This is a genomic window from Candidatus Vicinibacter affinis (assembly GCA_016714365.1).
Taxonomy (GTDB): domain Bacteria; phylum Bacteroidota; class Bacteroidia; order Chitinophagales; family Saprospiraceae; genus Vicinibacter; species Vicinibacter affinis.
Genome location: JADJNH010000005.1, coordinates 782,501 through 840,171, shown reverse-complemented (window position 1 = coordinate 840,171; position 57,671 = coordinate 782,501). Strand labels below are relative to the sequence as shown.

46 protein-coding genes and 2 rRNA genes (1 of these 48 cut by a window edge) are annotated in these 57,671 nt (G+C 36.8%); 33 read left to right on the top strand and 15 right to left on the bottom strand.

Going from position 1 to position 57,671, the window contains the following annotated elements; translation table 11 throughout:
- The first annotated feature begins 10 nt into the window (after window positions 1-10).
- Entirely contained in the window at window positions 11-580 is a 570-nt protein-coding gene (locus IPJ53_03615; GenBank protein MBK7798177.1) for a hypothetical protein, read from the top strand.
- Between the two features lie 26 nt (window positions 581-606).
- Window positions 607-1,500 carry a hypothetical protein gene (locus tag IPJ53_03610; GenBank protein MBK7798176.1) on the top strand — a complete coding sequence of 298 codons (894 nt, stop codon included), beginning with the start codon at window positions 607-609 and terminating at the stop codon, window positions 1,498-1,500.
- 75 nt (window positions 1,501-1,575) lie between these two features.
- On the opposite strand, the gene prfA is transcribed toward IPJ53_03610, so the two are convergent.
- Window positions 1,576-2,652 carry a peptide chain release factor 1 gene (gene prfA / locus IPJ53_03605; protein MBK7798175.1) on the bottom strand — a complete coding sequence of 359 codons (1,077 nt, stop codon included), beginning with the start codon at window positions 2,650-2,652 and terminating at the stop codon, window positions 1,576-1,578.
- A 163-nt stretch (window positions 2,653-2,815) separates the two neighbouring features.
- Here prfA and IPJ53_03600 point away from each other — a divergent pair, with 163 nt between their 5' ends.
- Entirely contained in the window at window positions 2,816-4,054 is a 1,239-nt protein-coding gene (locus IPJ53_03600) for an ABC transporter permease (protein MBK7798174.1), read from the top strand.
- An 85-nt stretch (window positions 4,055-4,139) separates the two neighbouring features.
- Here the strand turns inward: IPJ53_03600 and IPJ53_03595 are convergent, their stop codons facing one another.
- Window positions 4,140-5,378, bottom strand: coding sequence for an HlyC/CorC family transporter (locus tag IPJ53_03595; protein ID MBK7798173.1), 1,239 nt, complete (start codon window positions 5,376-5,378; stop codon window positions 4,140-4,142).
- 279 nt (window positions 5,379-5,657) lie between these two features.
- Between IPJ53_03595 and IPJ53_03590 the strand changes: the two genes are divergently transcribed.
- The 9 genes from IPJ53_03590 to IPJ53_03550 all read left to right on the top strand — a co-directional run bounded on the left by IPJ53_03590 (window position 5,658) and on the right by IPJ53_03550 (window position 15,249).
- A complete protein-coding gene (locus IPJ53_03590; protein ID MBK7798172.1) occupies window positions 5,658-6,689 on the top strand; it encodes a rod shape-determining protein in 1,032 nt (343 codons plus the stop codon).
- 57 nt (window positions 6,690-6,746) lie between these two features.
- Entirely contained in the window at window positions 6,747-7,589 is an 843-nt protein-coding gene (gene mreC / locus IPJ53_03585; GenBank protein MBK7798171.1) for a rod shape-determining protein MreC, read from the top strand.
- Window positions 7,582-8,103 carry a hypothetical protein gene (locus IPJ53_03580; protein MBK7798170.1) on the top strand — a complete coding sequence of 174 codons (522 nt, stop codon included), beginning with the start codon at window positions 7,582-7,584 and terminating at the stop codon, window positions 8,101-8,103. Before mreC ends, IPJ53_03580 begins: the two co-directional genes overlap by 8 nt.
- Before the next feature lie 3 nt (window positions 8,104-8,106).
- The gene (mrdA, locus tag IPJ53_03575) at window positions 8,107-9,954 is read left to right on the top strand and encodes a penicillin-binding protein 2 (protein ID MBK7798169.1); all 1,848 of its coding nucleotides are present in this window, start codon (window positions 8,107-8,109) and stop codon (window positions 9,952-9,954) included.
- Entirely contained in the window at window positions 9,954-10,442 is a 489-nt protein-coding gene (locus tag IPJ53_03570; GenBank protein ID MBK7798168.1) for a dihydrofolate reductase, read from the top strand. Before mrdA ends, IPJ53_03570 begins: the two co-directional genes overlap by 1 nt.
- Window positions 10,439-11,731 carry a DUF2851 family protein gene (locus IPJ53_03565; GenBank protein MBK7798167.1) on the top strand — a complete coding sequence of 431 codons (1,293 nt, stop codon included), beginning with the start codon at window positions 10,439-10,441 and terminating at the stop codon, window positions 11,729-11,731. The genes IPJ53_03570 and IPJ53_03565 overlap by 4 nt, the downstream gene beginning before the upstream one ends.
- Window positions 11,732-11,806: 75 nt before the next feature.
- A complete protein-coding gene (locus IPJ53_03560; protein MBK7798166.1) occupies window positions 11,807-12,481 on the top strand; it encodes a PorT family protein in 675 nt (224 codons plus the stop codon).
- Between the two features lie 15 nt (window positions 12,482-12,496).
- A complete protein-coding gene (gene lpxK / locus IPJ53_03555) occupies window positions 12,497-13,555 on the top strand; it encodes a tetraacyldisaccharide 4'-kinase (GenBank protein MBK7798165.1) in 1,059 nt (352 codons plus the stop codon).
- Window positions 13,556-13,557: 2 nt separating this feature from the next.
- A complete protein-coding gene (locus tag IPJ53_03550; GenBank protein ID MBK7798164.1) occupies window positions 13,558-15,249 on the top strand; it encodes a hypothetical protein in 1,692 nt (563 codons plus the stop codon).
- A gap of 135 nt (window positions 15,250-15,384) precedes the next feature.
- On the opposite strand, the gene murA is transcribed toward IPJ53_03550, so the two are convergent.
- Window positions 15,385-16,698 carry a UDP-N-acetylglucosamine 1-carboxyvinyltransferase gene (gene murA / locus IPJ53_03545; GenBank protein ID MBK7798163.1) on the bottom strand — a complete coding sequence of 438 codons (1,314 nt, stop codon included), beginning with the start codon at window positions 16,696-16,698 and terminating at the stop codon, window positions 15,385-15,387.
- Between the two features lie 35 nt (window positions 16,699-16,733).
- Window positions 16,734-19,316 (bottom strand): DNA gyrase/topoisomerase IV subunit A, encoded by a 2,583-nt coding sequence (locus IPJ53_03540; protein ID MBK7798162.1) that lies wholly within the window; start codon window positions 19,314-19,316, stop codon window positions 16,734-16,736.
- Window positions 19,317-19,488: 172 nt separating this feature from the next.
- On the opposite strand from IPJ53_03540, the gene IPJ53_03535 reads away from it, so the two are divergent.
- Complete coding sequence (locus tag IPJ53_03535) at window positions 19,489-19,815, top strand: hypothetical protein (protein ID MBK7798161.1); 327 nt, start codon at window positions 19,489-19,491, stop codon at window positions 19,813-19,815.
- Between the two features lie 96 nt (window positions 19,816-19,911).
- Here IPJ53_03535 and IPJ53_03530 read toward each other — a convergent pair whose 3' ends face one another.
- The 7 genes from IPJ53_03530 to IPJ53_03500 form a co-directional block, all read right to left on the bottom strand.
- A complete protein-coding gene (locus IPJ53_03530; GenBank protein MBK7798160.1) occupies window positions 19,912-21,381 on the bottom strand; it encodes an SET domain-containing protein-lysine N-methyltransferase in 1,470 nt (489 codons plus the stop codon).
- Window positions 21,378-22,472 carry a hypothetical protein gene (locus IPJ53_03525; GenBank protein ID MBK7798159.1) on the bottom strand — a complete coding sequence of 365 codons (1,095 nt, stop codon included), beginning with the start codon at window positions 22,470-22,472 and terminating at the stop codon, window positions 21,378-21,380. Before IPJ53_03525 ends, IPJ53_03530 begins: the two co-directional genes overlap by 4 nt.
- Entirely contained in the window at window positions 22,447-22,962 is a 516-nt protein-coding gene (locus IPJ53_03520; GenBank protein MBK7798158.1) for an SET domain-containing protein, read from the bottom strand. Before IPJ53_03520 ends, IPJ53_03525 begins: the two co-directional genes overlap by 26 nt.
- Window positions 22,963-23,416: 454 nt before the next feature.
- The gene (locus tag IPJ53_03515; GenBank protein ID MBK7798157.1) at window positions 23,417-24,427 is read right to left on the bottom strand and encodes a hypothetical protein; all 1,011 of its coding nucleotides are present in this window, start codon (window positions 24,425-24,427) and stop codon (window positions 23,417-23,419) included.
- 94 nt (window positions 24,428-24,521) lie between these two features.
- A complete protein-coding gene (locus tag IPJ53_03510) occupies window positions 24,522-27,065 on the bottom strand; it encodes a T9SS type A sorting domain-containing protein (GenBank protein MBK7798156.1) in 2,544 nt (847 codons plus the stop codon).
- Between the two features lie 338 nt (window positions 27,066-27,403).
- On the bottom strand, window positions 27,404-28,249 hold the full coding sequence (locus IPJ53_03505) for a hypothetical protein (protein ID MBK7798155.1): 846 nt from the start codon (window positions 28,247-28,249) through the stop codon (window positions 27,404-27,406).
- 82 nt (window positions 28,250-28,331) lie between these two features.
- Window positions 28,332-28,904 (bottom strand): RNA polymerase sigma factor, encoded by a 573-nt coding sequence (locus IPJ53_03500; GenBank protein MBK7798154.1) that lies wholly within the window; start codon window positions 28,902-28,904, stop codon window positions 28,332-28,334.
- Between the two features lie 241 nt (window positions 28,905-29,145).
- On the opposite strand from IPJ53_03500, the gene IPJ53_03495 reads away from it, so the two are divergent.
- From IPJ53_03495 to IPJ53_03400, 20 genes are all read left to right on the top strand, one after another.
- Window positions 29,146-29,838 carry a hypothetical protein gene (locus IPJ53_03495; protein MBK7798153.1) on the top strand — a complete coding sequence of 231 codons (693 nt, stop codon included), beginning with the start codon at window positions 29,146-29,148 and terminating at the stop codon, window positions 29,836-29,838.
- Between the two features lie 8 nt (window positions 29,839-29,846).
- Window positions 29,847-31,184 carry a protein kinase gene (locus IPJ53_03490; GenBank protein ID MBK7798152.1) on the top strand — a complete coding sequence of 446 codons (1,338 nt, stop codon included), beginning with the start codon at window positions 29,847-29,849 and terminating at the stop codon, window positions 31,182-31,184.
- A gap of 3 nt (window positions 31,185-31,187) precedes the next feature.
- Complete coding sequence (locus IPJ53_03485) at window positions 31,188-32,687, top strand: serine/threonine protein kinase (protein MBK7798151.1); 1,500 nt, start codon at window positions 31,188-31,190, stop codon at window positions 32,685-32,687.
- Between the two features lie 10 nt (window positions 32,688-32,697).
- A complete protein-coding gene (locus tag IPJ53_03480; GenBank protein ID MBK7798150.1) occupies window positions 32,698-34,290 on the top strand; it encodes an FHA domain-containing protein in 1,593 nt (530 codons plus the stop codon).
- Between the two features lie 18 nt (window positions 34,291-34,308).
- On the top strand, window positions 34,309-35,235 hold the full coding sequence (locus IPJ53_03475; protein ID MBK7798149.1) for a hypothetical protein: 927 nt from the start codon (window positions 34,309-34,311) through the stop codon (window positions 35,233-35,235).
- On the top strand, window positions 35,232-36,941 hold the full coding sequence (locus IPJ53_03470; GenBank protein ID MBK7798148.1) for a serine/threonine-protein phosphatase: 1,710 nt from the start codon (window positions 35,232-35,234) through the stop codon (window positions 36,939-36,941). Before IPJ53_03475 ends, IPJ53_03470 begins: the two co-directional genes overlap by 4 nt.
- A 13-nt stretch (window positions 36,942-36,954) precedes the next feature.
- Window positions 36,955-37,659, top strand: a complete 705-nt coding sequence (locus IPJ53_03465) for a hypothetical protein (GenBank protein ID MBK7798147.1) — start codon at window positions 36,955-36,957, stop codon at window positions 37,657-37,659.
- A gap of 22 nt (window positions 37,660-37,681) precedes the next feature.
- Window positions 37,682-38,278 carry a hypothetical protein gene (locus tag IPJ53_03460; protein MBK7798146.1) on the top strand — a complete coding sequence of 199 codons (597 nt, stop codon included), beginning with the start codon at window positions 37,682-37,684 and terminating at the stop codon, window positions 38,276-38,278.
- On the top strand, window positions 38,275-39,369 hold the full coding sequence (locus IPJ53_03455; protein ID MBK7798145.1) for a hypothetical protein: 1,095 nt from the start codon (window positions 38,275-38,277) through the stop codon (window positions 39,367-39,369). The genes IPJ53_03460 and IPJ53_03455 overlap by 4 nt, the downstream gene beginning before the upstream one ends.
- On the top strand, window positions 39,366-39,869 hold the full coding sequence (locus tag IPJ53_03450) for a gliding motility-associated C-terminal domain-containing protein (GenBank protein MBK7798144.1): 504 nt from the start codon (window positions 39,366-39,368) through the stop codon (window positions 39,867-39,869). The genes IPJ53_03455 and IPJ53_03450 overlap by 4 nt, the downstream gene beginning before the upstream one ends.
- A 33-nt stretch (window positions 39,870-39,902) precedes the next feature.
- Complete coding sequence (locus IPJ53_03445) at window positions 39,903-41,078, top strand: gliding motility-associated C-terminal domain-containing protein (GenBank protein MBK7798143.1); 1,176 nt, start codon at window positions 39,903-39,905, stop codon at window positions 41,076-41,078.
- Entirely contained in the window at window positions 41,079-42,395 is a 1,317-nt protein-coding gene (locus tag IPJ53_03440) for a DUF1566 domain-containing protein (GenBank protein MBK7798142.1), read from the top strand.
- A 251-nt stretch (window positions 42,396-42,646) separates the two neighbouring features.
- Window positions 42,647-44,215, top strand: a complete 1,569-nt coding sequence (locus IPJ53_03435) for a hypothetical protein (protein MBK7798141.1) — start codon at window positions 42,647-42,649, stop codon at window positions 44,213-44,215.
- 2 nt (window positions 44,216-44,217) lie between these two features.
- Window positions 44,218-45,168: a type IX secretion system membrane protein PorP/SprF gene (locus IPJ53_03430; protein MBK7798140.1), complete on the top strand. Its 951-nt coding sequence runs from the start codon at window positions 44,218-44,220 to the stop codon at window positions 45,166-45,168.
- Between the two features lie 327 nt (window positions 45,169-45,495).
- Entirely contained in the window at window positions 45,496-47,613 is a 2,118-nt protein-coding gene (gene ligA / locus IPJ53_03425; protein ID MBK7798139.1) for an NAD-dependent DNA ligase LigA, read from the top strand.
- A gap of 73 nt (window positions 47,614-47,686) precedes the next feature.
- Window positions 47,687-48,655, top strand: a complete 969-nt coding sequence (locus tag IPJ53_03420) for an AAA family ATPase (protein MBK7798138.1) — start codon at window positions 47,687-47,689, stop codon at window positions 48,653-48,655.
- A 77-nt stretch (window positions 48,656-48,732) separates the two neighbouring features.
- Window positions 48,733-48,993 carry a type B 50S ribosomal protein L31 gene (locus IPJ53_03415; protein ID MBK7798137.1) on the top strand — a complete coding sequence of 87 codons (261 nt, stop codon included), beginning with the start codon at window positions 48,733-48,735 and terminating at the stop codon, window positions 48,991-48,993.
- Between the two features lie 30 nt (window positions 48,994-49,023).
- Window positions 49,024-50,238 carry a glucose-1-phosphate thymidylyltransferase gene (locus IPJ53_03410; GenBank protein MBK7798136.1) on the top strand — a complete coding sequence of 405 codons (1,215 nt, stop codon included), beginning with the start codon at window positions 49,024-49,026 and terminating at the stop codon, window positions 50,236-50,238.
- Window positions 50,239-50,417: 179 nt separating this feature from the next.
- Entirely contained in the window at window positions 50,418-52,565 is a 2,148-nt protein-coding gene (locus IPJ53_03405; protein MBK7798135.1) for a CotH kinase family protein, read from the top strand.
- Window positions 52,528-52,746 (top strand): T9SS type A sorting domain-containing protein, encoded by a 219-nt coding sequence (locus IPJ53_03400; protein ID MBK7798134.1) that lies wholly within the window; start codon window positions 52,528-52,530, stop codon window positions 52,744-52,746. Before IPJ53_03405 ends, IPJ53_03400 begins: the two co-directional genes overlap by 38 nt.
- Window positions 52,747-53,017: 271 nt before the next feature.
- Here IPJ53_03400 and IPJ53_03395 read toward each other — a convergent pair whose 3' ends face one another.
- From IPJ53_03395 to IPJ53_03380, 4 genes are all read right to left on the bottom strand, one after another.
- Entirely contained in the window at window positions 53,018-53,797 is a 780-nt protein-coding gene (locus IPJ53_03395) for a hypothetical protein (protein MBK7798133.1), read from the bottom strand.
- A 29-nt stretch (window positions 53,798-53,826) separates the two neighbouring features.
- A complete protein-coding gene (locus IPJ53_03390) occupies window positions 53,827-54,447 on the bottom strand; it encodes a hypothetical protein (GenBank protein ID MBK7798132.1) in 621 nt (206 codons plus the stop codon).
- Between the two features lie 975 nt (window positions 54,448-55,422).
- Window positions 55,423-55,532, bottom strand: a 5S ribosomal RNA gene (gene rrf / locus IPJ53_03385).
- Between the two features lie 161 nt (window positions 55,533-55,693).
- A 23S ribosomal RNA gene (locus IPJ53_03380) occupies window positions 55,694-57,671 on the bottom strand (it continues 916 nt past the right edge of the window).

The window sequence follows — 57,671 nt, the reverse complement described above, 5'->3', positions numbered from 1 at the left end:
AACACATTTTATGAAATTCAATTCAATTTTTACAATCGTTTGTTTTGTTGCAGTGGGTGCAATAATCTCATCATGCAGCAGTTCAAAAAAGGGAGCTACCGATGCCTCCGCAACAACCTCCTCCGATCAATCTATGATTGAGTCCACAGTCAGCACCTTGGATAATGACCTTAGTTTAGTTGAAAAATCAGCTAATTTAAAGGCTGGAGAAAAAGGAACTGTTTCCATCTTTTCGGATGCAAATGGAAACATTAAAAAAATTACTAAAAATTCTATGTCTTCCGTAGGAGAAAAAACTTCTAAATTTTATTTTGAAGGTTCAGATCTTATTGCCAGTAGCCATTTTGAAAAAAACACTGTAAAGGCAAAAGGAAAATTACTGTTTACTGCCACCAATTACTTTTTTAAAAATGGCAAAGTCGTAGGATCGGTCATGAAATCTGTTAAAATTAAACCTTCCGCTGAGGGAGATTTAGAGATGAAAATGAATAAAGAAAAATTCAAGAGTTTCGTTCCAAGTGCCAACATCATGAGAGATGAATTGGCCATTATCAAAAAAATCAAACAATTGGTTAAATAATTAATCTAAATTAAAAAATTATTCTAATGAAAAATTTATTCTATTTTCTTGCATTTGGCTTCATCATGCTTGCTTTTAATGCCTGTACAGGAGATGACAACAATGTAGGTAACAGCGGACCTTCTATTGACTTTACAACAAACCCAGGTCCTGGATTTTTGGATGGAGATGCAACCCTAACGGGTGGAGTTCCAATTAATATTAAAATAACCGGCACAAAAGGTGACAGCCCTCTAAAGGTGCTTCACATCAAATCCAAAAAGGGTTCCGGCAGTGAACAGAATGTAGATTTCACAAACATGAAATTAAATGGCGCAGCTGCCTCTTCAAATCCAATTCTGATCTTGAACGCCACAGAAAAAAATGGATTTACGTACACGGTCGAATTCCCGTCTGAATTGAATTCAGACACTATTTTGTATACCGTTGAGCTAGAAGATGAAGCTGGCAAAACTGATGACATCAGCTTTACCATCATCACGAATGATATCCGGATAACCACCTTGACAAATAAAAAATTAACCAACAGTGCTTCACCGGCCGGACAGGGTGGTATTGATTTGCACACTGGAAATGAAACTGGTTCTACTGATCCGACAGCAGAATTAACAGCAGGAGGTAATTTTCCAAACTTGGATTGGTCACAACAATTCAGCGCCGCCACCTCTGAAACAACCATCAGAAAACCGGGGGTTGGATTTAACTTTGATGCTTTATCTACTAAACCTAATATTCAATCAGAATACAATCTTGGCTCCGCTTTAAATAGCCCCATTACTGGTAAAAAGGATGAAGTATACTTGATTAAAAATGGTAACTTTTATTGGGCAGTAAAAATCACCAACATCTTTGTTACACCACCTTTGGGCCAGCCAAATGGTGATAATCTTGATCATTTCGTTTTGACAATTAAACAATAAAATTATAATTGACCTCTTTTAAAAAAAAAGCCTGAAAATTATTCGGGCTTTTTTTTTTGGAGGCATATCGAATGTTTAAATAGTTTCTGCCTGCTTTAGTTTTTCAAGATTTTCTGCAACTCTAAGCGCTTCAATAATATCATCTATATGCCCGTTCATGATGTCTCCTAAATTATACATGGTAAGATTGATCCTGTGATCTGTCATTCGGTTTTGGGGAAAATTATACGTCCTGATTTTGTCCGAGCGATCTCCTGAGCCTACCAGTGTTTTCCGCTGTGCTGCAATCGCAGATTCATGTTGTTCCACCTGGCTGTCTCGGATTTTCTGAATCAACCTTCCCATAGCAATTTCTCTGTTCTTGTGCTGACTTCTACTGTCTGTACTCTCTGCCACGGCCCCGGTTGGAATATGTGTAAATCGCACACCTGATTCTGTTTTATTCACGTGCTGACCTCCCGCACCGGAGGATCTGAATGTATCAACTTTAAGGTCTGACTTGTTGATGTTTACATCCTCCAACTCAAGTTTAGGCATGACTACCACTGTTGCGGCTGATGTGTGGATGCGACCCGATGCTTCCGTATCCGGCACACGCTGAACTCTATGAGCTCCTGATTCAAATTTTAATTTCCCATAGACATCCGTGCCGGATACATCCATTACAATTTTATTATAACCACCAACGGATCCTTCATTTTCAAATACAACTTCATGCGTCCACCCCTGCATGTCAAAATATCTGGTATACATTCTGTAAAGATCTCCGGCAAACAAACTTGCTTCATTGCCTCCGGTCCCTGAGCGGATCTCAAATATTACATCTTTGCTGTCTTCCGGATCTTTTGGCACCAGCAAAAGTTTCAGTTCATCCTCCAGCCTGATGACCTCAGCTTCTGCATTGGCTAACTCTTCACTGGCCATGTCAACCATTTCTTTATCGCCTGAATCCAAAATCTCCTTAGCTCCGTCTATGTTGCTGAGATTTTTTTTGTACTCATGAAAAAGTTTCATGATTTGCTCAAGATCCTTGTATTCCTTGCTGATTTTTTTATACTCTGAGATGTTTGTGACAACCTCAGGGTCAGCCATCCGCTCTTCCAGAAACTGAAAGCGCTCAAGAATAGCACCTAATTTTTGCAATAATTCCATGAATATTTTTTACAAGAAACCGCAAATCTACAACGAAGCTCAGACTTGACCTAAGAAGGATGAATTCAGTCTTCCAAAGGTTCCACCCAAAAAATCGATGAATTTTAATAGGTCGTCGAATATTTTGCATGGTAAAATGAGAATAAGCTACCTTTGAGAAGTAATGAAATTAACGGAAATTATCAGGCTGGCATTTGAAAGTGTACGGTACAATTTGCTTCGTTCCATACTGACACTTTTGATAATAGCATTAGGAATTACTGCATTGGTAGGTATACTGACGTCCATAGATGGGATTATCTACAGTATGAGCAGCAATTTTAGCTCGCTCGGTGCAAACTCATTTTCCATCGACCGTAAATCTGAAAACTTCAGAGGTCACAATCGGGGGAGGAGAACAAAACAATCTCCTCCAATTAGCTATCAGCAAGCCCAGGAATTCAAAGAGCGCTTTGGCAACAAAGCGATTGTATCAATTTCCTATGGTGCAGCCAATAACGGATTAATAAAGTTTCAAAATAAAAAAACCAACCCAATTATCCGGATCAAGGGAATAGACGAAAACTTTTTTAAAGTCATGGGTTACGAAATAGAATTCGGTCGAAGTTTCTCGACACATGAACTCGAGTATGGCATCAGCAAGGCTATCGTAGGAAAGGATATCATCAAAACCTTGTTTGACGACAATGCTCAAAAAGCATTGATGCAAATTATCACTGTCAATGATCAAAAATATCAAATTGTCGGAATACTAAAATCCAAAGGATCAAGCATGAATGAAGGTGCCGACCGAAGAGTGTTGATCCCTTTAAACAAATCAAAAATTGAATATGCTAATCTGGAGGCTGATTATGATCTTAATGTGAGTGTCCCGGTTGCTAAGCAATTGGATGACATGATATCTCAAGCCATTGGAGAGATGAGAATTGTCAAGAGTTTAAAGAGTTATGAAGAGAATAACTTTGAAATCAATAAAAGCGATGGAATCATTACTTTTCTTAAAGATAATACGGTAAAACTGAGGGCTGCGACTATTGCCATTGGATTGATGACCCTGCTTGGCGCCGCCATAGGACTCATGAATATTATGTTGGTTTCAGTTACAGAAAGAACAAAGGAAATTGGAATTGCAAAAGCACTTGGGGCTACAAGAAAAGCCATTTTGAGTCAATTTCTGTTGGAAGCAATGATGATCTGCCAAATGGGAGGTATCGTCGGAATCCTATTGGGCATTCCTGTGGGAAATATAGTAACCTTATTGATGGGGGGCTCATTTATAATCCCCTGGGCCTGGATTATATTAGGCTTCGTGGTGTGCACTATTGTAGGCATTTTGTCGGGACTTTACCCGGCTCTGAAAGCATCCTCTCTCGATCCGGTGGATTCTTTAAGATTTGAATGAGATTATACTCTTTCAAAAATGTTCAAAAATTTTAATAATCATAGAATAAGGGCCTCTAAAAAAGAAAAACACACCCCAGAGAAGTTTAAGGAGTAAGTCTGATCAATCTTACCGTCTCGATTTTAGTATCACTCATCAACTCAAAAACGAATTTGTAGCCATCCAATTCGATTTCCATTCCCTGTTCAGGAATTTTGCCCGTCGATGTGATTAAATAGCCGGACAATGTATGATATTCCCCTTCCGGAAAATTAAAATCATAGGTATTGTTCAAATAATTTATTTCAAGCCTCCCTGAAAATATAAACTCATTTTCTGAAATCACTCTTTCGATGAACTCTTCCTTATCATGTTCATCTTCTATCTCTCCAAAAATCTCCTCCAGAATGTCTTCCTGGGTAATAATGCCCGAGGTTCCTCCAAACTCATCTACCACACATGACACGGAAAGTCTCAGTTTGTTCATCCGAACCATAAGATCATATACATTCAATGTTTCAGGAACAAATGGCATGTCCATGATCATGGACTTTATGCTTTTTGAATCTTTAAACATTTGTTGATGATGCACATATCCCAGGACATTGTCAATGTCACCATCCGTTACTATTATTCTCGACAACTTAGATTCAGCAAATAAGGTGATGAGATCTTCCTTTGACTCTGACACGTCGATATGGATAATTTCGTTCCTTGGAATCATGCAGCTTTTTACTCTGACCTGCTTAAGGTTAAGGGTATTCTTAAAAATATCCGTATCAATATCTTCTTCAGAAATATTCATGGTGCCATCCAGATAATGCTCAAGGTCCAGTAAGGAAAACCTATAGCGGGTGTGAGGTTTGGATTCCTTCATAAATTTTCTGATCATAAAATTTGACAGTCCTGACATCAGTCTGGATGGCACATACAGTAATTTATAAAAGAATAATATCGGATAAGCACAGATTGAAATCATCTCATTGGAATACAGTCTGAAAAGAATTTTAGGTAAGAATTCCCCAAAAATCAAAATAACAGTAGTTACCAAAAATGTGTTGACAAATATTTTGGTGCCCTCTTCTAAATAAAGTGGATTCAGCAATTCTCCAAAAAACGAAGTCAATAAAAAGGAAAGTGTTACCAATGCAATATTATTGCCCACAAGGGTTACAGCTATAAATTTATCAGGGTGATCATAAAAATCTGATAAAATTTTACCACTGGATGACCCTCTGTTCTTTCTGACCTCCACGCCCAACTTGTTGGCGGTAAAAAAAGCAATTTCCGTTCCTGAAAAAAATGCGCTTAAAAGTAAAAAGACTACGATCCAAAAAACAAGCATGTGAAAACTTAAGCCACAAAGATAGGGATCGAAGCGGGATAATGGCTATCTTTGGCATGAACGAATGATTTTCAATGATTTAAATCACCCTGCCTCCTTATAAAAACGAAAGAATCCGACAATAATTCATAAAACCCGAATACCCTCCTCTCGTTAAAAAATTGAGTTTTTCATTGAAAATATTGTAATTTTACGCCTCTTCCCTGAATAAATTCCTTACTTCCTCACACATTTTGGAGTGATATTTGTTATAATTGTTTGAATTTCAGATCATAAAAGATGAAACTATTTAATTTATTCATGCAGGAGCTTGCTGTCGACCTGGGTACAGCAAACACCCTTATCATGCAGGATGACAAAGTGGTGGTAGATGAGCCTTCCATTGTGGCGGTTGATAAAAAAACCGGAGAAACCATCGCTGTTGGCAACAAAGCCATGCAGATGCATGAAAAAACTCATAAAAATATTGACACCATTCGCCCTTTGAAAGATGGGGTCATCGCAGATTTCCAGGCCGCCGAGAACATGATTCAAGGCATGATTAACATGATCGGCAGCAAAAGAAGGTTTTTTACCCATTTAAGAATGGTGATCTGTATTCCTTCAGGAATTACGGAAGTTGAAAAAAGAGCCGTTTTTGATTCCGCAGATCACGTTGACAGCAAGGAAACTTACCTGATACATGAACCTATGGCTGCGGCACTCGGAATTGGCCTTGATGTGGAAGAACCGGTCGGGAATATGGTCATTGATATTGGCGGAGGAACCACAGAAATAGCTGTAATCGCACTTTCTGGAATCGTTTGCGATCAATCTATACGAGTCGCCGGTGACGAATTTACCGAAGACATCATAGATTATATGCGCAGAGAACACAACCTTTTGATTGGCGAGAGAACTGCAGAAAAGATTAAAATTAATGTTGGATCCGCTGTAATGAATCTGGACAATCCTCCGGAACCTTATGCAGTAAATGGCCGTGACCTGATGACCGGAATTCCTCGGCAAATCATTATCCGTTATGAAGAAACAGTTGGCGCTCTCGACAAATCCATCATGAAAATTGAAGAGGCTGTTCTTAAAGCTTTGGAGATCACCCCTCCTGAATTATCATCAGATATTTACAGAACGGGACTATACCTGACAGGCGGAGGCGCCTTGTTAAGAGGTTTGGATAAAAGGCTTAGCCTGAAGACAAACCTTCCCGTAATAGTAGCAAATGATCCATTGCGTGCAGTAGTCCGTGGCACCGGAATTGCTTTGAAAAACACCGACAGATTTTCTTTTTTGATTGACCGCAAAAGTCTCTAATTATTTTGTTTGATTAAAATGTTTTAATATAAGCTTACCGAATAATAAATTGATTCCATGTTAAATGCACTTCGCATCATTGTCAAAAATGGATCGTTTATACTTTTTCTCATACTTCAAATTATTTGCTTCTATTGGATCATCAGTTACAATCAAAAACAAAATAAAATTTATCTGTATACGGCACAACTGTACGCAACCATCCTAAAAAATAAATATCAAGGCTTTACCTCATACTTCTCACTAAAAGATAAGGCTGATCAAATTGCAGAGGACAATGCCAAACTTTTTTCACGTTTGTTGAATTTGGAAGCAATTGAAAAATCGGACAGCATGCAACTGGATTCGACAAAGTCAAATGCAATGATCAATACTTATTCCGTTCTATCTGCAAGAGTGATCAACAATTCTCTATCCAGAAAGAATAATTATCTCACTCTTAATAAAGGTGGACTGGACGGTGTGAGTCCGGGAATGGCTGTAGTCACTTTAAATGGCTTAGTAGGAATAATAACGGACACCACCAGTCATTTTTCAACTGTGATGTCACTGCTTCATTCCAATTCCAGAATTAGTTGCAGTTTAAAGCGAAGTGGGTTCTTCGGATCTTTAATTTGGAAAGACAGAGATCCAAGTATTTTACAACTGGAGGATATTCAAAAATATGCAGACGTTCGCATTGGTGATACCCTGATGACAAGTGGTTATTCAATTGTATTTCCAAAAGGATTAACCATCGGTTATGTAAAAAATTATTTTGCAGAACCTGGTTCATTTACGTACACGATTATAGTCACTCCCAGTCAAAATTTAACAGCATTAGACAGGGTTTATATAATTAACAACAGACTCAAAGAGGAAAAGGAATATCTCGAATCAATAACCCGGGAAAATGAATAAGGAATGGAGGATCAACAGTCTCAGGATAATTATCCTGATTATTTTTCAAGTCTTTATCTTGAAAGGTATCCGATTGTCAGATGCCCCGAATCAATATGTAAACATCATTATTTATCCGGTAGCGATTCTACTGCTGCCAATGGCAATCCCTCAATTCTTTGTATTGCTCCTGGCATTCTTAGCAGGGTTAACCGTTGATCTTTTTTATAACAGCATAGGAGTTCATGCTGCTGCTTGCCTGTGGATGGCTGCAGGCAGATCGTTTGTTCTTAAGTTTCTTGAACCAAAGTCCGGATATTCAATTGACCAAAAACCAAATGGTTACTCTCTTGGCATTTTTTGGTTTTTTCAATACGTGTCTATCTTAATGCTTATTTATTTTTTCTTTTATTTCAGCTTGGAAATTTTTACCTTTGTTTATCTGGGAGAAATTCTCATTAAAACTATCTTGAGCTTTGTAGTTTCAATGTTTGTTATTTCCATCCTTCAGATTTTACTAAACCCTAAAAATTAATCGGTGTCCCAGGACAGCAGGAAGTTCAGATTTATTCTCCTTCGGGCCTCACTCGTTTTACTGGCTTTGGTTTTTATTTTTAACCTAGCCAAGCTTCAGTTGTTCGATCCCTACTACATTAATAAAGCAAGTGCCACCACACTAAATCAAAAAACCGTATATCCGGCCAGAGGTCTATTTTATGACCGCAATGCAAAATTATTAGTCATCAATTACCCTGCATATGATCTTTATACAACCTATAAAGAGATAAAGCCGGGCATGGACACTCAAAAATTATGCACCTTGCTAAACATAGATCAGGAAACTTTTAAATTGAATCTTGAAAAAGACTGGTCCTCAAATAAATATTCCAAATCAGTACCTTTCGTTTTTCTGAAAAACTTAGATTCAAGGACCCTGCTTACCTTTCAGGAAAACTTATACCAATTTCCCGGATTTTATCCCACACTAAGAGCCGTTAGAAAATATCCGGAACCCTATGGTGCACATTATTTAGGTTACATAAGCGAAGTAAATAAAAGAGACATAGACCAATCAGAAGGTCTTTATAAATTGGGGGATTACATTGGAGTAACCGGACTTGAAAAGCAATATGAAGAATATTTAAAAGGTGAAAAAGGCGTACACTTTGTCATTAAAGATAAATTAGGCAGAGAAGTTGGCTCTTTTGAAAATGGCCGACTTGACAAGGATGCAATATCAGGAGATGATATGATGCTGGGCATTGACGTAGAGTTACAAAAATATGGAGAAGAATTAATGAAACATAAAGTAGGAAGCATAGTAGCAATTGAACCTTCCTCCGGAGAAATCCTTGCCGCAGTTTCTTCACCAAACTTTGATCCAAATTTATTAAGTTTCAATCCCAATAGAGGGAGAGATTACGCCTACCTGCTTAAAGATACTCTGAAGCCACTTTTTGACAGATCAGCATCAGCAATCTATCCGCCTGGCTCAATTTTTAAACCTATCCTCGCCCTCATTGCGATGCAGGAAGGTGTGCTGACTGAAAACACTCCTCATGCCTGCACGGGTGCATATTATTATAGAAATGTTTCTTATGGTTGTCACCACCATCCTTCACCATATAATTTGTCGGTTGCTCTTCAACATTCCTGTAACTCCTATTTCATTGAAACATTTAGAAATCTTATTGAAATAAAAGGTTTTGACAAACCCAAAATAGGGCTGGACATATTATCCAAATATCTCGGGAAATTTGGCTTGGGGAAACCGCTGGAATCTGATCTTAGCACAGAAAATGGTGGATTTATTCCAACTTCTGATTACTATTCCAGATTATATAAGACAGACAACTGGAGATCTACCTACATTATTTCGGTGGGAATCGGCCAGGGAGAATTACAACTGACCACTTTGCAAATGGCAAACCTTGCTGCCATACTTGCCAATAACGGATATTATTATGTCCCTCATTTAGTAAAACAATTCGGCAACGCTGAGAAAGCCATTCCTGAAAGATTTAGAACAAAGATTACCGTGCCCATCAATAAAAAGTATTTTGAGTCTGTGATAAATGGAATGGAATTGGCCGTAAATAGCGGAACAGCCACCCTGGCTTATAACCCGGAAATAAGCATATGCGGCAAAACGGGAACATCACAGAATCCTCATGGAGAGGATCACAGTGTATTTTTTGCATTTGCCCCAAAAATAAATCCTAAAATTGCATTGGCCGTTTATGTCGAAAATGCCGGCTGGGGTGGAGCGATTGCTGCACCAATTGCCTCACTGATTATTGAAAAATACCTGAAAGGCAAAATAAGTCGAATCGAGCTGGAAGAAAAAATGAAAAAGAAAGACCTCATTAAAAAAGATAAAACATGATTATTTCTGCAATTGTTGCAATGAATCCTGATGGTCTGATAGGCGATCAAAATAAAATCCCCTGGCACCTTCCGGCTGACTTAAAATATTTTAAGAAAATAACCTTGGGACATCACATTTTAATGGGGAGAAAATGTTTTGACAGTATTGGTAAATCACTGCCGGGTAGAAAAAATATTGTGGTGACTAAAAATCCAACATTCATCGTGACAGATTGCATTATTACAAATTCAATTGAAGAAGGAATTCTTATTGCCCAACAAAATAAGGAGGAAGAAATGTTCATTCTTGGAGGTGGCGAAATTTATCGACAGTCCATGCATCTGGTCAATAAATTATATTTGACAATGGTTCAGTTCAATGGATCCGGAGATGTTTTCTTTCCCCAAATAGATTATGATGAATGGTCTCTGATCAGTGATGAAAAACATACCAGCGATGATAAAAATAACTATGATTATTCCTTTTTAATTTATAAACGAAAATGATAAAAGAAGACTTAATACACTACTATTGGAACTCCGGAAAACTCAAACAACACGACCTTAAAACAACCAACGGAAACACCCTCCGAATTCTTAAGCCCGGCACATACAACACCAATCAAGGTCCTGACTTTCTGTTTGCTCAAATTGAAATAGATGGAGTCATTTGGAATGGACATATTGAAATGCATGTTCAATCATCTGATTGGATCAAACACAAACATGATGGTGATCCAAACTATGCTAACATCATTTTACATGTAGTCTGGAATCATGACAAGTGCATAATTTCCAACCAACACGAACTTCCAACCATTGAATTAAAAAATTTAGTAAGTCAAGCTGAGTTGTCAACTTATGAGTTTTTGATGAACAACATCCAGTACATCGCTTGCTGCAATTTATTATCAGATGTTCCTAATTTGATTATTCAATCTCAAATAGAATCAGCATCCATCGAAAGAATCATGTCAAAAACTGAATTGCTCATCATGGCACTTCATTCAAATAAATCCGATTGGGAAACCCTGTTTTATCAGAAGTTTTGCCAATACCTGGTGACTCCTGTAAATTCCTCCGCAATGTCGGAGCTGACTACGAAAGTCACCTGGCGTTTGTTGCAAAAATATTTAGATGATCCATTCAAAATGGAAGCCCTGCTATTTGGTGTTTCGGGTTTATTACCGGATCATCCAAATGACCCTCATCTTAAAAAACTAAAAGAAGAAGCTACTTACTTAATCAAATTGCACAGAATAAAGCCTACGCAAAAAAATTCCTGGAATTTCCTAAGACTGAGGCCAGCGCATTTTCCTACCATTCGCTTAGCTCAGATTGCTTCCTTCTTCTTCAAGAACCCTAGTCCTTTTAACAATTTATTATTGCAGACAAATCTAAATGACATTCACGCGATGCTTAAGGTTCATGCTTCACAATATTGGGATGCTCACTACACCTTCGAAAATTTAAGTGGTAAAATCTCGAAAAAGAAATTGGGAACAACTACCTCCGATTCCATACTGATCAACGTAATTTGTCCAATGATGTACATTTATGGCGATTATACTCAGGACCTGGAACTAAAAAACAAAGCAATCGGCTTTCTTGAAAACATAAAGGCCGAAGAAAATAAATTTACTCGCCACTGGATGCAAACCGGACAAAAAATTGAAAATGCCAGGCAAAGTCAGGGAGTACTCCAACAAATAAATGAATATTGCCTGAAGAATGGTTGTTTAAAATGCAAAATTGGGCATTATTTAATGAATGCAAAGACCAACCATGAAAATTAAATATATGATAAATTTTGAATATATGTTTGAATTTTAATTAAATTTGTCTGTTGTTTGCTTTTAAATATGTGAATCATGAAAAAAATTTACTCCATTATTTTCTTCGCTACCTGCATTCTTAACGCTGTTGTTGCACAAAGAAGCGGTCTGTTTATGGGTGTACAGCTTGGATTTCAAAATTCATGGATTTTTAATAAAAATGACTTTGATGCTGGTGGGGTGTTGGATTTTAAAGCTACTTTCAAACCTGCATTCGGCGTAAATGTGGGTTATAACCTCAGCAAAAACCTGGGTATTCAAAGTGGAATTATATTTTCACAACAAGGTCAAAAATACATCACCGACGGCAACAGCCTGGCTGATTATAAGACCGATTTAAATTACTTAAAATTTCCTTTGCTTTTAAAATGGAATTCCGATCCTGAAAAAATTGTTTCATTCCTGCTTCATGCCGGATTTCAAATAAGCCTTTTACAATCTGCCAATTCTTCCAGGACCGGAGGTTATGGATACTACAGTCCCAACCTTACTGATGTGAAAGACCTTTATTCGTCGAATCCTTTTGAATTGGTCATTGGCTTAGGAGCAATGGTCAATTTAGGGAAACTGAACATTACAGCTTTACTTAAACCGGAATATTCACTTACCGACATCGAGAAAGTAGATCTTAAATCCAGTAGCCGTGATATTGCGAGAAATTTTGTTTTCTCCATTCCACAAATAAGTCTGAACTATTCACTGAAAGATTAAAAAGGCTTTTAATTAATTTTGAAAAAAACACTTCAACTTATACTTGCACCTTTCTCTTTTCTTTACGGAATTGGCGTCAGTATTTACCAAGGTTTTTATTTGTCAGGATTTTTCAAAACACTCAAATTCAGTATTCCTGTAATCAGTGTCGGCAACCTAACAGTTGGTGGCACCGGAAAATCTCCGCACATCGAATATTTGATCAAATTACTCAAAGATTATATTCCAGTGGCCGTTCTAAGTCGTGGCTATCGTCGTAAAACAACCGGGCATATTTTATTAACTCAAACACATACCGCAGTAGAAGTTGGCGATGAACCTGTACAAATCAAAACCAAATTTCCTGATGTTCCTTTTGCAGTGAACAGTAACAGATCCATTGGCATCCCTAAACTATTATCACAACACCCTGAAGTAAAAACCATTCTTTTAGACGATGCCTATCAACACCTTGAAGTCACTCCGGGTCTAAACATTCTTCTTACAGAATATGCTAACCCCTATTTTCAGGATTATCTTTTACCTAGCGGTCGTCTGCGGGAATGGCGTTATGGTGCCCGACGTGCTGACATCGTTATAGTTACAAAATGTCCTAATGAACCAAAGGAAGAAGAGATTTTTACCTGGCGATTCAAGCTAAAGTTAAATGAGAAGCAATTGTTATTTTTTTCATATCTTGATTATGGCACGCCATATCACCTATTCAATCATGATAAAATTTTTAAATTAAATGATGGATTGGATTTAATGGTTATAAGCGCCATTGCACAGTCTTCCTATCTTTTGGAATATCTTGCCCCAAGGGTTGCCTCTGTAACAGATTACAATTTTGAAGATCATCACTACTTTACTGAAACTGAGCTCACGCATATTTTCAATAAATATAATAAGATAAGTCATTCAAATAAAATGTTACTTACCACCGAAAAAGATGCTACGAGATTGCGCTTACATGAAACATTTATAAGAAATCAAAATTTGGATATTTATGTGCTCCCTTTGAATATTGATTTTTATAACAAAGAATTGTTCGACCAAACTATAAAAAATTTCCTTTTAGAATTCAAAATATAAAAATGAGATTTTTGATTTTCATTTTGCTGCTGACAGTAAGCTGGAAGGCTATCTCACAAGGAAATTTGATCCAATACAATGAAAATCACCAATTGCTGCTAAACAAAATTGAAACCAAAGCGAAAACATTTTTACATACTCCTAGTTTCTTCTACCAACCTTCTCAAAACAGTCTAATTCCTGAGCTTACCGGGATGAAAATAAATTACCCGGGTGGTTATAATAATCTTGCTTACGATGTAGATGAAATTTTAAGTAAATATCCGGAATACATCTATTACCATTCAGACACGCTTGCCAATTTAACTAATTCATTAGAATCCAGGCCGTTTCTCAAGTATTTCTACCAGAATACACATTTTTTATCCATTCTTAAGAATTCCTATTACGTTTGTTTAGATCCGACTTTTGAGCTGAAGACCGGATTCGAAAATACCAATCTTACATCCAATCTTCTTACCAACCGAAGGGGAATTAAAATATCAGGAGGGCTGGACAATAAAATATTCTTCAATGCATCGGTTACGGAAACGCAAATCGGAACAAATGACTACGTCGGTCAATTTATAAATGAATACCAGGCTTTCCCCGGTGCAGGATTTCTTAAAATATACAAAAGCAAATTATTTAAACTAAAAAATTCATTTGACTACCTCATTGCAGAAGGAAATATTCACTTCAACGTAACTAAAAGTGTTGATGTAACATTTGGCCATGGAAGAAATAGAATTGGAAATGGTATAAGAAGTTTATTACTTTCAGACTTCTCAAGTCCTTATCTATACCTCAAAATAAATAGTCAGTTCGGCCCCATTAGCTATCAAAACTTATTTGCTGAATTGTCTGCTGAAAACAGAAGTTTTAATTCGGTAGATCACTTATTGGATAAAAAATACATGGCTTCACATTTTCTGAATATCAGAATAAATAAGCGATGGAATCTTGGAATTTTTGAATCCGTAATCTTCGGCAGAAAAAATGGATTTGAACTACAATATTTAAATCCGGTAATTCTCTATAGAGGCGTGGAACAATCTTTGGGTAGCCCCGATAACGTTCTTTTGGGATTACAGTCTGAAATAATTGCCAGCAGTTCACTTAAAATTTATGGACAACTACTATTTGATGAATTTGTACTCAGCAGAATTTTCGGAACACCTTCTGGTTGGTGGGGGAATAAATACAGCATGCAGTTAGGATTTTTCTATTTTGATTTACTTAAAATTAAGAATCTGGATTTTCAGGCAGAATTTAATTCCATCAGGCCTTACACCTATTCGTTCCGTGACAGCATAGCAAATTATTCACATAATTACCAATCACTGGCCCATCCTCTTGGATCTAATTTAAATGAAATAATATTTCGTATAAATTACCGCCCTACTGCAAGAACAAATTATCAGTTTAATTTCCTCCACTATGTGAAAGGAATTGATATGAATGAATTAAACTATGGTGGAAATATTTTGAAATCTAATGAACAGCGCGTGATGGATTTTGATAACCGGATTGGACAGGGTCAGAAAGTCAAAATATTCAAAATGGAAGTAAATGCCTCATACCGCCTTTGGAAAGGAATTTACATCGATTTAGATCTTGGCTATCGCTTTAATCAATTAAACAAAATAGAGAAATCCTATTGGTTGCAGACAGGATTAAGAATGAATCTGGATAGGCAACGATTTGACTTTTAATAATTAAAACTTCTATAAGTAAAGTAATTTATTCAAGAACATCATGAAATAGTTCCTTTGATGTTTAATACATGATAGTTAAATTAATTTTGACTCAGTAGTTATAACGACAGTAATCTCTTTCAAAAGAATACATCATTTCCTGATTATTTCAGCACCAATGGCATTAAGCCTTTCATCAATTCTTTCATATCCCCTGTCAATCTGATGGATGGAGTGAATCACACTTTTTCCTTGGGCAGACAAGGCTGCAATCAGCAAAGCAACCCCCGCACGAATATCAGGTGAAGTCATTTCAATTCCTTTCAAAGGATACTTTCTGTTGAGACCATTAACCGCAGCACGATGAGGATCACATAAAATAATTTGCGCCCCCATATCTATTAATTTATCCACAAAAAATAACCTTGATTCAAACATCTTTTGATGTATAAGCACATTGCCTTTAGCTTGTATCGCCATGACAAGTATTACACTCATGAGGTCGGGTGTGAATCCCGGCCAGGGTGCATCATAAATTGTCATAACAGAACCATCCATAAATTGCTGAATTTCATACTCCTCCATAGCCGGCACCAGGATATCATCCCCACTGATCTTCAGAGTAACACCCATCCTTTCGAATACAAATGGGATGATTCCCAAATGTTCAACTCCTGCATCTTTAATTAAAATTTCAGATTGCGTCATGGCAGCCAGACTTATAAAACTGCCGATTTCAATCATATCAGGTAATATCCTATGAGTAGTCCCGTTTAGTTTTTCTACCCCTTCTATTTGAAGTAAATTGGATCCAATGCCTTTTATTTTAGCCCCCATTCGATTCAGCATCTTACATAATTGCTGAAGGTATGGTTCACAAGCGGCGTTATAAATTGTAGTCTCTCCACTGGCCATCACTGCTGCCATGATGATATTAGCAGTGCCGGTCACAGAAATTTCATCCATCAGTATGTAAGTTCCTTTTAATTTGTCTGCACTGATGTTGTATTGATTTGATTGTTCATCATAATTAAAAACAGCTCCCAACTTCTGTAAACCAAGAAAGTGGGTGTCCAATCTTCGGCGACCAATTTTATCTCCACCGGGTTTTGGCAAAACAGCTCTTTTATATCTCGCAAGGAGTGGAGCTAACAACATTACAGAGCCTCTGATCTTTCTGGCATTGGATTGGAATTCGTGTGTGCCAAAATAATCCAGATCTACTTCCTTCGCACAAAAAGAATAGCTATTGGGTCCCAGACGTTGAACAATTACCCCAAGACCTTTGATCAATTCAATCAAATGCCTGATGTCCAAAATGTCTGGTAGATTTTCTATGATCACCAACTCTTCAGTGAGTAAAGTAGCACACAAAATTTGCAAGGCTTCATTTTTTGCTCCCTGAGGGGTTAAAGTGCCATTCAATTTATTTCCACCTGTTACTACAAAACTATCTCCTGTATTCATCTTTAAAAATTCAATTAAGAAATATCCGCATCTATTTAATCAAAATCAATCGTATCTCCCGGCTTAAGTTTTTCAGTACCCGGATTTTTGACGTTAGTCTCTGGCTTACTTTGGTCTACCACTTTAAGTAAACTGAGGTCCTCAATTTTATTACCCAGAGCCTTCCATCCTTTAACATCTACAAATTCATTGAGGGTGAGGATTTCATCTATTTTTTCATTCTTTCGCTTATATGAAAAAAGGACCTCCGGATTTCTGTGCGTACTCACAAAATACAATTTTGAATCCTTGTGGTCTGAAATAAATGAAAACTTCTGTCCATGAGTCGAAGTTTCTATTTTAAATCTTTTTGCCATTGACCATCTTTTTTCTCCATCAAAATAAATGGCCGAAATGATTTTTTCCGGATTGAATTTCTCAATTACCAACAGGTCTTCATATGCATAACGATTGTTCAGATCATATTCAGTAATTTCATAGTTACCTGTTTTGTAAACAGCTAACAAAAGATCTCCTTTATTAAGTCCACCCAAGGATCTTCCCCTACCATCAATATTTAACCTTCCTGTATTTTCGTCATACCAAATGGTTTGCGCAGTCAGTGTTGACTTCCCCTTTTCCTTCAGGCTTACTTTTCTTACAGGGTACTTGGTGACAATATTTCCCTGTGAGCTTCTGCCTTTTATATCTAATTCAGAAAAATTAAAATCAAACTGTTTTATCTTGGCTGAACAACCTGCGGTAAGTTGGATACTAACAATTTCAGCCTCTCCTTCCGGATTTGCTGAAAAATAAAGCGCTTTGGATTTTGGATGCCCTTTGGTAAGATCATATTCTTTATCCCTTGTCACCCCTGTAACATTAAATCTCTTAGCCATCGCCTTACCGGTCTCACCATCTATGTATATCAAATTATAGGTGGTCCGTTCATCTCCCTTTCTCCACACATCCACATGCAGAATATCTTTGCCCACAAATGTTTTTTCAGATATTCTGCTCACTATACATTTGGCGTCGGCTCTAAAAACAATAATGTCATCGATGTCTGAACACTCCTTAACAAAATCATCTTTCTTCAGGCCCCAGCCAATAAATCCTTCTTCCCTGTTTACATAAAGCCTGGCATTATTGGCAACAACCTGTGTTGCCTGAATGGATTCAAATTCCATCAATCTGGTTCTGCGCTCTTTGCCCTTCCCGTATTTACTTAATAGGTTTTCAAAGTAGGCAATGGTGTAATCAGTGAGATGTTCCAAATGATGATTGACCTGTTTAATTTCTGATTCCAGATTTTTAAGATGCTCATCAGTTTGGAATTTATTGTATTTCGAAATTCGCTTAATTCTGATTTCAGTAAGGTGCGTAATATCGTCTAAAGTAATTGAACGGTTAAGTCTGATTCTTTTATCAGCCGTTTTGATATTCATTTCAGGCGTAATCACATATTTTGCTAACCCGACTTCAATATTTTCCACTACCTCCTGCCAGCTTGTACATTCTTCAATATCCCGATATATCCTGTTTTCTATGAATATTTTTTCGAGTGAAGTGAGATGCCATTTTTCGAGCAACTCATTTTTTCTAAATTCCAACTCTTTACCTAAAAGAATCCTGGTATTTTCAGTGGATATTCTTAAAATATCCTGCACACTCAGAAAGACGGGACTGTCCTTTACGATGACACATGCATTTGGAGAAATAGATATTTCACAACTTGTAAATGCGTAAAGAGCATCAATGGTAACCTCAGGAGAAACACCGGGTTGTATTTCAATTCGTATCTCTACATCTTTCGCAGTATTATCAGAGACTTGCTTAATTTTAATCTTTCCTTTTTCAGAAGCCTTAACAATTGATTCAATCAGTGACGTGGTGGTCACTGAAAAAGGCAACTCACGGATCACCAAATATTTCTTGTCTTCTACTTCAATTTTTGCACGGATTTTCACCTTCCCTCCACGGGCCCCTTGCTGATAATCCGAAACATCTATTTGCCCGCCGGTTTCAAAATCAGGATAAATTTTTACCTTATTGCCTTTTAAATATTGGATGGAAGCTTTGATGATTTCAATAAAATTGTGTGGCAGGATTTTAGTTGCCAATCCAACAGCTATACCCTCTACACCCTGTGCCAATAATAATGGAAATTTCATTGGAAGAACTTCAGGCTCTTTATTCCTTCCATCATAAGATAATTGCCACTCAGTCAACTGTGGATTGAAGGCTACCTCCAGGGCAAACTTGGTCAATCTCGCTTCTATATATCTTGGAGCAGCCGCAGAATCTCCTGTTCGGAAATCTCCCCAGTTACCTTGTGTATCAATTAACAGGTCCTTTTGACCTAGATTTACCAAAGCATCCCCTATAGCTGCATCTCCGTGCGGATGATATTGCATGGTATGCCCGATCAGGTTGGCCACCTTGTGATAACGACCATCTTCCTTTTCATACATGCTGTGGAGTATCCTTCGTTGGACCGGTTTTAAACCGTCTTCAATGGCCGGCACTGCCCTTTCAAGAATGACATAGGAGGCATAATCCAAAAAGTAATCCTGGTACATCCCATCAAGGGTTAATATATGATCTCCTTCTTGTAAAGGAACATCCTGATTTTCCATATTCGAGTTTGAGTAGCAGCAAAGTTAGTATATTTTGACATATTATAAATAACATATATATGTCAATTAGTCAGGAATGAGATGATTTGGTTAAATTATTATTAAAGCCATCTGTCAATTTAATCCAATGGAAGATCATCCGGTCAAACTGTCACAACTAAAATTAATGAACATGAAAAACAAGATTTTTTTATCAGCCTTCATAACCTTGACCACCTTCCTAATTTTGAACGCACAACCTGGTCCAGGCAATCACAGACGCCATCATCAAAATCAACAGGAAAGAATTGAACATGGCAGGAGGAACGGAGAGCTCACAAGAAAAGAATATGCACATCTAAAAAATGATCAAAGGAGAATGAAATGGGCCCACCGGCAAGCTTGGCGTGACGGACATCTTTCTAAAAGAGAAAAACGTGAGCTAAGAGCTTTGAGGTGCCAGACAGATCGTCACATCTACAGAGAAAAACACGATCAGGAGAGAAGAAGGAGATGGTAATTGAAAAATTTTTAAAGCCCCTGGGTGTTCACCACTTAGGGGCTTTTCTTTTCTTAAAGAATAAGAAGTTGGAACATCCTGACTAACTTGAATTTTTTAGGGTCTTTCCATGGTCTTTAAGACACGATGCCGGGAACGCATCTCTTGAAAATCTTCTCTTTTAGTGACAGAATTATTCAAGACTCCAGAAATAACACCCTTGCACTTTGGTGAATTACATTGACAAACAAATGACTCCGCCTGCTCATCCAGAAAATTAGAATAATCAAGTGTCAACTCTTCTCCTAGTTGAACTTCCCTGAGTGCAATAACATCCAATCCTTTATACTCTGTGTTCGGATCGCAACTGTGATTTTGTGGAGCCCATTCAGTGGGATCATTGTCCCACAAACAATAAACCTGATTACTCAGTGGATAGGCATATTGTTTGAAAAATCTTTTATCATCAATCGTCCAGTTCTTACCTACATATCGTTTGGTCACTATCCTTTGTGCCCTCTCTTCACCTTTAAAAATGACCTCTCCCTTTTTGAATCCCTGCTTTGCGTAAATGCCAAAACCTGAAATCGCATTGCCATTCATTTCATATTTTTTCATTCTGGATTTATATCTCTTTATTCCTTCCTCCACAATCATCCGCAAAAATCCCTCCTGTCCAACACCATCATATTTCAAGATATAATCTGCAGAACCTTCATAACCTTCGGAATAAAAAACAGAACAAGTAAAATTGATTTCCAGGAAATAAACTTCGTTTGCATCATTCACACGAAAATCCATTCTTGCGTAGCCCACTCCGTTGAATGCTTTAAAAATTCTTTCTGCAGACTCCCTTAAAATTTTATCGAGTTTCTTATCGTCGCATGGCTTGTTTGCTTCAGGATGAAGTTCGGATGTTTTGAGTGAATATGTTTTAAATGCAAAGTTCTCGGGGAAAATGTACTCCACAGGCTTAAAACTTCTACACTTCCTTGGCTTGCTTTCATCAGCTACAACAAGGACTGTAAATTCTCTCCCTGGGATATATTCTTCAATGAGTATATCGTTGTACTCTTTCCTCAAGGATTCGATTTTCAAATAAAGATCATGGGCAGTATCCACTTTTGAGTGATCGTCAATTCCAAGACTGTCTCCAGCCTTTATTGGTTTAACAAACATCGGGAATTTCAAATAATTTGAAATTTTACTTAAATCTGAATCATCGCTCACTTTGTAATATGGAGGTGTCTTCACACCTTCACAATAGGCTACATATTTCATAAGATCCTTAGGCGGGTCATACAATTCTGCATTAGGACCGGTGTATGGGAGATTCAGCATTTCCAAACTGTGAATGACATCTATGGAAGGAATGTCCCATTCAAGATATCCTTCACAAAGATTTACGAATACATCGTAGGATTTTCCGGACAGTTCTTTTAATTGCTTATAAGTGGTAAGCTTATTTAAAAAAACGTGATCTATAGTAGCCTCAGACATCAAACCAGATAAATCCCTTCTGGGGTCATAGTTCTGATAATCCACGGAGGAAGAACCATAGTCAGGTTGTAATACGCAAATTCTCATGATACTTTTCTATTTATGGCATCATCCATAATGTGAGTAATTAATTGGGTAAATGATAATGAACTTAATCTTAATATGGCCCCAATCGAAGTATAATTTTCATCATCGCTCAAACCGCATTGTGCGTTTGCCTCCAGCACAAACATTTTTCCGGTATTTTCATCCATCCGAATGTCAATTCGAGTGTATCCGGTTCCTTTCAAACTGATAAATGTCTCCATGCTTAATTCATTCAGTTTTGGAATGAGCGCCTCTTCCGGTAAAAAATAATTAAACAAAAATTCATTCCCATCTAATTCCTTCTCCTCATCATAAGTCTCCCACAAACGGTCAAATGAAAGTATTTGTTCTGTTTTTGGAATATTCTGACTAAATACTCTTTCTACCGGAGTATAGCATTTAATTTTATCTGGCTGTTGGAAAGACCCCACCAACAAAGTTGTAAATTCTCTTCCTGCAATAAACCTTTCAATAAAAATTCCTCCTGCATCAAGATTCCATCCTCGATAACCCTGCTTCATCGCATGAAAACGTTCTATGCATTCGTCTTCATTAGTTACTACATTTTTAATTCCAAGTCCCATGCTTCCTCCAGAAACTGCAGGCTTTATGATAAGAGGACTTCCAAGACGCTGAAAAATACCATGGATGTTTTCTCCATTCTCCTGAATCACTTCCCACTCAGCATTTGGAACATCATCCTGGTCCAACTGAACTTTCATATCAATTTTGGAAGTGGTGATGTCATAAAAATAAGATTGAGCGCCAGTATAAATAAAATCCAATCGCTCAAGTTCATGAATGACACTTACACCCGGGGTATCATTAATTTCATCGCCATCACATAAATTAATAATCAATGGAATTTTGAGTGTAACAGTTTGCTTAATTGATTTTAATACTTCACTATAATTTTTTAAACTTACTGGTTGCCAGTGCCATTCTACCGCTAACTCTTCAAATACTTTCTTGTATTCCTGAAAACTTTGATCGAAATCATAATAGTAGGCAATATTCTCGTCAACTGCTTCCAATAGAGGAACGAGAATCCACACTGAATAGGACTCATACCTTCCTGTGATCTGATTCACTCCACTTGTTTTTAATATATTGGCTTACCTGATAACGCAGCTTCGATGCGGGATCTAAGCCCGATGCACCTGATATCAATCCCAAACATTGGGCAGACCCACAATTACAAATAAATGGCTGATCCATTTCCCACTCCGTTGAAGGATAAAAAAACTTTAACTCTTCACCGGTCTCAATATTTTTAATTGCCCTAATAACCATTTGATCAACGTCAAAAACAATATTTGGGTCACAACTGTGATTGATATATTGAAGAAACTCCGGTACTAGTGTTATATGATTGTGTGCCCCTATCTGCACAGTTAGATAAGTTGGACTTTCTAAAATCTCCTTTGCTTGAAATGCAATAATGACATCACCATCTAAAAATGATGTTTGGGCAAATAAAGCTTGTATATTTTTATCCTTTGCCTTTTTAAGATTTAATATACCATCTATTTCTTCAATTGTTTCCCAAAGCAGATCAGGACAGTAATATGTTTTTTCCAAACGATTTAAATTTATGTAAAGATGATATTAATTGACTATTTAAAAAATAATTATTCAGTATTTTTCAAAAGCATGCCATACCCCATTCAAGTCTTTAAATCTTGTCAAATTAATCAAGCTATAAAATTCAATTTGACAAAAATTGAAAGTGGGACTTCGTTGAATAAAAAGCAAACCAATTATTTTTGGATTATACTTGAACCCAATGAACAGTATACAATTAGTAGAAATGAAAAAAAGGCAGAATCAACTAATTGATTGCAATAATCCTAAAATTGTTATTAGAGTTCGTAGTGAGAGGCGAAAGAGCAACAAAGGCAAGACTCCTCGAAAGAAATTCGAGAAGAGGCTTGCCTTTAAAGCTATTTTGAGATAATATCAGAAAATAAAAAACCCTATACATTGAGTGCCTTACACTTAATGTATAGGGTTAAATCCTGAATGCTTGAATATATTATTTCAACCCAAGCAGAAATCCTATGGTAAAGTTTGCATCCCAATCAAAAATAAAGGTCTTGCATCCGGTCTCATCAGCCAAAGCTTTATAAATATTTAGGCCTGCTTTCTGTTTTTCTCCATTGGCTGTATAGTCCTGTGGAGCTTTTAAAACCGTATACCTCTCTTTTCCGTTTCTTACTTGTTTTGCCAATTCAAATGGTATCCCGCCAATTATAAAACAATTGGCCTTGTTACTTTCAGGAATTTGGCTTAAAACTTTACGAACATCTTTATAAACCTGATCGTCACTTAATCCTCTTTGAAAATATTTGGATCCATGAGATTCATAGGCATTAATTTTTCCATTTAACTTATAAGACACTTTGGTATTTCCGGAACCAACGTCCACCATAAAGGAATTACTTTCAAATGATGCCGGCAAGACGCAATTCAGGCCATAGGTACCCTCTTGTTGTGGCGTCACCTCATTGACAAAATAGCCCAATTCCTTAAGGCCCTTTGAAATTTTTATGACCTTAGGTTCTGTCTTGGCACCTGAACTTACTACAAAGTGAATGTCCTTACCTCCCACACCAAAATCAAGCATTCCTCTGATGTAATTTTTCAGACCATTGCGTACATCATCATCAGTAGCCATGTTCTCATACACCAGGCTCGATCCAAACTCAGCTTTCTCAAGTTTCCAATTTTTCTCAGCATCTATTCTGACGATGAATGAATTGAAACCGGAGGCTCCCAGCTCAACCACGCCCTTCAGTTTTCCATTCACCGGAACCGGTGCAGAATAATCAAAACTTGATTTTGTGGTTTCGGGAACAGCTTGCTCTGTATTTGCGGGTATTGATTCAGTTGCTTCCTGACCCGAATTAGCAGAAGTGCCCTCCTGAACTTCTGTCTTTGCTCCATACTTTTCTATAAGACCTGGACCAAATTTTCTGTATAACATAAAAATTCCTCCAAGGATAAGCATCACAATAAGGAATCTTGAAAAAGCAGTTAGTTTCATTGTTAGTTTTTTATAATGGTTTAATATTTCTAAACGCTACGAAGGTAGAAAATACTCCATATAAACAAAAATTACTCCAGCTAGTTCCCTTTAATTATTGAATTACAAAAATTTCTGATTGGGACAGCGCTCCATTTTTCACCACAAGCCAATATATACCCTTTGGAAAATTGAAAAGGTCAATTCTGTTCTCTCCTTCCACAAGTTCTCTTGACAGAATCGGGTGGCCCAGGACATCACAAACATCAAGTTTTGTCGGACTAAATTTGTGATTTTTCGATTTTAAGATGAGGTAATTTTTTACAGGATTGGGATAATAGCTGAATAAATCCGCTTGCTGTTGTATATTTTTGGCAGACACAATCTTATAACTGGAAACCAGAGAACGTTCAAACATCCCCCGCCCATGAGTGCCAATTCTCAATTTTTTATTTGCCTTGGAAATACTTAGGTCCATAACAAGGCAGGCTTCCACCAAACCTTCATTGAAACTTTCCCAATTCTTTCCTGAATTTCTACTGAACCACACACCCAAATCAGAGCCTGCATAAATGTGTTCCGGTTGGAACGGATCAATGGTTATACTGTTAAACGGGACATCAGGAAGTCCATTAGTAAGGGGCAACCAATTCAAACCTGCATCTTCAGAAAAAAATACATGCGGTGTACCAAAACCGGAACAAACAGCAAAAACTCTTTGAGGTATATTTGGATCAACAGCAAAATCCATTACGATCCGATTTGGAATTCCGGCTTGTATATTAGTCCAGGTTCTGCCTTTGTCTTTACTTCGAATGCATTGCGCATTTCCCTTTCGAACCACCGCGCCCTGGATTCCTTGTTTGAAAGGAGTGGTCGATGCATATAAATAATTACAATCAGACGGTGCAAAACTCAAGGCATTACAAATTCTTCCGGAATCAATCAGTGAACCTTGTATTGGTTTAGTCCAGGAGGCGCCACCATTTTCAGTGAGATAAAAAGTATCTCCGGAGGTAGCAAGTATGTTCTCTTCCGCTTCGCATAAACAAATTGGTGCAATAAAATTTGCAGTGTTCGCACCCTGTTGTGGGAAAATATACTGAAATGTCTTCGCTCTATCGATCGATCTAAATGCAGCAAGCCAATAAATACTCCCGTAGACTTTTTGATCATTCGTAGGATCAATACAGGTGAATCCCCCATCTCCGCCGATCACCCTTCTCCATTCAGGTTTACCTTCATAAACTGCTGTTGCATTGTCCTGAAGGCCTCCAATGAAAAAATTGGAATCTTGTGAAGAATTAGAACATGATTGATAAAATTGTATCGTCTGTAACAACCCATTGCAACCTTCAAAACTTACACCATTATTTAATGTCCTGAAAACACCCCCATCCGTTGCCAGATACACTACATCAGGATTGTCAGGATGTCGGATGATGTCATGAATATCTGCATGGACATAACTCGAATCTCCTTCCGGCCCGCCAATTTTAATATTATCATAAAACCAGGCATTCCATTGACTGCGCCTTTCAAGGGAGGAAGAAGCGCGATTGAACTTAAAAACTTCCACACCTCCACATAAAATATCATAAGGATTACCTGGGTGTACACTGATGTCGTGGGCAATCCAATAATAAGTATAGCGCAAGGCAGCACCAAGACTTTGCCATTGATCTCCAAAATTATTGCTCTCCTGAATTTCAGATGCATTGCCAACCGGAGATCCCACACTGGCTAAAATTCTGTTTGAATTAGAAGGATCTTTAGTCAACATCACTTTACCATTAAATGCAGGAAATCCAATTCCACTTTTAGTCCAACTCACTCCTCCATCCAAGGATTTATAAATTCCACCATCACTGGATAATAGATTACCTGCCGCAGCAACCATGATATCGGGGTTGTCATTTTTTTGGATTAAATCCGTAACGTTTATTACTTTAAGTGATTGTTTCCAAGTGTGTCCATTGTCCTCGCTTATAAAAATACCTTCAGAAGTTCCAGCTATGATCCTTTTTGTGTTCTTGTAATCTATAATAATTTTATTCACGCCCCTCAGATCTTCCCTGGACCAATCCAAGGAAGGCTTCCAGGACGTTCCGCCATCAGTTGATTTTAAGATGCCCATTCCATAACTTCCTCGCGTCCGCCAAACACTGTGTCCTGTTCCAACATTGCCATAATTATATACTTCTCCTGTACCTATATAAAGTGTATTACTGTCAGTTGGATGAATTGCCATACAGGAAACTGATAAAACAGGATATCCGGTAGAAACATGATGCCATGCTTTTGGACCGACTCCGGCTGTATATGATCTCCATAATCCTGCACCGGCAGTACCTACAAAAAGGGTGTTTGGGTTTTCATTGTTGAATTGGATTTCAAGACACCTTCCTGCATAATTCAAAGGCCCCATTGCCGCCCAGGAATCAATGGGTGTGGTGCGGTTTGTAATCTTGTTGCGAATATATTTTTCATATTCATTGGTGAATTGATCCATATTAATTGACTGTTCAGGGTAAGACCTTGAATAATAAAAATAATCCAAAGCATTACCTGCTTCAACTTTAACAGTCTTAGTTTGAGCAGGAGGAGTATAGTTACACGCAAAATAAATACACGGGTATAATATTAAGAGCCATTTCATAAGGTAAAAATAAACAATTAATGCTGCGATGGTAAATTAAATTGGGTTGGTGCCAATGGGAATAATTCATCGGCAAAAAAAAATTAAACAGGACAATACTCATAAAATTCATTTTTAAAAATAATGATAAAAATAAATTCAAAGCAGCTAATTTAATTGAGTTATTGATCTCCAACTTTAAATCGGTAATTTCTATGTACCCCATTCCCAATTTGAACAATTCTTACTCAGAATAAAAATGAATGCCCTTAAACAAATCAACAATTGATTAGCTAAAAAATCAAAAGTAAAATGGGTGCAAAAAAATGGAAATATTTATTTTTAATAAAAGAAGAGTATTAACCCTTATTAATTCTAAGGTAATCACCAGTAATTTTACGAGTGTCAATCACTAAAGCGGCCTCAGAATCAATCCATAATTTAAGTAGAATCCCTTTATTACTAGATCCGGCTTGTAATTTTAACAACAAATTATTATTGCTTAAATTTAGAATGATTGTATCTTTTTTAAAAAAATATTTATCTTCCAAGTGATGATTCAACTTAAGCACAACTGTTGTGGTTTCAATAATTTCTGTACCTTCCTTATGATACATAATTGCTGGACAATATAAAAGATTCTTATTGCTAGTAAAATTATTATCATGGTGGGACTTGGCAGAAAAATTAGTCGCTAATGTAGAGATATTTTCAGATTCTAAATAAGGTCTTAAAACATCTTTCTCATTTTTGTATTCCTTATCATAAGGTAAACTATAAGTTGTTTTATTATCAAATGCTATCTGATCATTATCCTCTAAAACAAAATCAACGCTTTTTATTGATCCTGAATCAAGAGGTAATATATTTTTGTTAGACTGTGAAATATTGGCATTATTTAGATATAAATTCCTATTCATTGAGGAATGACCATTTTGCTGATTTTCTTTGGTCAAGTCCTCCTGAGAAATTAGAATGGAATGATCTAATGCAGGAACCTCCTGTTGCGTTGCAATCCCAGTAAGATAAACAATCACTGCTACTGAAGCGGCTGCAATTCCTCCCAATGGTAACCACATTTTCTGAATCCAAAGTTTCCTTTTCACTTCTGAACTAAGACGAGACAGCCTTTTATACTTTTTTAGTCTTTCCTTATGTGCTATTGCAACTGTTAGTTTTTCTTCAAATAATTTCTCATCTATCATAATAACAAATTGACTATCTAATCTAAACTCAACTATATGGACTTACCATTCTAAACTTAATAACTAAATTTCAATTTTGTCGCTAGGCCAGAGGAAGTTTTGTAATTAAATACTTTTTTACTTTTTGTAGGCATTTGTATCTTCTTTTACGAACATTTTCTACACTAATAGTTTCCAATAATTTAGAAATGTCTTCATCATTAAAATGGTCATAATATTTGAATTTTATTAATTTGTAACAGTCTGGATCCAAATCATTTAAGATCTTCAATAGTACTTCCACCAATTCATCAAGATACAATGTATCAGTTTGATCCTCTGAAAAATGGACAAAATATTCTTCATTCGTTGGTTTGCTTTTTTTTCGACTTTTTAACTCGCCAAGCCATTGGTGTTGTGCAATGCTGAAGAGGTATGTACTTATCTTTACATCTTCTCTAAATAAATATTTACCCGATCTAATATTTTCATAAAGGATGATAAGTACTCTTTGTTCAATATCTTGAGAATCTTGAAGATCCCCACCATTATTCAAAACATACTCCTTGAGTTTGGAAGTATGCCCTTCCATTAATGCTTTATATGCCCAATCATAATCGTGTAATAACCCATTGTATATTTCTTTATCTGAATATGAGCTGAATAGGTGTGCCATGTGTTTAGGGCGAATTTCGAATAATATTGAACAAAAATAATTATAAAAGTTGTACTACAAAATAATCTGATTTTTTGAATACCCTGATTTATATATGCCAAACAACTAAACTCTTTAGAAATATCCCTTCAACTAAAAATTTGGCAAATACTTTGAAAATTTCGTAAAAAATCTGATATTACGGCGACAAACACCTCAAATTACATATACAGGTTACATAATTCAAACAAAACTACTTCAAATGAGAAAGTGCAAAAATTGCAGTTATAAGTTAATGCCTCAAGATCCAGACCAATGCCCCCAATGTGGATCAACTGAAATATCCAATGACCTTACTCCAATATCCCCTACACTTGCCGGACTTAAAACTTTAGATGAAGAAATGCACACATCTAAAGGTAAAGTACAAGACCTTGATAGTGAGATTAAACAAACAGAAATTGGTAAGCAGAGTTACTCAACAAAAGAAACTTTTCCGGATCAATCAAATTGTCCTTCCTGTGGATATCTTTTAAGTAGGTTGTCCAAAAGATGTCCAAACTGTAACAAATCTATTATAGATCCTACTCCTACTTTGGTAGATTTATCGCAAAATAAAACGCAATCCCTGTCTGAAATCATTAGATCTGGTGCAAATAATGAAAAGGTTCAATTAGAGTTGTCTCCATTGGATCCTGATGATCAGCCCATCAAATTGAAAATAATAGAAGGAGGCCAGAAAGTATTGGGTAGGGCAGAAATAGACCCGGCTGATGAATCAATCAGCCAGCATAATCATGTTAGATTTTCCTATGATGGACAAAATTGGAAATTAGAGAACCTTTCCTCTAACAAGGCCGTCTTCAAAATGGTAACCGGTTTAGAAGAATTAAAGGAAGGGGACATCCTAATTCTTGGCCGGAATAAATACTATAAAGTTCAAATTAGGAAGTAATTTAAGCCATGACACAATATACAGAGAGCCAGTCCTACAGTCGCGACTTTCCTGGAAGAATTAGATTTTTAGAAGGAGATGTACTTTCCTTGAAAGATGGCAAAACTTTTAAGGTAGACTCGGAAATTGGAGAAGGGGGCTTTGGAACTGTATATAAGGTGGTTAATATGGTGGATCAAAAGCCCTTCGCACTTAAACTTCTTGAATTCTTCAAAATGAAACCTTCCGAGACACAGCAAATTCTCAGCAGATTTCATGAAGGTTACAAAGCCGGGCTAATCCCTTCAGAAAATTTGGTCCACAATCTTGGATCTGGTTTTTTTGACAATAACCCTTATGTATTGATGGATTATTGCCCGAATGGAAATCTTGCTAAAAATAAAACAAATTACCGAACTGAATCTCAAGTACTCAACTTAGCGTCTGACCTTTGTATGGGACTTAGAGATCTTCATCAAAATGGTTATGTGCATAGGGACTTTAAGCCTGAAAACGTACTTTTTGACAGCTCTATGACTGCCAAACTTTGCGATTTTGATATTTCAGGAAGGTATGGATTACACGATAAAAGAGTGACTGTCGTCAATCGCTCGGGTGAGGTATTAGAAGTATGGGGAACACTTGCGTATTCTGCTCCTGAACAAATGGATCACAAAGAGGCATACCGATATTTAGGTCCTCAAATGGATATCTTTTCACTAGGTGTTACTTTATATGAGCTTTTGACGAATGGTAACCTACCTTTTGGCACGGCGCAAGAGATCAAAGAGACTCCTTTGAAATACACAAAAAGAGTTAAAACAAAAAATTTCAAACCAATCACTGATTGGAGGAAGGATTTGACTCCCAAATGGGTAAGGTTTTTTGAACAATGTCTAGAACCTAATCCGACTAAGAGACCTAAAGACATTTCCCATATCATGGAAATGTTAGGTATTTATGAACCATCAAAACACATGGCAAGCCGCACATCCATGTGTAAAAATACCCTAGTCGTTCGGGCAGGTGATGATATAGGTAAAAAAATTGATTTAAAAATCTTGTTTGAAAAGGCTGGCAAAGATATCCTAAAATTTGGGCGAATGGATGAAGATAACCCAAATGATATTTCCTTGCAGGAGTCCATGACCAGTTATGTTTCAAGAAAACACGGAACCCTTGAAAAAAATAACGATACCATCCAAATACGTGATGGGCAATGGTCACAGGATTCAAATCCCCCTTCCTGGAATTATTCTTTGAACGGCATTTTTGTCAATGGTGAGCTTTTAGATAAAAACAGTAGTCATGTTCTCACACCTGGGGATGTGATTACTGTAGGTGAAGTCATACTTCAATATTTATAACTCATGGAAGCAATAATAGAAGGAGTTAAAATAGAGGATTACCATCTGGTCAAAAAAATTGGTACAGGAGGTTTCAGTGAAGTCTGGGAAGTCGTGAAGGATGATGGAAGATCTTTTGCATTAAAAATTATGGATATTTTGAGCCCTCATGCAATTGGAAACGAAGAAATTTTAGATTCTGAATACCATAAAAGTAAGGATCTTATCCATCCCAACCTTCTTTTGCCAAGGTCCTTCGGGACTTACAAAAATCAATACAAATATTTGGTTTTACCACTATGCACAGGGTCCCTAATGGATGATTTAGAAAAAAGGAAAAAGGAATTCTCATTTTCAGTCGAAAAAGGGATCCCTCTGTTTAGTGAGAAAGAATTAGCCAAAATCATGCATGACGTTTCGGATGCATTAGCCTACCTAAAAAAAAATGGAATTGTACACAAGGACATAAAACCGGATAATGTAATGCTTTATCCAAAAGGAACCGAAATGGAATACCTGCTTGCAGATTTCGGCATCAGCGAAAGACATCCAGTGTCTAAGTTGTCCAGGCAAACGGTGCTCCTTGATTCAAGGAACAAGGGATTGTCCAAAGCCTATGCATCCCCTGAATTTTTCAAAAACCAAATTCACATTAACAGCGATGTATTCTCTCTTGGAATTATGTTATATGAATTAGTTAGTGGAGAAACCCCTTCGGTGGATAATACCTACTTCATTGGTGAAAACTTAATCGCAAAATCACCGGTAATTAAACTTCCTGCCAACATAATCTTAGCAGGCATTCTGAAAAACATTATTTCTGATTGCCTTCGATACAACCCTGAAGAGAGACCTTCATCTGAACAACTTGCTGAATGGGCAGATTTTTATATTTCTAATGAAAGGTGGAAGCCTTATCAACTTACAAAAAAAATAATCATAATCCCTTCAAAGAAAAAGATCAATATTTTAATTGCAATTCCTACATTAATGTTAATCGGCTTTATTTTGATGGATTTCTTTAAGTATGAAAAAAAAATGATGGAATCAATAAATTTTCAAAAAAGTGGAGATCTTAAAATGGCAATTAACAGTTGGGGTGAAACTAAAACCTGGTTATTCCCATTAACAGGAACTAAAAATCGTTCCATTTATTTAAATCAAATAAAGAATACTTACCTATCGATAGCACCGTATTTCTCAAATATAACAATTGCTAAAACCAATGATAATCTTTTTACCATTATTGATTTGGATGGTAAAGAGTTGATAGCTAAACCTGTGTTGGAAATTTACGACCTCTATAATGGATACTTACTTCTCCTCTTAAATAAAGGAGATAACAATTGCCTGAAGTGTCGCCTGGTGAATTTTCACAGTGATAAAGTCTTAGCAGGGTCGGAACATGATATAAAAAACCTAACGACAAAAGATTTTCAATGTCGGGCAGTATTGAGAAACTTAGACGGTGAAATTGTATTTATTGATTGCATTGGAAATTATTTAAAATTAAAAAACATTTAAAACAAACATAATGGCAAGACCTACACAAAAACAGGAATTTGGCTTAGGAAGTACCATCAGGCAAGGCATTCAGATGCTTTCTGGAAAAAATGTGGACAACTACACTTTAGTTTTTATTGATCCAACCATGGACCAACCCCGTAATGGAGAGCAGACAATGTGGAAACCCTTTGTTACTATTGGACGTGGCAAAAAATGCACCATCCGTTACACAGACGATTACCCTACGGTTTCAAGACAACATGCTTACATTAAGTCTGAAAAAGGAAGGTTTTTCATAGAAGCGGAACCCAATGCCACAAATCCTACATTGATCAACAACCAACCGGTGCAAAATAACCAGGAATTACATGCAGGTGATGAAATCAGACTCTCCTATGAAGGGCCTCGACTAAGATTTCTTCACACCCCGGCCAACAAGACCACTGCAAGCATGAAATTCACCAGTCGGCTAAAAGAGTTTGGCAGTCAAGCCTTAAGACCTTACAAGCAGGCGATTGGAGTATTGTCATTTTTTTTGATTGTACTTATTGGATTCATTTTGTGGTATTATGCAGAAAGCAGTACCAAAATAAGAGGTAACGAAATTAAAATAGCACAACAAGATACTTTGATAAATATAAATCAAAGTATGATTTCATTACTTGAAGATGAAAGGAAAAAACTTCAAGATTCGCTTTCTCGTGTTCAAAATGAGAAAACAAGAATCAAAATTGGTTCTAGAATTAGTGAAATAAATGATCGTCTTGAAATAATAGGTGTAATTCCTCCAAAACCATCTGAAAAGAGCATTATGGATATGGACAAAAGTAGTTTGAGGGACTTAAAAAAAGACATTTATTTTATTCTAATCCAAAGTGTTCAAGTTTATCATCCGGACCATAACAATTCGCTAGGTCCATTTGATTTGAAAAAAGAATTAAGCTATGCGTGGTCCGGAACTGGGTTTCTCCTCAATGATGGCACATTTGTCACAGCAAGACATGTTATTCAACCTTGGAGATTTAATGTAAAATGTGGCGAAGAAAATTCAGGGGAATTGGAGGGTATGGTCAAGAACTTTTTGAACAACGCAGAAATCAAAGGAGGTTCTGTTGAGGTAGTTTACAAGGCTGTATCACCGGCAGGTGATCAATTCACTTTCACTAACAAGGACGTTCAATTTGACCAATCTAAAGACGCATTATTATGCGATGTGCAAGCCAGTCCTGATTATAGATTGAAAAGATGCAATATCAATCATTTATATACCGACTGGGCCAAAGTAATCATGGGAAACAGGAAAGGTAGTTTGCAAATCAATAGAGATATTTCACGCAGATTGGCTCAAGGTACTGAATTGATTGGTTTTGGATATTCTTATGGTCAACTTATGCAATCCTTTGATTTTAATAAAATAGAACCAATACAAATTAAGGCAGAAGTCGTGCAAGATCGAATTGTAAATGGGATGATTAACATTTCAGCCAATTCACTTGATCAAGGAAGTTCTGGCGGTCCAATGATGATCAGAACAGCTAATGGCGGATTTGAAGTCATTGGTATTATTAGTCACGGATTTTCAAAGGTTCAACAATTGGTCCCTGTTTGGGAAATAAGGTAGCAAGTATAAATTTGAAATATGAAAAAATATTATGTAATATTAGGAGCTATCCTATGTCTGTTACAAGTAGAAATATCAGGCCAGGATACACTTAGAATTGAGGACATTTTTAAGAAAGGGAAGAAACAAAGTTCTGGGCAACAAAATAACCGCAAAAAAACTACTAATCTGGAGATTGAGAATTCAGCAATTTCTTTAGCTATAGCAATAGATCCCTATATTATGGTGGTAGAAACACGATACCAGATCACCAAAGACGGCAAATACTATGGAAAAGAAGATCTGCCATACTATGGCAAAAAGTTAGGGATTGCATTTGCACAGGGAAGAGAATTGTGGATGGACCCATTAATGGTAAAACCTTGGACTATAGATCCTGATTTTGAGAATTACAAAACTGAATATGATGCTGAACTCCAAGAAATGTTGATAACGTCTGTTAAGTATGGTAAAAAATATGAGGTTTCAGGGAAAGATGCTGCCAGCAGAATCAACTCAAATGGCTTTGGAGTAACTTCAACAGGAGGCAAGACTTATATTGGTTTAACAAGGTCTACAAGTCAGACGCCGAGTGGAATGTTGATTCTATATTTTTTAGGAGTTTATAATAACCCTGACTCACTAGTAAAAAAAGTGATATTCATGAGTCCGGAATGGAATGAGGGGAGGGCAATGATAACTACTCCAAAGGATAGTGGATTCCTGGGTGGTGTTTATATGGAGTGTGTTCCCCAAGATGGAAAGATTCTATTCAGATTTGCGGGTATGGTAGTTGGAAACCTTAAAAATCCTTCCACAAAAGAAATATTATCCATAATTGCGAGTCCAGCTGAGAACCAAAAGCCACCAGAAAGGCAAGAGGCCCCTTCTAAGGAAACCAATATGGACAGACCCCAGCTGCAAGAAGTGGACAAAAAAGGAAAAGGCGGTAGTTCGAAAAAATGAATTCATTGTCACATACACTAGCTGCCGGAAGATCTTTTCAGGTTTATGGACTTACTGACATCGGTTGTGTAAGGGATCATAATGAAGATGATTATAGAATATGCTATGATCTTAATGAGAATATGTGGGGACATAGTCCGGAAGAAGGTTCTCCACTTGGTGCAAAAGGTGCACTGTTAATTTTGGCAGATGGGATGGGAGGAGCTGAGGCAGGAGAGGTGGCCTCTAGAATTGCAGTAGAAGGAATACGCCAATATTTCTCCCTAACGGCAATAGAGGATCAAATTTCTGAGGAATCAGTAAGAAAACATTTACAGGCAGCTTTTAATAAAGTATATGAGGAACTTTCTATTCAGGCAAGTCACAATCCTATGCTTGCTAGAATGGGTACTACACTAACAGTTGCTTGGATATTTCCAGAAATGCTATACCTCTCATGGATTGGAGACAGTAGGGCATATCTATACAATCCAAATGGAATTCGCGATTACGATCCAACATATTACATGGATTGTAGTACAAAATTGCGCATACTAACTGAGGACCATTCCTTGGTATGGGAAAAGGTAAAGCAGACCCAGGGTCGCTATACTCGTGAGGAGGCTCGACTTTCAGGAGAGAGTAACATCATAATGAGATGTTTAGGAAACGATCACCACCATGAAGTTCCTGATATCACAGGACCGATTCATTTGTCCAGTGGGGATATGCTCCTGCTGTGTAGTGATGGGTTAAACTCCATGCTTTCAGATTCTCAGCTAGAGGCTGTATTTGATCCAAAGAATTCCCTTTCTGAAAACTGTCATCAGCTGGTCAGTGCAGCAAATAAAGCCGGAGGAAGAGATAACATCACTGTTATACTTTCCTCTTTTGTTGATAATGCAGGATTAGCCCCTGAATTTCTACACCACAAAAAAGGTTTTACAATTTCCCAGCAACCTGTATATCCAACCTTGAAGCAAGGTTTAAATAAAAAACCAAGGAAGAAAATTTTATTGGTCACGGTCATTTTTCTATTTATAATAATAACAACAATTATTTTGACACTAATTCGAAAACAAACTTTGCCAATTATAGATAAACAGAATCTGTCTATCAGCGAAATGTTGGATTCCGTTTCAAATATTCACACAGAACAAGAAAAAAAAGAAGAATATCAAGACAAAGAAAATCCCAAAGAAAGTCGAAGTAGAAATTCCAAACCAATCTTGCCAAACAATTCTATTCAAACAATTGACAATCATACTGTTGATTCAATTAATAGATCAAATACCAACGACACATCAAATGTAAAATCAAATGAATTTAAAGATAAAAGTGACCAAAATAAACTTCCGAGACTTAGTGAGCATAAACAGAAGCAAAACTCAAAATTTCTAAATTCAAATAAGGTAATATTTGAGATGACAAATTGCTTTAAGGATGAAAAAAGTATATTTAATTCAGCCCCTATGGAAAGGACAGTACGCGAAGGTTTATTTTATTATGAATTTAATACAAAAAAAGGGTACAGAGCTTTCAGATTAGCATGTAACGAGAAGGAAATATCTATAGAAATAGAAAAATACAGCGGGAAAATGGAAGTTGAATATTTTTTACATGAGGGAAAGAAACAAAAGGATGAATCAGATGACTTCATTAGAATTAAATCCATTAAATTGAAAGAAAAAGATCGTCTTCGGTTAATAGATGAGCTGAACAAATAAAAAATAAACACTCATGAACAGTAAACAAGATGTGAAAGATTACAATATTTTGTTGCGAATAATTTTATTTCTAGGTTCTATTTTAGGGTATTCTTGTCAATCAAATATTGGATTAGACCAGAAAGCATACAATAATTTCAGCATAAATGGAGACAGTCTAACTCCGATTATTTTAATGGGAAATTTTCTGATTGGTGACAGTAATCATTGTTACAAGATTCAATTGGGAGATACTATAAAATTGAAAAGTATGGCCATCCATCCATCAGAACAATGGATGGTCGGAGGAAAGAACTATGATACTAAAGATTTGGAAATCAAAGCAGTTAATTCAGGAATTCTAATGGTAAAAAAAATTAATGAGTCAGGAATGATTATAGCATCAAAGTGCATTTACGTCAGACCTGCAGATGAAAAAGGTAGTTTGCTCAAAGACCCAGGAACCAAAGAAGTTAGATCCAATAATTTTAAATCACAAGTAATAGACTGTAAAAAATTATACTTTACCAACAGTAGATTTGACGCCACCATTAGTGGCTTGCCTGACGGAGATTACGAAGTAATTTTGCTGGAAGATGAGAAAATTAAGTTGTATAAGTTAAATTCAAAAAATGAAGAAGCAAACTTTAAGTTAGCACAATCATACCCTATTCGGCCAAATATAAAAATCAAAAGTCTAACAAGCTTACAGAATAAAAAAATAAAATGCGTATTTTAAAGCCAAATTAATAAGTATCACAATGAAGTCCATTATCAAATTTTTACCCTTACTTTTAGTTATCTTAACTCATTCCACAGTTTATTGCCAGGCACCTACATTTGCCGAAATAGAGCAAAGAACTCTTGAAAAAGCAAGAGAACTTGGTGACCTTTTGAAAATCATCGGCGATAAGAACAATGATCGACACATCCGTCAAAACGCCAAGGATATGGCTATGGACCTTTTTGAAAGCGACACCAATAAAATTGAAGTGATTTCAAAAGTTTCTAAAAAAAGAGAAACTATGGATATCAGAAAGTATTTAAATCGCTTAGAGGGTTTAAAACAATACGAAGATGTGCAAATCGAATGGAAATACATTCAGGTCATTGAAGATGTCAAACAAAAAGAAGATGGAAGTTATTATGGTAGATTACGTGTTTATCAAATCTTTGAAGGACTTGGGAAAGATGGTAAGCCCATGTATAAGGACATAACAGAAAAAGATATTGAAGTTAAATTGAAAGACCAGCAGGTTGAAACCGGACAAGGTCCGGGGAAAGCTTATTTTGATTTAAAATTTGGTGACATCACAGTTTTTAGACTTCTAGATGATTCTGATCGTAAGAAACCATGATTCTGATTAAAAAGATATTATTCTTTTGTTTTGTACTTGTACTCGCAATGCCGAGTATAGCTCAAACACATGTGCACTATATTAAGAAAGCTGATAACTTTATTAAGAATTTTCTATCTCAATTAAACAATATTCATGATAATGCATTTTCCGAAGTGATTCTTGAAAGTGAATCTGTCAACATAATACTTGAGGAAATGATCAAAGACAGGGATAAAACATTACTTTATGATAATATTTCAAGATCCTATATTAACAATAATTATAAAACAGTCCAGGACTATATGGACAGCTATATTACCTATTTTAAATCTAACCTCAACAAACTACCGGGAAAATATTCGGTTCAGAATTCTCTAGGCACGTTTAAGGAAGATACAGTATACAAGGACACAAGTGGTCTGCATAAAGTATGTATGTCCTCAAGGATTGTCAGTATACATTATGTCAATCATGAAGGAAGTATATTGCACCGCTCGGATACTATAACTTTCTATATCCTGTTTGAGATGGGGAATTCAAACACCAGGTGGATTATTGGTTCGGAGAAATATAGAAGCAGGTCATCAGTTGCAAAAATACCTGATACTGATGGCGATGGAATTCTAAATGATAGAGATAGATTATTTGACCAAAAAGATCTTAGCCCTTCAGAAAAAGGTTCCTTAAAAAAGAAAGGATACCCTGAGGATATCATACCAATTGAAATCAAACAAGAAAGATATCCAGAAATTATAATTCCAGTTACTTTGGAAATAAAGGAATTGTTGAGAAAACGCAATCATGAATTCATACTGGACTATGAAACCAGATTCGAAAGCAACTTTAGTTCTAGGGAGTTGGCAGAACTTACCGGAAAAGAGAAACTTCATATTAACATCAAGCTTGCCTTAAACAGGTTAACCAAAACTTTAATAGTGCAGACCGTTGTATCAGATTTAATCTTTCAGGACGGAATAGAAGTCCCTCTTAATTCTATATCTAAAAAATCGGAGGGCAGTATAGATCAAAAGGATCTGGTACTTGAATACAAAATAGATTTAAACCAACAGGAAAAGTTAATACAATATTTAAAAACTAAAAAGAAATGAAATACATTATTTTACTTCTATTGCTTCTGATATTTCAACTCAACCTCATTGGACAAAATCTTCAAGCTGATTTGGTGTTGTTGGGATCATCGGGATCTAGCCTGAAATATTCGCCAGCCAATTGGAATGTATCATTCTCGATTGGAGAATTGATTGTCACTCCTGTTGTTGCAAACTACAGAGCAGGATTTCAACAAACTTATACTAATAACAGCAATCCTCCAGTCACCCCGTCCAAGGATGATTACAATCCAGTGGTTACACCAAACAATGATGGTTATAATGATGTCTTTAGCGTTGACCCACCTTTAATTGGACAAGTTGATTTTCATGTTTATGACAAATGGGGAACTCGTGTTTATGTAGAAAATAATTTTGATAACTCTTGGGAAGGAATTGACAATCAAGGTCAATCATTGTATGGAGGAGTCTATGGCTACCTTATATTAGACAAACAAGGAAATACTATCTATAAAGGAACTATTACTTTATACAGATAACATTATAAATTCAAAAATTAGATTCTAGAAAAAATGGGACTCAGGAATTTAATAATAACATTAGTTATCATACTTTTTAATCCAAATTGGATTATTTCCCAATGCTTTCCGCCTTCTGCTGATAAATGTGAGGATGCAAAGCTCATTTGCTCTCTTGATGAATTGAATGGATATACTTGTCAAAATCCAAATTATTCCAATCCAACAGGATGTATTCCACTGTGTCCTACTGGCGGTGGAGCACATAATACTGGTTGGTGGGCCTTTGTCTGTGACGGCGGCCCTGTGACCCTTTCCATTACTTTTAGTAATTGCTCAATTAATGGGACAGGAGTTCAAATGGGTATTTGGGGTGATTGTGATTGTAATGAATCCATTCAATGTAATCCGGCGTGTAATGGAGCAGGGTCGTTTACTTTATCCGGTAATCTTACTCCTTGTAAAACATACTATCTATTTGTTGATGGATGCTCCGGAGATATTTGTGATTTCACAATTACAACTTTCGGGGGAACAATACCTATCATAGATATTTCTGGGCCTGAGGTAGTTTGTGTCGAAGCGTGCAATATTGAATATACCATAAACATAGATAAATTTTGCATCCTAACTTATCTATGGACCATTGATGGAATTGAAATTGGAAATGGGTTAGAAAGAGTAAATCTTGATTTCCCTGATGAAGGAGATTTTGAATTGTGCGTTACACCCTTTATTGGCAATAATCCAACCGGCTCTACATGTTACCTAAACGTATGTAAAAAAATAATGGTACGACCTAATTCTGATAGATATGGTGAGACAATATTCATTTCAAATACAGCAACTCCATACTTTTGGCAAGGCATTCAGATTACTGAAACTGGTTCCTATAGGAAAACATTTTTTGAATTAAAAACATGCTGTACATATGATTCTATTGTAAATTTCGTAGTTTATTCTGATAATAATTTGGACATAATCATTACGCCAAATGATGACGGCTTCAATGATTATTTTCAAATTGATTTACCTTTTACAGAACCAGTCGATTTTCATGTATATGATAAATGGGGCACAAGGGTGTTTTATGAATCAAATTTTATAAACCGCTGGTTTGGAAAAAACAATAATGGAGAAATATTGAACATTGGCGTTTATTCATATCTAGTAACTAATAAAACGGAGAAAATTATACAAAAAGGAACTATAACTATTAAAAATAATTAAATGAAAACATCAGTCTTTATTACTCTTTCAATCATTTGTTCTTGCTTTCAATTTTCGTCAGCACAATCATTTCCAGCTAAATTCAATTACCAGGTCTCAATAAGGCATGATAATGGTGATCCGATATCAGATAGAATGGTAAGTTTTAAAATTTATATTTTAGAAAATAGAAATGATACATTAAATGCAGCCTATCGTGAAGAACATAAGGATGTATCGACTAAATTTGGTACCGCATCTTTTATGATTGGTGATGGTACAAACCTGAAGAATTCTCTCATGGCTGTTCCATTCCATCTTAAAACCTTCTTTATTAAAGTTCAAATTGATCAAAACAACGGTACACAATACAAGGATTTTGTAACTACACAACTCATCAGTGTTCCTTATGCAATGGTGGCCTCGCAATTAAGTCAAAATAATGCCAAACCAGGTGATGTGTTAAAATGGAATGGTACTAAATGGATTCCTATCCCTGATACTTCATCGACAGGAGGTGGAGGTTCATCTTTGTTTGGGGACGTGACCGGGTCCGTCACAAATAACAAAGTTGAAAAAATCCAAAACAGAACTGTTGCATCTACTCTACCGACTTTAGGACAAGTACTTAAATGGAATGGATTACAATGGGCGCCAGATTCTGATGATACAGTGGGAGGGGCAATTAATCTAAACGGCGATGTTACTGGCTCACCTACCTCCAATAAAGTTGAAAAAATTCAAGGAACTTCCATATCCACCCAAAAACCAAAAAAAGACCAATACCTTAAGTTTGATGGTAGCCAGTGGATACCGGTTGACTTGCTCGCACTTCCTTCATCACAACATTATGTTGGTGAATTGTTTGGAGGAGGTATAGTGTTTCATGTTTATAAGGACAATTCAGGAGTAGAACATGGGTTAATAGTTTGCCTGGATACTAAAAGAGCTCGTTGGAGTAAAATCACTAATGTTTCAATTGGATCGGCTGCGAATAGCACATTTAAGGGAACTGAAAACACAATTGCAATTGCCAGCCAGACGGATAATGATGACGGTGCAGCATTTTTTGCTAACAGCGCTGTGGATAAAGGATATACAGATTGGTATTTACCCGCTTTGGATGAATTAAATTTAATAAGTCAAGCAAGATTTACATTAAATAAAATTTTGGAATCAGACACAGATCCAAATACTAATGGATTTGGAGTTAATCAGTTTTGGACGAGTACAGAAGCAGGATCAAATAATGCTTGGGCGTATAATTTTGGAGAAATTGCGGCAAGTGCAGAGAGTAAATTTTCTATGTATAATTATAGAATTATAAGGAAGTTTTAACAATAAAAAATTAATTTTATAAAGATTTGAATCTCATAACTTATATAGGCTATGTAAAAATTAATCTCCTGACTATAAATAATAAGAATTTAATACTTTCTGAATTTTCTTATTTAATTACGATATTATTTGTGAAAATTCTTGAGATGCCTTTCTTCAAAAAAAAACTTTTCATTCTACCAAAATTTCAAAAATATCAAAATGCCTGAGATAACAATTCAAAATAGTACTATAACCATAAAATAAATTAAATGAAAACATCAGTCTTTATTACTCTTATAATCTTAACTTTCTACTGTCAATTTTCGTTAGCACAAACATTTCCAGCTAAATTCAATTACCAGGTTTCAATAAGGGATGATAAGGGTGCTGCCATCTCTGATAGACTTGTCAGCTTTAGGATTTCAATTATTGAAAATCAAAATACACCAAATATTTATGCATATAAAGAAGAGCATAAGGATGTCTCGACAAAATTTGGTATTGCTTCATTTGTCATAGGAGATAGTCCAAATAAAACTGGTATGATAGAGAACGTTCTCTTTCAATCCAAAGCTTACCATATCCGTGTGGAAATCGATGAAAATAATGGATCAAATTATAAAGATCTTGTAACTGCACAACTGGTTAGTGTTCCGTACGCAATGGTTGCATCTCAATTATCGCAAAATGGAGCAGGAAAAGATCAAGTTTTAAAATGGGATGGAAATAAATGGATACCTGCTGATGATCAGAAAGGAACTGGAACTGTGGGGGGAATCACTCAAATTAATACAGGTCAGGGACTTGAGGGGGGACCTATCTCAACATCCGGAACCATTTCATTAAAAAATACTTATGTAAATCCTGGTACTTATGGTAACGCTAATCAAATTCCTCAAATTTTAATCAATTCTACCGGACAAATTATTAATGCGGTCAACATTCCTATAAGTAGTAATTCTGGAGGCACAATCACCAAAATTGAAACTGGTACTGGTCTTCAAGGTGGGCCAATTACTGACTCTGGGACAATTTCAATTGCAAATACAAATGTGACATCTGGTACTTATGGTTCTTCCTCATCAATTCCAAGAATAACTGTTAACTCACAAGGTCAAATTACCAATGTCTCAAATGAAAACATTAGTCCTGGCGGAACACAATTATGGCAAGGTGTAAACATAAATGACATAATCAATTCTAACCCAGGCAAGGTTTTCATTGGAAACTCAAAGGCCCATGGTGAATTTTGGGTACAAAGAATGAATAGTCCAAGTAATGATAATAATTCAATCTTTGCTGGCTACGTGCCGCCAACTTCAAATACAAATCTTGGACCATATGCACATATAGGGATTGTTGATAGACGGATTAGCCAAAGGGCTGATATGATTCGAGCAGGTTTCAGATTAAATGTTAATTTAGGTTCAATGTATGAAATGTGGGCTCAACTAAAAAACTTTGTAATAGACCATCCAAAGTATTCTGACAGTTTGATTGTTTACACATGCATAGAGGGACCGGAAGCAGCAGTATACGAAAGAGGTACTGCGCAGCTGGTAAATGGAAGAGCTGAGGTAAAGTTTTCCGAACATTTCAGACTGATTATAAATTCAGGCACTCTTACGATCAACCTGACACCTATATCCTTAGAATCAAAAGGACTTGCTATCATCAGTCGAGGTGAGAGTGGATTTACACTAGGCGAATTATTTGAAGGTACCGGAAACTATGAATTCGATTGGGAAGTAAAGGCAGTCCGTAAGGGATTGGAAAACATTCGTGTTGTTCGTCATGTTAGCGAATATCAAATTAATTCTGAATCACCAAAAGAATGAATATGAAAAACAAACTTCTTTTTTTTCCATTTGCATTTGTTTTGACACAACTGCACGGTCAATTGATACCAATTTCTTATAATCTAAATAATAAAGAATTGGTAAACATCGCATTACTAAATACGGAAAAAATCAAATATCCCTTCAGCACACGTCACGAAGCAATGCTTATGCATCGATCGCAATGGACAGGATTGGAACAAGGTCCAAAGTGGAGTGGATTGGCATATAACTTATACCTAGATGAAAACGCAAGAACCGGGGGAAGTTTATATTATGAGTCATTTGGTGCTATCCGATCTTTTTTTTTCTCAGGAAATTATGCTTATGAAATTAATATCAATGAAAATAATATAATCTCCGGAGGCGGCATTCTTCGTTACAACTTGAACCAACTGAATACAGGAAAAACAGCAATCAGGAATCCCGGAGATCCTTTACTTGCAGAAAATCCATCCTCGTCAAACCTTAGTTTTTCTCCAGGAATATGTTTTACTAGCATATTCCCAGAATCGGATATTTCTTTTGTTTTGGGAGGTTCATTTCACAATGTCCTTTCTGTGGGCTTCTCAAAAGAAAAGCTTGCCACTCCAATAAAGGCCTTGGTGCTTCACAGCTCACTAATCAAGTTTTTATCCCCCGGGTTTAAAGAAGTGAGTTCTATTGAGTTTGGGTTTGTATATAGATCTTATAACTATATTTCAGATGATATTCACCTCTATGGAAAATATAATTGGAAGGGATATCTAAGCATGAGGCCAGGAATTCGATTTGGCACAGCCCAGGGATTCAGATTCCATGCCGCACATCTAGACATCGGAGCTCCACTTGGAAATTTATTTAATTTAAAAAATCTTGGGGTTGATTTGAATTACGTTTTTGAGCTGCCATTTACAGCAAATTCATCCGCATTTGGAACTACACATGAAATATGTCTAACATCATTATTTTAACATCCGTATTAGAATTTAAAAAAATTTGGGATGAAACCATAAATGTAAAATGTATTAATATATTGGTTTGGCAGATTGAAAAAAGATAAAGTCCACCAATCTGGATTTTTATTGTTGAAGCATAACAAAAATAAAATACATTTTTAATATCCGTAGCTTCTAATTTTAATCAAGCATATTAATATTATAAAATGCTTTAACCATAGTTCTAATCGGCTCAAACTCTATTAGATTTGACAAAATTTTACGGTGGTAAAAAATATATCTACGGACTTCCACTAATTCACCTTCATAAAACTTTCTATTTTTACCCTTTAATTATAAGGTATGGTCACTAATGATTTTTCTAATGCACACTTTTTTAAAGAACTGGGAAAACAATTCCACAGTGGTGATGCGGAAGTTCTGAAGGAAAAAATTAATGACCTGAGGTTGTTGTTAAAATACCATGAGTGGAAGTATTATGTAGACAATGACCCGGTTATATCAGATTTTGAATACGATCAATTGTATAAATTACTGGAAAGAACCGAAAGTATCCACCCTGATTGGATTACAGAAGACTCTCCCACACAAAGGGTGTCAAGCGATCTCAGTACCAGACAGGAATCAGTCAGCCATCTTGCGCCCATGCTTTCTTTGGACAATACCTACAATCTGATTGATTTGGAAGACTTTGATAAAAGGATAAAAAAATTATGCTCCATTCCTGAAAATGAAAATTTGGAATATCTGGTAGAACCGAAATTTGATGGCGGTAGTATGGCCGTTGTATACGAAAACGATTTGCTGGTAAGAGCCGCCACAAGGGGCGATGGGCAAAAAGGGGAAGAAATGACCCCTAATGCAAGAACAATCAGATCCTTACCGCTCAGCGCACCCTTTTCTTCCTATGGAATAAAGAAGGCTGAACTGAGAGGGGAAGCCATCATACGCAAAGATGTTTTTGTTAAGATCAACCAGGATCGTGAACAAGACGGTCTATCCCTGCTGGCAAATCCTAGAAATGCAGCCACCGGTGTAATGCGGACGAAAGATCCCGTAGAAACCGCTTCCCGCAAATTAGATGTGTTCATTTTTCAATTGGGATTTGCCATAGATGAAAATGGTGAAAACAAATTGCTTGATTTTAAAAATCAGGAAGACCTCATTGATCTGGTCCAAAACCTGGGATTTTTAGTACCCAAAATTGAGAAAAAAAAATGCACCGGTATTAAAGAAGTTTTTGATTTTATAAATTATTGGGCCATCAAACGCGATTCATATGACTACGAACTGGATGGAATGGTCATCAAGTTAAATGACCTTGGCTTGCAAGAACAATGTGGATATACAGCTCACCATCCACGTTGGGCGGTAGCTTATAAATTTCAAGCCAAACAGGCTACTTCTGTTTTACTTCAAGTAGATTTTCAAATTGGAAAAATTGGTTCCATCACACCGGTCGCCAAAATAGAACCCGTGCAATTGGCGGGTGTCACGGTGTCTTCGATCTCCTTACACAATGAAGATTTTATCCGCACCAAGGATATTTTTCTAAGGGATACCGTATTAGTAGAAAGAGCAGGAGACGTTATCCCATATATTGTAAAATCTTTTCCGGAATTAAGAGGAGAAGATGCCACTCCAATTGTTTTTCCTTCCGTCTGTCCGGATTGTAAAACCAAACTCGTTAGAGAAGAAGATGAAGCTGCCTGGAGGTGCCCAAATTTTCATTGCCCTTCGCAAGTTATTCAAAGATTAATTCATCATGTTTCAAAAGATGCCATGAACATTGATGGTTTAGGTGCGTCTTTGATAGAACGTTTTTATGAACTTGGCTGGATTAAAAATATGGCAGACATCTATCGACTGGATTATGATGCCATCAGCAGATTAGAAGGCATGGGTCTTAAATCTGCCGATAAATTAAGAATGTCAGTTTCTATTGCCAAACAAAATCCCATTCACAGATTACTGCACGGTTTATGCATTCACCATCTCGGAAAAAAAATTAGCAAGCTCATCGCGGAGCATCTGGACTACGTCCCCAATCTATTTGACTGGACCATGGAAAATTATACCGCAATTAAAGACGTAGGTCCTGTTGTTGGAGAAAACATCATAGCTTTCTTCCAGGATCCGGAAAACAAAAAGATGTTGAAAGAAATGGAACTTCTGGGCGTCAATATGCTGCAGACGGAGGAGGACAAACCAAAGTTACAAAATCAGGATGGCGTGTTTTCTGGTAAGACTATTTTGTTTACCGGTACCTTGAGCCAAATGGACAGACGAAAAGCGCAGGAATTGGCTGAAAAAGCGGGTGCTAAAATCTTGTCTGCAGTCAGTGGTCACTTGAATATTTTGGTAGTGGGTACAGATGCCGGTTCTAAACTGGAAAAGGCTAAAAAAATAGGGACTGTTGAAATCCTAACCGAAGAAGAATTTTTATCAAGGATTGGCTAGGAATTTACAACTTAAAGACTTGCTTGTTCGTTATCAATGACTATTTCATACTTTTGCCAAAAATTAAGAAAAGATGCTCACCCAGTTTAAATCAGATGTAGAAGCCATAGATGCACTTGCCCAATCTTATAAGGATTTAAGCCAGGAAATTTCTAAGGTCATAGTCGGTCAAAATGATGTAGTAAGGGCTTCCATTATCTCTTTGTTCAGCAATGGACATAGTTTGTTGGTTGGAGTGCCGGGACTTGCTAAAACTTTGCTCATCAATACGCTGGCACAAGTACTCGACCTTAGCTTCAAAAGGATTCAGTTCACTCCTGATTTAATGCCTTCTGACATTACCGGATCAGAAATCCTGGATGAAGACAGACATTTTAGATTTAACCGCGGTCCACTGTTTGCGAATATTGTTCTGGCCGACGAGATCAACAGGACCCCTCCCAAAACGCAGGCTGCACTTCTGGAGGCCATGCAGGAAAGAATTGTTACCGTCAGTGGTACCAGACATGTTTTGCCAAATCCTTTTTTCGTTTTGGCGACTCAAAATCCCATTGAACAAGAAGGAACCTACCCGCTCCCTGAAGCACAATTAGACCGATTTATGTTCAACATTCCTTTGGATTATCCAAGCTATGAGGAAGAACTGAATGTGGTAAAACAAACCACCATGTTTCAGAAGACTGAATTAAAATCCATTTTGAGCGCAGAGCAAATCCTTTACTATCAGCAAGTTATCAGAAAAATCCCAATTGCGGACAATGTTCTGGAATATGCCGTTAGCCTTGCTTCCAGAACCAGACCTAAGACCGAAAGGGCTACCAAAGAAGTAAATACCTATGTCAGTTGGGGAGCAGGTCCCCGGGCTTCGCAAAATTTGGTGTTGGGAGCAAAATGTTATGGAGCCCTAAAAGGCAAATATTCACCGGACATTGAGGATGTGCAAGCAATTGCCGGATTGGTACTCAGACACCGGATTGTTGTAAATTATAAAGCTGAAGCAGATGGCCTTGGGGTAGACCAGCTCATCAAAACCCTCTTATAATCCCGTTTATTTCATTTTTTTTAGTTTGAAAATACTTAATTGTATTATATTTGCGGTCCAATTTTAAGTGCTTACTTATGAAAAAAGATATTCATCCTTCAAACTACCGCTACGTTGTATTCAAAGACTTCTCTTGCAACGAAGCTTTTTTGACAAAATCCTGCACTGCTACCAAGGAAACTATTCAATGGGAAGATGGTAATGAATATCCTTTAATCAGATTGGAGATATCCAGTAAATCTCACCCTTTCTTTACTGGAAAAATGAAGTTCATTGATACAGCCGGTCGAATTGATAAATTCAACAAGAAATTCGGCAAATTCAATAAGAACTCATAATTTGGGCTGGGTATAAAATTTACCCGCCAAATGAAAATCATCCTTGTAGATCCGGTTTCCTCCATTACCTTATGGCCTCTTTCACAAACCAGGCCTGTTGCTGATATTAGGGTTGGGATTCTGACCGTTGCAGAAAAGTGGGAGAAAATTACCAGTCTGCCGGTTTCACATCTTTGCCCATCTGTTTTAGCTTCCTTGTACCCCATCGACCTTTCTACCGAAAATCTTTTTGTTCATGGATCTGTTTTGCCGGATGAGCGATTTTTTAAAACGGTTCTGGATTTAAAAAACGGACAGGCCATCAAAAATCAAAAAGGTATTTGGCTGGCTGCTAAAATGGACGAATCGCAAAGCCTGGATTGGGTTGAAAGATATCTTTTGGGAAAAGATTTTCCCGCCCACCTTGCTTTTGTCCCTCCATACGAACAAGAACTTAATATTCTGGCATTTCCATGGCAAATCTTCCAACTGAATGGGATAGAACATGAGAAAGACTATAATTTAATTACCCTTGGACGAGACAGCCAAAGCCTGGATAAATCAAATCAGGTATTCGGAGACAGGATCTTCCTCGAAGAAGGAGCAATTGTCCATTGCAGTATACTAAACAGCACAACCGGATCCATATACATTGGTAAAAATGCAGAAATCATGGAAGGTTGTACAGTGCGAGGATCGCTTGCTTTGTGTGAAGGGTCGGTCCTCAAGATGGGTGCAAAAATTTATGGCCCCACAACGATTGGCCCGGGATCAAAAGTCGGCGGTGAAATTCAGAACAGCGTCCTTCAGGCAAACTCCAATAAAGCACATGATGGATATCTAGGCAATTCCGTCATAGGTGAATGGTGTAATCTGGGCGCCGATACGAATATTTCGAATTTAAAAAATACCTATCAGGAGGTAAAACTCTGGAATTACTCCAAAGAATCATTTGTCAAAACCAACAGTATTTTTTGTGGAATGATTATGGGGGATCATGCCAAATGTGGAATCAACACCATGTTTAATACAGGAACGGTAGTAGGGGTTGGCGCCAATGTTTTTGGTGCCGGATATCCAAGGCAATTTATTCCGGATTTTGCCTGGGGTGGGGCTTCGGGATTCAGCACCTTTGGCATGGATAAATTTCTTGAAACTGCCAAAGCAGTGATGCTAAGAAGAAATCAATCACTGAATGAAAACTACCAATTGCTGTTGGAGCAGGTTTTCTTTTCCACTTCAAAATTCCGAACCTGGGAAAAATAATTCCCACTTAAATCATTTGGATTTTGTAAAATTATTGCCGACAATGAACTGGCCTCTGGTGTGAATCAATTCGCATTTCCAGTTATAATTTGTTGTTTGGAGTAATTGGAAAATTGAATGAAAGTTTTAATCTAACCAAATTGACAGTTCTTGACGATATTTGTTGAAATCTATATGATATGGGACGCTCCGCTTTCTACAATACAATCAGAAAATTAACCGCCCTTCTGTGTTTTATCATTCTTTTATCCCATCATATCCAATCCAATGCTCAAGTAGTACAACCACCCAAGGGAGACATTTACAAAGACGATGTGGTACCAAGAATGGATGTACGCATTAATCCTGACTCACTTAAATGGATACTTGACCCGGTAAATAAAGAAAGTGATCAAACTTTTAAAAGTGACTTTTTCTTTGACAATGGACAAAAGAAAGATACCTTTTTAAACATAGGTTTTGGTTTAAGGGGAAATACCTCTCGAAACTCACCAAAAAAATCTTTCAAAATTTCTTTCAGCGATTTTTCCAAGGAAGGAAAATTCCATGGTCTTGAAAAAATTAATTTAAATGCTGAAACCAATGACCCGACTCTTTCACGTTCCACCATGTGCTGGGCTTTCGCTTCAAAAATCGGATTGCCTGCCGCCAGGGTAAATCATATTCAACTGTTTATTAATGACTCCTTTTATGGATTGTACACCAATGTAGAACACATTGACGAAGAGTTTATGGAAATTAGATTTGGCAATAAAGATGGTAGTCTTTATAAATGTCTTTATCCGGCGGACTTGTTGTATAAAGGTGCCGATCCAAATTTCTACAAAGAAGAATTTTCAGGAAGGAGGGCGTATGAACTTCAGGGGAAAGAAGGTCCTGATGCTTATAAAGACCTTGTCCATCTTCTATATATCTTAAACAATACACCGTCCGCTCAGTTAAGCTGCGAGTTAGAAAAGGTATTAGATGTAGATCAGGTGATCAGATATTTGGTATTTGAAATTCTGATAGGGCAGTGGGATGGATTGATTTACAACAAGAATAATTTCTTTTTATATTACAATACTCGAAATTCAAAATTTCAAATCATCCCTTATGATTTGGACAATACTTTAGGTATTGATTGGATTGGCAGAGACTGGCCAAATAGAAATATTTACAATTGGCACAATTCTTCACAACTAAGACCATTGTACACCAAACTTCTTGCTGTACCACAGTACAAGGAAAGGTTTAGCTTCTATTTAAAAAAATATTTGGATTCACTTTTTAATGAATCACAATTCAGACTTCAGGCAAATTTGCTGATACAACAACTCAAGCCGTATGTTGAAAAAGATTCGTTTTATCCTTTGGCAAACGGATTTACGACAATGGATTTTCAAAACGGTTTTGAAAATGCATTGCCCTTCAGTCATTTACCCAACGGAATTCTATCCTATGTAATAAAAAGAGTGAATGCAGCAAGATCACAATTATCATTTGGTCGTCTTGCGCCTATTGTCAGAAATGTAAAAAATAATCTTCCTCAACCCGGAGAACAAGTTTGGGTCAATGCAGAAATAGAAGATGATGGATCTTCTGTTCAGGTGAATCTGTGTTACAGATTTTCGCAATCAGGGTCTTTTACCTGCATCCCCATGTTGGACGATGGAAATCAGCATGACAAAAACGCAAAAGATTTGATTTATGGTGCAATCATTGAGGGTCCAAAATCTAACAGCATGCTGGAATATTACATCAAATCTACTGACCAGTCATCCAATGAAACCACCTGGCCATCTTGTGGCTACCAGATAATTAATATAGGAAAATCCAAAAGCGACTTAGTTATTAATGAAATATGTGCATCAAACCAAAGCATCCTAAAAGATGAATTTGGCGAATTTGATGATTGGATTGAATTGTACAATAAAGGAACCATGTCCATTTATCTCGGAGATAAATTTCTCTCTGACGATAAAAATAATTCTACCAAATGGAAGCTGCCTTCTGTCTCATTGGCTCCCGGACAGTATCTGATTATTTGGGCTGACAACGACGCAAAACAAGGAAGTAATCACACTAACTTCAAATTAGATGCTGCCGGGGAATACATTGGATTATTCGACAGTGAATCTAATTTGTTTGGATTAATGGATGAAATAGAATTTCCTGCACAGGACAACAACGGTGCTTTTGCACGTGTACCCAATGGGATAGGTACATTTCAAAAATATACACCCAGCCCAGGTAGAAATAATACTGCCAAGCGATACCAACAATCCTTCCGGGAAAAGCATCTTTTCAGTGTACCCAAATCCTTGCAGCAGCTTAATATTTATTAAGAGTTCGACTGTTTTTCAAAAAATTGTACTTTATGATCTCTGCGGGAGAAAAATTTATCAGACTTATGTTACAAAACAGGAAGTACCTCTTCCTAAATTGTTGGATGGAATTTATATCCTTACTGCATTAAGTGATGACGACAAGGTTATTGGCAGGGAGAAAATTGTTGTCAGAAATTAAATTCTTCCAATTCGATTTCTAATGAATGTACGCATCAGTCTTTTGGACAATGTATTTCAAATTCCAAAGCTTCCGAAAATAAGTAAAAATTGAAACCAATTTGACAACAGTAAAATTGTTAGATTTGAGAATTAGAAATCTAATTTCCTTTGGCAATACAAATTATCACCTAATAATAAAATGTTTGCCTAATAGAATAATCTTGATAAAAAAAATTGATGACATATACATATAAGCTTTAGGCTATAACTAAATGATTAAGGTAATCAACTTAATTAATAAGTTCAATCGGTAACATCTTCTTATTAATCAATGCAATAGGAAAACTTTTACTATTTATAACATAGTTCTTATAATCACCTTTTTGGACCGATACAAATATACCTTTACACTTAGGAAATTCCATTAGATCAGATGAGGATATTGTGTATGAACCATTATCCGGAACAAGGAATCTTTTTACCATACTGTCTCCGGATAAATTTGGATCAAACAGAATATTGTATTCCAAATCAAAAGTTAATTCAATTAGTACTCCCTTGTCATTTAAAGGATTAGAATCAGTTGTCCATTCCAATGTAAACCCTGAAGATTTTGAAACTATTGAACCTATTGTAGGAGAAATTACGGTAAAATCATGAGGCATGTATAATGTATAATTTTGGCCGTAATTAGTTGATGAAATTCCAATATTAATATTTGAACCAAAATATTGATTATTGGTATTTGGAAATATTCCATTGATATTACCATTTTGATTTGCAAGGACAACAATATTTCCAGGTGAGATTGTTAGTGTATTGACCTCTCCTTTGCTACTTGCGTTAACCATCAATTTTGAATTTTCAAAATTGATAAACCCTCCCCCATATCCATCTTCCCCAATCTCTAAAAAATTCACAAGATTTTGAACTAAAATTGAATCTCCATTTAAATTGTAAGTCTGTCCGATAACCGAACCTATAGCATAACTTAAGATGCTATTCGCCTCTGGCTTTGAGCAACCTAAAAAAATAAATGGGAAAAATATCGATATTATATAAATTTTCATAAAATGAATTTTAAAAATGAAATGATAACTTAACAGAGACCTATTGTTTCGATGGCACTTTCATTAATTTCAAGGTCCAACTTGACATGTTCAGCTGAACTATTAACATTGCCCTCCCAGTACCAAATTGATCGAGGATATTTACCACCAATTGTACCTCTGCAATAACCTGTGTGAAAACATGGTTCAAATAATTTTACCACAATTTTAATATTGCCATCAGGTATTTTACCTTCAAATGAACCGAAGACATTGCATTTAACATTTTTTTGGTTTGGATCTCCTAAATTTACACTTCCAATTGAGGTACCGTTATCTGCATTATAAATTGAAATTGTTCCATACCAACTATCTGTAGAAAGAGATTTCGTAAATAGATTTCTATTTTGCAACCCTGGTAGTGCCCAATGACAAGTTCTGCAGCCCATCAAATCTGAAGCTGAATTAGCACAATATGCTGTATTGATAATATCACACCTCGGATCTCCAGTATTTGTATTTCTCAAATATTGAGAAAAAGTTAACCTTAACTCAAATGTACGCGTCCAGTTTTCAGGATTATTTGATGAACTTTTTTTACACTTACCTTGTGTTAAGACGGAAAATAACAGTAAGGCAATTAAAAATTTCAAATAAATTCTTGCATTCATATAGCATGATTTGTAGATTACATTTACTAAAATAAGTAATATCGAAAACTATTTATAATAATAATTTGAACTTTAACTAAATTTTAACATTTCAGACAACTTTTTTTTAGCAGAAATTTCTTTGTTGACTTAAGGAATTTAAACGTGAATTTTCCAACTATAAATAAAGCAACTTAAAGAAAGAGGGATATAGACTTTTAGTAAGAATTTAAAATACTGCACATTAATCCAAATGGCTCTACCTAAAAAGTTATCTAATTTCTGCCTTTGTTTAAAGGATTGTTAACTTACCTATTAGAAGGTTTGTTAATCCAATATTCTGAAAAAACTGTTTTACCCTTCAAAATTACTATCAAAAGTAGAAACGTCAGGCAGTATAATAATAAAATTACATTTTCATTGCCTAATATCGGGTGTTGTATCGGACGATATTTAATTACTAATGAAGAAAAAAATATTAATACAACCAACCGAATAGCATAATACCAATACCTTTTGAATTTAAAATCCAATAAAATCAATATCACATTGACCGTTAAAGCTGATAAGAAAAGGAATAAAAAACTTGCAGGTGTCATAGAATCAAATTGGATCAAAAGATTTACAAATTTTCCATCTAAGAGCACCATTAAACTGGCAGTCATGTAAAAATAAATTATACTATTTAAAATTAAAAGCAAAAGCCACAGATTAATTAAAAGAAAGCTTTGTTCAATCATTCGATCTGATACAAACTAGATTTTGAGAGGTATTTTGTCTGGCTGGATGGACAATTAACGTAGAGACTAAACCATCAGACTTATCCAGTCTAAGCTATTTAAAATGGGCCCATGATTAAATCAAGTATTCTAGATTGCACTTCCAAATTTGTAAGCCAAGCAACAGAATTGAGAGAATTGGATCAATTGGTTCATTAAAATAAAAAAGCCTTGTAATGCAAGATGCTTAACAAGGCTTAATTGTAAAAAAAAAAAAAAACGGCGGCGACCTACTCTCCCGGAATAACCAGTACCATCGGCGCAGCAGGGCTTAACTTCTCTGTTCGGAATGGGAAGAGGTGGGACCCCTGCGCTAAAGCCACCTAAAACTTTTGGTATACGGATCAATGAGCCGCTCTCCACCGGAATGGAGAAACCAATAATTTAATCCAAATGAATGGATGATATTATTTGTATTATTTGAAACATTATTCAAATAAAAAAAAAGGTTGGATGAGAAAATGATGCTGTTTAGTGAAAAGAATAAAAAAAGGAAGCTAAGGGGTAATTAGTACTACTCAGCTGAACGTATTACTACGCTTACACCTATAGCCTATCAACGTAGTAGTCTTCTACGACCCCAGTAACACTCATCTTAAGGATAGCTTCGCGCTTAGATGCTTTCAGCGCTTATCTAGTCCGTACATAGCTACTCTGCGCTGCACCTGGCGGCACAACAGATACACTAGCGGTACGTCCGACTCGGTCCTCTCGTACTAGAGTCAGCTCCCTTCAATGTTACAACGCCCACCACAGATAGAGACCGAACTGTCTTGCGACGTTCTGAACCCAGTTCACGTGCCACTTTAATCGGCGAACAGCCGAACCCTTGGGACCTTCTCCAGCCCCAGGATGTGACGAACCGACATCGAGGTGCCAAACCTCCCCGTCGATATGAGCTCTTGGGGGAGATCAGCCTGTTATCCCCGGCGTACCTTTTATCCTTTGAGCGATGGCCCTTCCATGCGGAACCACCGGATCACTTTAGCCTACTTTCGTACCTGATCGATCCGTCGATCTCTCAGTCAAGCGCCCTTATACTAATACGCTCTGCGCATGATTACCAACCATGCTGAGGGCACCTTTGCAAGCCTCCGTTACTTTTTAGGAGGCGACCACCCCAGTCAAACTACCCACCACACACTGTCCCCCGTTGGTACGGGGTTAGAACCTAAATATAGGAAGGGTGGTATTTCAAGGACGACTCCACGACCACTAGCGTGACCGCTTCAAAGTCTCCCACCTATCCTACACATCCTATATTCAAGCACAATGTGAAGTTGTAGTAAAGGTGCACGGGGTCTTTTCGTCCCGTGGCGGGTAACCGGCATCTTCACCGATACTTCAATTTCACCGAGCTCATGGCTGAGACAGTGCCCAGATCGTTACACCATTCGTGCAGGTCGGAACTTACCCGACAAGGAATTTCGCTACCTTAGGACCGTTATAGTTACGGCCGCCGTTTACTGGGGCTTCAGTCAAGAGCTTCGCCTTGCGACTAACCCCCTTCCTTAACCTTCCAGCACCGGGCAGGTGTCAGACCCTATACTTCATCTTTCGATTTTGCAGAGTCCTGTGTTTTTGCTAAACAGTCGCCTGGGCCATTTCTCTGCGCCCCCAACGAATTGGGGGGTCTCTTTTCCCGAAGTTACGAGACTAATTTGCCTAGTTCCTTAGCCATGACTCACTCGAGCGCCTGAGTATATTCTACTCGACTACCTGTGTCGGTTTACGGTACGGGCTGTATATATCTGAAGCTTAGAGGTTTTTCTTGGAAGCCTGCTTGGAGTCACTATCACATCACCCCGGAGGGATCAGTGTACTATCATGTTTCAGTTCACCGGCGGATTTGCCTACCGGATCAACACCTACGCACTTTAACCAACTATTCCGTAAGTTGGCGGACTTTACGCTCCTTCGTCACCCCATCGCAATATACACAGGTGCTGGAATATTAACCAGCTTGCCATCGGCTTCGCCTCTCGGCTATACCTTAGGACCCGACTAACCCTGATCTGATTAGCATAGATCGAGGAACCCTTAGTCTTACGGCGAATAAGTTTTCCACTTATTTAATCGTTACTTATGCCTACATTTTCTTTTCCAGAAACTCCACCATATCTCACGATACAACTTCAATGTCGCTGGAATGCTCCCCTACCAGTGATTTCTAAAAGAAATCAATCCATAGCTTCGGTGATAAGTTTGATGCCCGATCATTTTCCGCGCAGAAACGCTCGACTAGTGAGCTGTTACGCACTCTTTAAATGAATGGCTGCTTCCAAGCCAACATCCTAGCTGTCATAGCATCTCCACTTCGTTTGTTCAACTTAACTTATACTTAGGGACCTTAGCTGATGGTCTGGGTTGTTTCCCTCTCGGCGATGGACCTTAGCACCCACCGCCTCACTGCTGGATACATGTCACGGCATTCGGAGTTCGTCAGGGGTTGGTAGGTGGTGAAAC

Coding starts and splice junctions, on each gene's coding strand:
- IPJ53_03615 (MBK7798177.1), top strand. CDS start 11: ATGAAATTCAATTCAATTTTTACAATCGTTTGTTTTGTTGCAGTGGGT.
- IPJ53_03610 (MBK7798176.1), top strand. CDS start 607: ATGAAAAATTTATTCTATTTTCTTGCATTTGGCTTCATCATGCTTGCT.
- prfA (MBK7798175.1), bottom strand. CDS start 2,652: ATGGAATTATTGCAAAAATTAGGTGCTATTCTTGAGCGCTTTCAGTTT.
- IPJ53_03600 (MBK7798174.1), top strand. CDS start 2,816: ATGAAATTAACGGAAATTATCAGGCTGGCATTTGAAAGTGTACGGTAC.
- IPJ53_03595 (MBK7798173.1), bottom strand. CDS start 5,378: ATGCTTGTTTTTTGGATCGTAGTCTTTTTACTTTTAAGCGCATTTTTT.
- IPJ53_03590 (MBK7798172.1), top strand. CDS start 5,658: ATGAAACTATTTAATTTATTCATGCAGGAGCTTGCTGTCGACCTGGGT.
- mreC (MBK7798171.1), top strand. CDS start 6,747: ATGTTAAATGCACTTCGCATCATTGTCAAAAATGGATCGTTTATACTT.
- IPJ53_03580 (MBK7798170.1), top strand. CDS start 7,582: ATGAATAAGGAATGGAGGATCAACAGTCTCAGGATAATTATCCTGATT.
- IPJ53_03565 (MBK7798167.1), top strand. CDS start 10,439: ATGATAAAAGAAGACTTAATACACTACTATTGGAACTCCGGAAAACTC.
- IPJ53_03560 (MBK7798166.1), top strand. CDS start 11,807: ATGAAAAAAATTTACTCCATTATTTTCTTCGCTACCTGCATTCTTAAC.
- IPJ53_03550 (MBK7798164.1), top strand. CDS start 13,558: ATGAGATTTTTGATTTTCATTTTGCTGCTGACAGTAAGCTGGAAGGCT.
- murA (MBK7798163.1), bottom strand. CDS start 16,698: ATGAATACAGGAGATAGTTTTGTAGTAACAGGTGGAAATAAATTGAAT.
- IPJ53_03540 (MBK7798162.1), bottom strand. CDS start 19,316: ATGGAAAATCAGGATGTTCCTTTACAAGAAGGAGATCATATATTAACC.
- IPJ53_03535 (MBK7798161.1), top strand. CDS start 19,489: ATGAAAAACAAGATTTTTTTATCAGCCTTCATAACCTTGACCACCTTC.
- IPJ53_03530 (MBK7798160.1), bottom strand. CDS start 21,381: ATGAGAATTTGCGTATTACAACCTGACTATGGTTCTTCCTCCGTGGAT.
- IPJ53_03515 (MBK7798157.1), bottom strand. CDS start 24,427: ATGAAACTAACTGCTTTTTCAAGATTCCTTATTGTGATGCTTATCCTT.
- IPJ53_03510 (MBK7798156.1), bottom strand. CDS start 27,065: ATGAAATGGCTCTTAATATTATACCCGTGTATTTATTTTGCGTGTAAC.
- IPJ53_03505 (MBK7798155.1), bottom strand. CDS start 28,249: ATGATAGATGAGAAATTATTTGAAGAAAAACTAACAGTTGCAATAGCA.
- IPJ53_03500 (MBK7798154.1), bottom strand. CDS start 28,904: ATGGCACACCTATTCAGCTCATATTCAGATAAAGAAATATACAATGGG.
- IPJ53_03495 (MBK7798153.1), top strand. CDS start 29,146: ATGAGAAAGTGCAAAAATTGCAGTTATAAGTTAATGCCTCAAGATCCA.
- IPJ53_03490 (MBK7798152.1), top strand. CDS start 29,847: ATGACACAATATACAGAGAGCCAGTCCTACAGTCGCGACTTTCCTGGA.
- IPJ53_03485 (MBK7798151.1), top strand. CDS start 31,188: ATGGAAGCAATAATAGAAGGAGTTAAAATAGAGGATTACCATCTGGTC.
- IPJ53_03480 (MBK7798150.1), top strand. CDS start 32,698: ATGGCAAGACCTACACAAAAACAGGAATTTGGCTTAGGAAGTACCATC.
- IPJ53_03475 (MBK7798149.1), top strand. CDS start 34,309: ATGAAAAAATATTATGTAATATTAGGAGCTATCCTATGTCTGTTACAA.
- IPJ53_03470 (MBK7798148.1), top strand. CDS start 35,232: ATGAATTCATTGTCACATACACTAGCTGCCGGAAGATCTTTTCAGGTT.
- IPJ53_03465 (MBK7798147.1), top strand. CDS start 36,955: ATGAACAGTAAACAAGATGTGAAAGATTACAATATTTTGTTGCGAATA.
- IPJ53_03460 (MBK7798146.1), top strand. CDS start 37,682: ATGAAGTCCATTATCAAATTTTTACCCTTACTTTTAGTTATCTTAACT.
- IPJ53_03455 (MBK7798145.1), top strand. CDS start 38,275: ATGATTCTGATTAAAAAGATATTATTCTTTTGTTTTGTACTTGTACTC.
- IPJ53_03450 (MBK7798144.1), top strand. CDS start 39,366: ATGAAATACATTATTTTACTTCTATTGCTTCTGATATTTCAACTCAAC.
- IPJ53_03445 (MBK7798143.1), top strand. CDS start 39,903: ATGGGACTCAGGAATTTAATAATAACATTAGTTATCATACTTTTTAAT.
- IPJ53_03440 (MBK7798142.1), top strand. CDS start 41,079: ATGAAAACATCAGTCTTTATTACTCTTTCAATCATTTGTTCTTGCTTT.
- IPJ53_03435 (MBK7798141.1), top strand. CDS start 42,647: ATGAAAACATCAGTCTTTATTACTCTTATAATCTTAACTTTCTACTGT.
- IPJ53_03430 (MBK7798140.1), top strand. CDS start 44,218: ATGAAAAACAAACTTCTTTTTTTTCCATTTGCATTTGTTTTGACACAA.
- ligA (MBK7798139.1), top strand. CDS start 45,496: ATGGTCACTAATGATTTTTCTAATGCACACTTTTTTAAAGAACTGGGA.
- IPJ53_03420 (MBK7798138.1), top strand. CDS start 47,687: ATGCTCACCCAGTTTAAATCAGATGTAGAAGCCATAGATGCACTTGCC.
- IPJ53_03415 (MBK7798137.1), top strand. CDS start 48,733: ATGAAAAAAGATATTCATCCTTCAAACTACCGCTACGTTGTATTCAAA.
- IPJ53_03410 (MBK7798136.1), top strand. CDS start 49,024: ATGAAAATCATCCTTGTAGATCCGGTTTCCTCCATTACCTTATGGCCT.
- IPJ53_03405 (MBK7798135.1), top strand. CDS start 50,418: ATGGGACGCTCCGCTTTCTACAATACAATCAGAAAATTAACCGCCCTT.
- IPJ53_03395 (MBK7798133.1), bottom strand. CDS start 53,797: ATGAAAATTTATATAATATCGATATTTTTCCCATTTATTTTTTTAGGT.
- IPJ53_03390 (MBK7798132.1), bottom strand. CDS start 54,447: ATGAATGCAAGAATTTATTTGAAATTTTTAATTGCCTTACTGTTATTT.